The following is a 57,671-nucleotide window of genomic DNA, read 5'->3' on the forward strand; positions in this document are numbered from 1 at the left end:
TGTCGCTATAGGCTGACCCTCGGGCTCTTCAGGCCCCCAGACCCATCAAGCTGACATGCTCGCAAACACAATTTACGCCATCTTCAAGATATAAGACCCCATGGTGGACACGAGCTCGGCCGTGGATGCCCAGTCCTGGCGCGATTCTTGCTCTGCAATGGGGCATGAAGCACCGTCTCCGCATCGTCCTCGTCCACCCGCCGCATGAAAGCGAAGCATCGCTACGGGCGGCCGCGTTGCAGGCGGGGTTGCAGGAGGCGGGGTACGAGCTCGTGGCGTCGCTGCCGGCCGATATCCGCCTGCCGGCGCAGGTGGCGCAGCTGCAGCCGGACATGCTCATCGTCGATGCCGAATCCGATGCGCGCGACGTGCTCGAACACATCGTCGTGGCCACGCGCGACGAGCGCCGCCCGATCGTCATGTTCACGGAAGACGACAACCAGTCCTCGATGGAAGCGGCGATGGAGGCCGGCGTCTCCGCGTACATCGTGGCGGGCCTGCAGCCGGAGCGCATCCAGCCCGTGCTGAAGGTAGCGCTGGCCCGCTTCCGCCAGGAGCAGAAGCTGCTCGACGAGCTGGAAGACACCCGGCACAAGCTCGCCGAACGCAAGATCATCGACCGCGCCAAGGGCCTGCTGATGAACCGCCATGGCATGACGGAAGACCAGGCCTACCAGCGCCTGCGCTCGATGGCGATGAACAAGAACCTGAAGCTGGCCGAGATCGCCCAGCGCATCCTGGATGTGGAGGACTTGCTGGGCTGAGCAGCATGTGCCCGGCCGGTGACCGTTATGCAGATCGAAAAACCCACCGTCAATATCGGCTTCAACCCGCTGACCGACTGCGCCTCCGTGGTGATGGCGGCCCTGCTGGGCTTCGACGAGAAGCACGGCATCCGCATCGTGCTGTCGCGTGAAACTTCGTGGGCCGCCGTGCGCGACAAGCTCCTGAACGGCGAGCTCGATGCGGCCCACGCCCTGTATGGCATGGTGTACGGCGTCCAGCTGGGCATCGGCACGCAGCCGCGCGACATGGCGGTGCTCATGAACCTGAACCGCAACGGCCAGGCCATCACGCTGTCGCGCCGCCTGGCGGAGGCGGGGGCCACCGACGGTGCCTCGCTGGCCGCGCTGATGCAGCGCGAGCCGCGCCAGTACGTGTTCGCGCAGACCTTCCCGACCGGCACGCACGCGATGTGGCTGTATTACTGGCTGGCGGCGCACGGCATCCACCCGCTGCAGGATGTCAGCGCGATCACGCTGCCGCCCTCGCAGATGGTCTACAACCTCACCGAAGGCCATATGGACGGCTTCTGCGCCGGCGACCCGTGGGGCCACCGTGCCGTGGTGGATGGCGTGGGCATCACGGCCGCCACCAGCCAGCAGATCTGGCCCGACCATCCGGAGAAGGTGCTGGGTGCCTCGCTCGACTTCGTGCGCAATCACCCGAACACCTGCCGGGCATTGATCGCCGCCGTGCTGGAAGCAGGCCGCTGGATCGATGCCAGCGTCGAGAACCGCCGCGCCACCGCCGAGATCCTGTCCGCCACGGCCTATGTCAACACGGACAAGGCGGCGATCCTGCCCCGCATCCTGGGCCGCTACGAGGACGGCATGGCGCATGCGTGGCAGGACGAGCATCCGCTGTGCTTCCACCAGGACGGCGCCGCCAACTACCCGTGGCTGTCGGACGGCATGTGGTTCCTCACGCAGTTCCGCCGCTGGGGCCTGCTGAAGGACGATCCCGATTACCTGGCCGTTGCGCAGGGTGTCACGCAAGTGCAGCTGTACCGCGAAGCGGCGGAACTGGCCGGCGTGCCGGTTCCTGCCGGCCAGCTGCGCACCTCGACGCTGATCGATGGCCGCACCTGGGATGGCCGCGACCCCGCCGGCTACGCCGCCGCCTTCCCGATCCATCAACGGTAGGCACCTGCGCGGCAGGACGGCCCGGGCTGGCCTGCCGACGTCGAACCATCCGGTACGACGGACGGCGCCACTGGCATGCGTCGGTGTGCCATCGACGCAGAGGCTTGCCGCGTGCGGCCGTGCTGTCCCATACCCTGGCCACGGCGCACCATTAGCGGGCGGCGCTGCACCGCGAACTGGCGCACGGCCGTCCGTTTTCAAGTCCCCGCCCCGCATCCTTCCCGGAAAACCCCTGGCACGCGTCTTGCGATGTAAAGCCCAAGGGATCAACGGCGATCACCGAGCACCGAATTAGACAACATCAGCTGGCCCAACGGCGGGACAGCAACAGGACAACGGCGTCCGAACGGTATTTGTGCGTATTTGCAGCCACTGCAGATACCTGCGCGACACCGTTCGGGCGCCTTTTTTTATTTCCACTCCAGGGATACTGAAAATGGCCAGCAAAGCTGAAAGCATCAAGCTCTTCTCTCTCGCCACGCCGCAGATGCGGGCATTCCACCTCGCCTGGCTGGCGTTCTTCGCCTGCTTCTTCGCCTGGTTTGCCTGCGCACCGCTGATGCCCGTCATCAAGGGCGAATTCGGCCTCACGCCGGCGCAGATCGCCAACATCAATATCGCCGCCGTGGCGATCACCATCATCGTGCGCATGGTGGTGGGTCCGATGTGCGACCGCTTCGGTCCCCGCAAGGCGCACACCGCGCTGCTGCTGCTCGGCGCGATTCCCGTGTTCGGCGTCGCCGCCGCGCAGACCTACGAAAGCTTCCTGTTCTTCCGCCTGCTGATCGGCGCGATCGGTGCCAGCTTCGTCGTCACCCAGTACCACACGTCCGTGATGTTCGGCCCCCGCGTGGTCGGCACGGCCAATGCGGCGACGGCCGGCTGGGGCAATGCGGGCGGCGGTGCCACGCAGGCGCTGATGCCGCTGATCCTCGCGGCCATCCTGATGCTGGGCGTGTCCGAGACGATGGGCTGGCGCCTCGCGCTGATCGTGCCGGGCGTGCTGATGGTGATCGTCGGTGTGCTGTACTGGAAATTCACGCAGGACTGCCCGCAGGGGAACTACGACGCGCTGCGCAAGGCAGGCATCGAGATCGAAGGCGGTAAAAAAGGCGGTTGGGCGAGCTTCAAGCAGGCTGCTGCCAACTACCGCGTGTGGCTGCTGTTCCTCACCTATGGCGCCTGCTTCGGCGTCGAGCTGTTCATCCACAACGTGGCCGCTGTCTACTATGTCGACCAGTTCGGCCTCAACCTGAAGCAGGCCGGCCTGGCCGCCGGCAGCTTCGGCCTGCTGGCGCTGTTTGCCCGCGCGCTGGGCGGCTATGTGTCGGACCGCATGGCGCTGCGCGGCAGCCTGAATGCCCGCGTGTCGCTGCTGTTCGTGCTGATGCTGGGCGAAGGCGCAGGGCTGATCTGGTTCGCCCACGCCGACACGGCCACGCTGGCCATCTTCGCGATGCTGTCGTTCGGCCTGTGCGTGCACATGGCCTGCGGCGCCACCTACGCGCTGGTGCCGTTCATCGACCGCAAGGCGCTGGGCGGCGTCACCGGCATCATCGGCGCCGGCGGCAATGTGGGCGCCGTCGCGGCGGGCTTCCTGCTCAAGGGCGTCGGCAGCACCCAGCAGACGCTGGCCATCCTGGGCTACCTGGTCGCCGCCACCGCGCTGTGCGCCATCGCCCTGCGTTTCTCCGCATCGACCAACGCCGAGCACGCGCTGGCAGCTGCGTGATGGGACCCCGATAAAGCTATTACGCAACGCCAGCTGCTGGTCTGCGGTGCTCGCCGTACTGAAGTACGACTGCGCGCCTCAACCAGAGCTGACGTCGCTCATTACGCTTTCTCGAGGCCCCGAGGCGTGCGTTGAAGTCAAAAGCAAAGCGTAAAGCTGTGCGGTATGGCAGAGCCGAGTCAAGTTTTATACGAATTGAAGGAGTCGGATATGAAAATCGTCGTCATCGGCCACGGCATGGTGGGCCACAAGTTCCTGGAAGCGCTGGCCGAACAGCCTGTCGAAGGCATGCAGGTCACCGTGCTGTGCGAGGAACCGCGCCCGGCCTACGACCGCGTGCACCTGTCCGAATTCTTCAGCGGCAAAAGCGCCGACGACCTGTCGCTGGTGAAACCCGGCTTCTTCGATCGCGACGACATGGTGCTGCGCCTGAACGCGCGCGCCGAATCGATCGACCTGGCCAACAAAACGGTCACCGCCAGCACGGGCGACATTCTCTCCTACGACAAGCTGGTGATGGCGACGGGCTCCTATCCGTTCGTGCCACCAGTGCCGGGTCGTGACCGCAAGGACTGCTTCGTCTACCGCACCATCGAGGACCTGGAAGGCATGGCCGAAGCGGGTGCCCGCCTGAAGACGGGTGTCGTCATCGGCGGCGGCCTGCTGGGCCTCGAATGCGCCAAGGCGCTGCGCGACCTGGGCCTGATCACGCACGTGGTCGAATTCGCACCGCGCCTGATGGCGGTACAGGTCGACGATGGCGGCGGCCGCATCCTGCGCAACAAGATCGCCGAGCTGGGCGTCACGGTCCACACGGGCAAGAACACGCTGGAGATCGTCGATGGCGAAGAAGGCGCACACCGCATGCGCTTCGCGGACGGCACGCATCTCGACATCGACATGATCGTGTTCTCGGCCGGCATCCGCCCCCGTGACCAGCTGGCCCGCGAATCCGGCCTGGCGGTCGGCCCGCGCGGCGGCATCCAGATCGACGACGCCTGCCTCACGTCCGACCCGAACGTGTACGCGATCGGCGAATGCGCGCTGTGGAACGGCCAGATCTTCGGCCTGGTCGCCCCCGGCTACGACATGGCGCGCACGGTGGCGAAGCAACTGGCCGGCCAGTCCGCCACGTTCGGCGGCGCCGACATGAGCACGAAGCTCAAACTGATGGGTGTCGATGTCGCGTCGATCGGCGACCCGCACGGCAGTGTGGAAGGCGCGCGCAGCTACCAGTTCACGGACGAGCGCAAGCAGGTCTACAAGAAGATCGTCGTGTCCAGCTGCGGCAAGTACCTGCTGGGTGGCGTGATGGTGGGCGATGCCGGTGAATACGGCACGCTGCTGCAGATGATGCTCAACAAGATCGAGCTGCCCGAGTCGCCGGAGTTCCTGATCCTGCCGTCCTCCGATGGCAAGGCGAAACCGGGCCTGGGCGTGGATGCGCTACCGGATGCGGCGCAGATCTGCTCCTGCAACAGCGTCACGAAGGGCGCCATCTGCGGCGCGGTGCGCGACGGTGCCACGTCGATCGGCGCGGTGAAGAAATGCACGAACGCCGGCACCGCCTGCGGCGGCTGCGTGCCGCTCGTGACGCAGGTGATGAAGGCGGAGATGAAGAAGCAGGGCATGGACGTCAACAACCATGTCTGCGAACACTTCGCCCACTCGCGCCAGGAGCTGTTCCACATCGTCCGCGCCGGGAACATCCGCACCTTCGACGAGCTGTTGGCAAAACACGGCAAGGGCCTGGGCTGCGACGTGTGCAAGCCGCTGGCCGGCTCGATCCTGGCTACCTGCTGGAACGACTTCGTGCTGAAGAAGGAGCACGCCAGCCTGCAGGACACCAACGACTACTACCTGGGCAACATCCAGAAGGACGGCACCTATTCCGTGGTGCCGCGCATGCCGGGCGGCGAAGTGACGCCCGATGGCCTGATCGCCGTCGGCCAGGTCGCCAAGAAGTACGGCCTGTACACCAAGATCACGGGCGGCCAGCGCGTCGACCTGTTCGGTGCCCGCGTCGACGAACTGCCGGCGATCTGGGAAGAGCTGATCGCGGCCGGCTTCGAAACGGGCCACGCCTACGGCAAGTCGCTGCGCACCGTGAAGTCCTGCGTGGGCTCCACTTGGTGCCGTTACGGCGTGGACGACAGCGTGGGCCTCGCCATCGAACTGGAGAACCGCTACAAGGGCCTGCGCACGCCGCACAAGATCAAGTTCGGCGTGTCCGGCTGCACCCGCGAGTGCGCCGAAGCGCAGGGCAAGGACATCGGCATCATCGCCACCGACAAGGGCTGGAACCTGTACGTGGCCGGCAACGGCGGCATGAAGCCGCGCCACGCCGAACTGTTCGCGCAGGACCTGGACAAGGCCACGCTGATCCGGTACATCGACCGCTTCCTGATGTTCTACAGCCGCACGGCCGACCGCCTGCAGCGCACCAGCACCTGGCGCGACAACCTGGAGGGCGGCCTGGCCTACCTGCAGGACGTGGTCATTGGCGACAAGCTGGGCCTGAACGGGGAACTGGAAGCGGACATGCAGCGCGTCGTCGACACCTACGTTTGCGAGTGGAAGGAAGCCGTCACGAACCCCGAGACGCGGGCCCGCTTCCGCCACTTCGTCAACAGCGACGCCAAGGACGACAACGTGGTGTTCATCGAGGAGCGCGGCCAGATCCGGCCCGCCACCGTGCAGGAAAAGCAACGCATCATCCCGATCAAGGCCGCCTGATGCCTGCATCGTCCATCACCGAGGAGCCCATCATGAAACGTGAAACCGAAGCCGCCAGCTGGACCGCCGTGTGCGGCGTGGACGACATCGTGCCGAACACCGGCGTATGCGCGCTGCTCAATGGCGAGCAGGTGGCCGTGTTCCGCCTCGGCGCTGGCGACGGCACGCGTGTGTTCGCGATCGGGAACTACGATCCGAATTCGCAGGCGGCCGTGCTGTCGCGCGGGCTGGTGGGCAGCCTGGGCGAGCGCATCGTCGTCGCCTCGCCGCTGTACAAGCACCATTTCGACCTGCAGACGGGCGAGTGCCTGGAAGCGCCGCAGAATTCCGTGCCCACCTGGCCAGCGCGCATCGACGGCGGCAAGGTGTGGGTCGGTGCCTAGGTGGAGGCGGACAGCGTGAAACCGTCCCTGGTCGTCATCGGCAACGGCATGGCCGGCATGCGCACGGTCGAGGAGCTGCTGGCGCTCGACCGGGAGATGTACGACATCACCGTATTCGGTGCCGAGCCGCATGGGAACTACAACCGCATCCTGCTCTCGCCCGTGCTGGCCGGTGAAAAGTCGGTCGACGACATCATGCTGAACACGCGCGCCTGGTACGAGGAGAACGGCATCACGCTGCATGCCGGCGACCCGGTGGTGCACATCGACCGCCAGCGCCGCATCGTGCGCGCGCAGTCGGGCCACGCGGTGCGCTACGACCGCCTGCTGCTGGCCACCGGCTCGAAGCCGTTCATCCTCCCCGTGCCCGGTCACGAACTGCCCGGCGTGGTGGCGTTTCGCGACATCGCGGACGTGGCTAACATGCTGCAGGCCGCGCGCGACCACCAGCGCGCCGTCGTCATCGGCGGCGGCCTGCTGGGCCTGGAGGCTGCGAACGGGTTGCTGAAGCAGGGCATGGACGTGACCGTCGTCCACTCGTCGGACGTGCTGATGAACCAGCAGCTCGACAAGCCCGCCGCACAGATGCTCCGCCGTGCGCTCGAAGCCCGCGGCCTGCGCTTCCTGATGAATGCGCAGACGGCGGCCATCGCCGGCCCGGACCGCGTCACTGCCGTGCGCTTCCAGGACGGCTCCGAGATCGCGGCGGACCTCGTCGTGATGACGGCCGGCGTGCGCCCGAATATCGCGCTGGCCCAGGCGGCCGGCCTGCATGCCGAACGCGCCATCGTGGTGGACGACACGCTGCAGACCTACGATCCGCGCGTGTATGCGGTGGGCGAATGCGTGCAGCACCGCCGCGCCACGTTCGGCCTCGTCGCGCCGATCTGGGAGCAGGCGAAAGTCTGCGCCGCGCACCTGGCCGGTGCCGGCCACCGCCGCTACGTGCAGCAGGCCTCGCCCACGCGGCTGAAGGTCACCGGCATCGAGCTGTATTCGGTGGGCGATTTCATCGGCGGGGAAGGCACCGAGGACCTGGTGCTGCGCGATGCGCGGCGCGGCGTCTACAAGCGCCTGGTGCTGGATGGCCCGCGCCTGATTGGTGCCGTGCTGTATGGCGACGTGCAGGACGGCCCCTGGTATTTCGACCTGATCGGGCGCGGCGCCGACGTGGGCGCGATGCGGCACCAGCTGCTGTTCGGCCCGAAGTTGGCCGCTTAGTTAACCAGTATTGGAACCACCGTGAATCTGTCCCAGGAACACCTGTCGGTCTGCACCACCTGTCCCTACTGCGGCGTCGGCTGCGGCGTGAAGGCCACGCCGCAGGGGCCGCAGGCGGCCACCGTGACGGGCGATGCGGCGCACCCGTCCAATTTCGGCAAGCTGTGCGTCAAAGGCTCGGCACTGGGCGAAACGCTGGGGCTGGATGGCCGGCTGCTGCATCCGCAGGTGCGCGAAGACGGCCAGCTGCGCCAGGCCTCCTGGGACGAAGCGCTGGACCGCGCCGCCACGCAATGGCGCGCCATCGTCGACGAACACGGGCCGGACGCGGTGGCGCTGTACGTCTCGGGCCAGCTGCTCACGGAAGACTACTACGTGGCCAACAAGCTGATGAAGGGCTATGTCGGCAGCGCCAACATCGACACCAATTCGCGGCTGTGCATGTCGTCCGCCGTGGCCGGTCACAAGCGCGCATTCGGCGAAGACCTGGTGCCCGTGAACTACGAGGACCTGGACATCGCCGACATGGTGGTGCTGGTGGGCTCGAACACGGCATGGTGCCATCCGATCCTGTTCCAGCGCATCCTGCGCGCCAAGGAAGCGCGGCCGCACCTGAAGATCGTCGTGATCGATCCGCGCCGCACCGCCACCTGCGAAGTGGCGGACCTGCACCTGCCTGTGAAACCGGGTACCGATGTGTGGCTGTTCAACGGCCTGCTTTCCTACCTGTCGCGCAGCAGCGCGGTGGATGCGGCATTCATTGCCAACCACACGCGCGGCCTGACCGATGCACTGGAAGTTGCCGAGATCACGCCGGAGGAAGTGGCGCAGACCTGCCGCCTGAAGCTGGACGATGTGCTGGATTTCTACGAAGCGTTCGCGGCGACGGCGAAGGTCATCACGGGCTTCTCGATGGGCGTCAACCAGTCGTCGGCCGGCACGGACAAGGTCAACGCCATCATCAACTGCCACCTGGTGGCGGGCCGTATCGGCAAGCCGGGCATGGGACCCTTTTCGATCACGGGCCAGCCGAACGCGATGGGCGGCCGCGAGGTGGGCGGGCTGGCCAATATGCTGGCGGCGCACCTCGACCTCGACCAGCCGACGCACCGCGCGGCCGTGCAGGGCTTCTGGGGTTCGCCGCGCATAGCGGACAAGCCGGGTCTGAAGGCCGTCGACCTGTTCCAGGCCATCGAGACCGGTAGAGTCAAGGCCGTGTGGGTTATCGCCACCAATCCCGTCGTCAGCCTGCCGGAGGCCGACCAGGTGCGCCGCGCGCTGGCGAAGGCGGAGCTGGTGATTGCGTCCGACGTGGTGGCGGGCACGGACACCAATGCATTCGCCCATGTCCTGCTGCCGGCATTGGCCTGGGGCGAGAAGGATGGCACGGTGACCAACTCCGAGCGCCGCATCTCGCGCCAGCGCGCCTTCCTGCCGGCGCCGGGCGAGGCGCGGGCCGACTGGCAAATCCTGTCCGACTTCGCACAGCGGCTCGGCTACGACGGCTTCGGCTGGTCGCACCAGGGCGAAATCTTCGCCGAACATGCGCGGCTGTCGGCCTGGCGCAATGTGCCCGGCGACCTGCCGCGCGCCTTCGAGATCGGCGCGCTGGCGGCACTGGACCGCGCCGGCTACGACGCGCTGGAGCCGGTGCAGTGGCCGATCGGCCGGCGCGTCTTCGCGGACCACCAGTTCTCGTTCCCGGATGGCCGCGCGCGCTTCGTGCCAACGGCGCCGCGCCTGCCAGTGCACATGGCCGGTGGCGACTATCCACTGGTGCTGAACACGGGCCGCGTGCGCGACCAGTGGCACACGATGACGCGCACGGGCCGCGCGCCGACGCTGGCCGGGCACACGCCGGAATCGTTCGTCGACCTGCACCCGCAGGACGCGCTGCTGTGCGGCGTGAAGGAGGGCGAACTGGCCCGCATCGCGTCGCAGTGGGGCAGCGTGGTGGCGCGCGTCCGGCACGGCGGCGGCATCGCGCGCGGCAGCGTGTTCATCCCGATCCACTGGAACGGCCAGACGGCGTCCGATGCGCGCGTGGGCGCCGTCGTCAATCCCGTCGTCGATCCCGTGTCGGGCGAGCCGGAGTTCAAGCACACGCCGGTGAGCGTCGACCGTTTTCCCGTGCAGTGGCATGGCTTCGTGCTGTCGCGCACGCCGCTGGGACTGGACACGGTGGCCTACTGGACGCGCGTGCAGGGCGCCGGTTTCAATCGCTATGAACTGGCCGGCCGCAACCGCATCGGCGACTTCGGCACGTGGGCCCGCGAGCTGCTGGCCATCGATGACGAGGAGGCCGACTGGCTGGAATATGCGGACCGCAGCAATGGCGTGTACCGCGCCGTGCACGTGGTGAACGACCGCATCGAGCAATGCATCTTCGTGTCGCCGCGGCCGGACCTGCCGGAGCGTGCCTGGCTGGCCAGCCTGTTCGCGCATGACGTGCTGGTCGATGCCGATCGCGCCGGCGTGCTGGCCGGCCGTCCCCTGGCGCAGGGCGCCGATACCGGCCCCACCGTGTGCTCCTGCTTCGGCGTGGGCCGCAACACGATCTGCAACGCGATCCGCGACCAGGACCTGAAGACCACCGCCGAGGTCACGGCGTGCACGAAGGCGGGCGGCAATTGCGGTTCGTGCGTGCCGGAGATCCGGCAGCTGCTGACGCAGAGGCAGGTGGGGCAGCAGCTGCCGGCCTGACCGGCGCCGCCGCGCCGCCAGTCGGACAGCTGCAGGCCGTCGCCCGTGACGCGCGATCCCGGGCATCCTCCAGTGCGTCGGCAATTCACCGGTGCCGTGGCATTGATCCTGCCGCGGCTAGAATGTCCGCATCGAATCCGCTGGAGGAAGCATCATGGACAACTGTCCCGGCTGCGGCGCAATGGCGCCCGTGCACGACACGCATGGCGTGTCCTATACCTACAAGGGCCAGCACACCACGATTCCCGGTGTGGCTGCCTATCACTGCGCCAGCTGCGGCGACGTGCGGCTCGACCCCGCCGCCGTGCACCGCTACGACGAACTGGTGGCGCGCTTTCACCGCAAGGTCGATGCCGCGCTGGTGGACCCCGCTTACCTGCGGGCCGTGCGCAAGAAGCTGCGGCTGGACCATGACGAAGCCGACGAGGTCTTCGGCACCGATCATTTCGAGCGCTACGAAGCCGGCAAGGCGCAGCCGCATCCATCGACGGTTGCGCTGGTGAAGCTGCTGGACCGCCATCCTGAGCTCCTGGCGGAAGTGCGCGGCGTATAAAGCCATCGTCCAACCCGTGGCATAAAGCTGCCGTAAAAACCATCATCGGGTCCGTAAAAAGCACGTAAAGCCGGCATTTTTCGCCGGCGAGGCATGTTACTGTTCGTGTGCGCACCGTCGCTGGCGATGACTTTATGATAAATTCAATGCATCGGTTATCGCCGCCCTGGAGTTGTCTATGCGCCGTCCCATCGTCCTCGTCCCAGCATGCACCCGGCAGATCGGGCATTTCCCGAATCACGCCGCGCAGAACAAGTATGTGAACGCCGTCGTGCTCGGTGCACGCTGCATGCCGCTTGTATTGCCCGCACTGGCCGAGCTGACGGACATGGAAGCGGTGCTGCACGTGGCGGACGGGATCATGCTGACCGGCTCGGCGTCCAATGTGCATTCGGACCTGTACGGCCAGCCGATCCGCAATCCGGACCTGCCGCTGGACGCGGCGCGCGATGCCACCGTGCTGCCCCTGATCCGGGCGGCCGTGAAGCGCGGCATACCGCTGCTGGGCATCTGCCGCGGCTTCCAGGAGATCAACGTGGCGCTGGGCGGCACGCTGCACCAGGCCGTGCAGGAAGTGCCGGGCATGATGGACCACCGCGACCGCGAGGACGATTCGATCGAGGTGCAGTATGGCCCGGCGCATCCGATCCACCTGACGGCCGGCGGCAAGTTCGCCGAGATGCTGGGCAATCCGGACCAGATCATGGTCAATTCCCTGCACGGGCAGGGCATCGACCGGCTGGCCCCCGGCGTGACCGTGGAAGCGGTGGCGCACGACGGGCTGGTGGAAGCCTATACCGTGGATGCCGCACATGGCTTCACGCTCGCGGTGCAGTGGCACCCCGAGTGGCGCATCACGGAAAATCCCGACTCCATGAAGATGTTCCTGGCCTTCGGCAACGCCTGCCGCGAGTTTCAGGAACAACGACAGGCAACACGCATGGAGCGGGGCTGATGCATCCCTGCGCACCCAGGGCCGCCTGACTCTCCTAGCTGTTCTCCACAGTCAGTTGAAGAGCGCGGCCGAGGTCGCGAACGAATCTTGACTACGGAGTAGAGAATGGCAATCCGCGAGAACTTCAGTTACACCGATATGGACGAGTGGCTCAATGAAAAACGGGTCACCGAAATCGAATGCCTGGTGCCGGACCTGACCGGCGTCGCCCGCGGCAAGATCCTGCCGCGCGGGAAATTCACCCAGGAGCGCGGCATGCGCATTCCCGAGGCCGTGCTGGGCATGACGGTGACGGGCAATTCCCCCACCGACGATCCGGCCTACGACCGCGCCATCTCGCTGACCGACCGGGACATGATCCTGAAGGCCGATCCCGGCACGATCACGATGGTGCCCTGGGCCACCGATCCCACTGCGCAGGTGATCCACGACTGCTATTTCGCCGACGGCCGCCTGGTCGATTTCGCGCCCCGGTCCGTGCTGCGCAAGGTGCTCAAGCTGTATGAGGACAAGGGCTGGAAACCCGTCGTGGCGCCCGAGCTGGAGTTCTATCTCACCGCGAAGATCTCCGATCCGGACCTGCCATTGCGCGCGCCGGTGGGCCGCAGCGGCCGCGCCGAAACGTCGCGCCAGGTGTACAGCATCGACGCCGTCAACGAGTTCGATCCGCTGTTCGAGGACATCTACGACTACTGCGACCTGATGGGCCTGGACGTGGACACGCTGATCCACGAGATCGGCGCCGGCCAGATGGAGATCAACTTCCTGCACGGCGAGCCGCTGGGCCTGGCGGACAAGGTGTTCTTCTTCAAGCGCACGCTGCGCGAGGCGGCGCTCAAGCACAATATGTACGCCACGTTCATGGCCAAGCCGATGGCCGGCGAGCCGGGATCGGCCATGCACATCCACCAGAGCATCGTCGATGCCAAGTCGGGCTGGAACATCTTCTCGAACGAGGACGGTTCGCCGTCGGCGCTGTTCAAGCACTACATCGGCGGCCTGCAGCGCTACATGCCGTGCGCGCTGGCCATCGTGGCGCCGTACGTGAACTCGTACCGCCGGCTGGTGCGGCACACGGCCGCGCCGATCAATATCCAGTGGGGCGTGGACAACCGCACGGTGGGCTTCCGCGTGCCGGAGTCGGGCATCCAGGACCGCCGCGTGGAAAACCGCATCATCGGCTCGGACGCCAATCCCTACCTGGCGCTGGCGGTCACGCTGGCCTGCGGCTACCTGGGCATGACGGAAGGCCTCGACCCCACCGAGATCACCCACGGCAGCGCCTACGAAATGAAGTACGAGCTGCCGCAGGGCCTGCCGGAAGCCCTGGGACTGTTGCGCAAGGAAGAGAAGCTGCGCACGGTGCTGGGCGAGCGCTTCATCGACGTGTATGCTGCCATCAAGGATCTGGAACACCAGGAGTTCATGACCGTCATCAGCCCGTGGGAACGGGAGCACCTGCTGCTGCACGTGTGATGAAGACGTGGTGACAATGAGTCGAGCCAGCACGGCGGCGGGCCGTGCGCCTTTGCAGGGAGGGCATCATGACCACCACCCCGACCGTGCCGGCCCTGCCGGACACCGCGGCCCTGCAGCAGCTGGATGCGGCGCACTACCTGCATCCGTTCACCGACCACGCGGCGCTGGCGCAGCAGGGCGCCCGCGTGATGGTGCGGGGCGACGGCATCTACCTGTGGGATTCGGAAGGACGCAAGGTCCTCGACGCCATGTCCGGCCTGTGGTGCGTGAATGTCGGCTACGGCCGGCGCAGCATCACCGAAGCCGTGGCGCGGCAGATGGATACGCTGCCGTTCTATAACAGCTTCTTCAACACCACCACCATTCCCGCCGTGCAGCTGGCCGCGAAGCTGGCGCAGCTTGCACCGCCAGGCTTCCATCACGTCTTCTACACGGGCTCCGGCTCGGAAGCGAACGACACCAATGTGCGCATGGTGCGCCGCTACTGGGACCTGCAGGGCCAGCCCGAACGCACCGTCATCATCAGCCGCCGCAATGCCTATCATGGCAGCACCATGGCGGGGGCGTCGCTGGGCGGCATGACGGGCATGCACGTGCAGGGCGGCCTGCCGATTCCCGGCATCGTTCACATCGAACAGCCCCATTACCTGGAACACGGCGCGGGCATGACGGCGGAGGAGTTCGGCGTGCATGCCGCGTCCTGGCTGGAAGAGCGCATCCGCGAGCTGGGACCGGACAAGGTGGCCGCCTTCATCGGCGAGCCGGTGCAGGGCGCCGGCGGCGTGATCATCCCGCCGTCCACCTACTGGCCAGAGATCGGCCGCATCTGCGACAAGTATGACGTGCTGCTGATCGCCGACGAAGTGATCACCGGCTTCGGGCGGCTGGGGCGCTGGTTCGCTTCCGAGCTGTACGGCATCCGGCCGGACCTGATCACGTTCGCGAAAGGCGTCACCTCCGGCTACATACCACTGGGCGGCGTGCTGGTGGGCGACCGCGTGGCGAACGTGCTGCGGCGCGGCGGCGACTTCAATCACGGCTTCACCTATTCCGGCCACCCGGTGGCCTGCGCGGCGGCGCTGGAAAACATCCGCATCCTCGAGGAAGAAGGGCTGGTCGAGCGGGTCGCCAACGATACGGGCCCGTACCTGAAGGCGCGCTTCGCCACCCTGGCCACGCATCCCTTGGTGGGCACCGCCGACAGCGCCGGCTTCATGGCGGGCCTGAACCTGGTGAAACGCAAGGCCGCCACCGTGCACTACCAGGTGCGCTTCGACCCCGTGCTGCGGGTAGGCATGCTGTGCCGCGCGCACATGTTCGACAACGGCATCATCATGCGCGCCGTCGGCGACCGCATGATCATCGCGCCACCGCTGGTCATGACGCGCGCGCAGATCGACGAGATGGTCGACCGGATCCGCTACTGCCTCGACCTCACGCAGGCCGAACTGAAAGCGCGCGGCTGGCTGAACTGATCAGTTCGTGTCCTGGTGCCAGGCACCAGGACACAGGCTCGGCTGTGGGCTCAGCCGTGGGCGGCGGCAATGTGTTTCGTCTGGTCGTGGCGGTTCTTCAGGAACTGCGGGGCCAGCGAGCCGGCGAACATGCCGGCGAAGGCGGCCAGCAGGCCGGCCAGCTGGCCCGGGAAGGCAGTGCCCCAGCTGGTGATCTGCGGGAAGAACAGCACCCAAACGACGATGCCGGCAGCGATCGACAGGATCGCGCCCTGCGTGGTGGCGCGCTGCCAGTACAGGCCCATCACCAGCGGCACGAAGGCGCCGACCAGCGTCACCTGGTAGGCGGACGACACCAGCTCGTAGATCGACGTGCCCTGCATGGCGATCGCATAGGCCAGCACCAGCGCGGCGAAGATGACGATCGTCAGCCGCATCGCCAGCAGCTGCTGGCGGTCGTTCATGCCGGGGCGCAGGTGCTTGAGGATGTTCTCCACGAAGCTCGTCGACGGCGCCAGCAAGGTGGCGGACGAGGTGCTCTTGATGGCCGAGAGCAGCGCGCCGAAGAACAGGATCTGCATCACCAGCGGCATCTTCGTCATCACGAACGTGGGCAGCAGGCGCTGGTAGTCGTTCTTGGCGATGTCCATCGCGCTGTCGCCCATCACCACCACGGCCGCGGCGACGATGAACATCGGCACGAAGCCGAACAGGATGTAGCTGGCGCCACCGACCACGGCGCCGGTGCGCGCGGTCGGCGCATCCTTGGCGGACATCACGCGCTGGAACACGTCCTGCTGCGGGACTGCCGAACATCATCGTGATCGCCGCGCCGAAGAAGAACACCATGTCCGTGAAGGTCGGCTCCGGCCACAGACGCCACAGGTCCGCCCCCTGCGCCATTGCCAGCACCTTGTCGGTGCCGCCGGCCAGGTCGGCCGCGAAGAAGGCGATGACCGTCATGCCCACCACCAGCACGATCATCTGGATGAAGTCCGTGATCGCCACGGCCAGGAAGCCGCCGACCACCACGTAGATCAGCACCGCCAGCGTGCCGATCACCATGCCGGTCGCAGGCGCCATCGCACCGTTCGTCAGCACCGAGAACACCAGGCCCAGCGCGGTGATCTGCGCGGCCACCCAGCCCAGGTAGCTGATGATGATGGCCACCGAGCAGAAGATCTCGATGCCCTTGCCGTAGCGCTGGCGGTAGTAGTCGCCGATCGTCAGCAGGTTCATCTTGTACAGCTTCTTCGCGAAGAACAGGCCGACGAGGATCAGGCACATGCCCGCGCCGAACGGGTCCTCGATCACGGCATTCAGGCCGCCCTGCACGAACTTGGCGGGCACGCCCATCACCGTCTCGGCGCCGAACCAGGTGGCGAAGGTGGTGGTGATCACCATGATCAACGGCAGGCTGCGGCCGGCCACGGCGAAGTCGGTGGTGTTCTTGATCCGCGTGCCGGCCCACATGCCGAGGCCCAGCGTGCCCAGCAGATAGAGCGCGACGAAAATGATCAGGGTGGTGTTCATGCGGTGGGGCTCCGGGCGGGCAAAATAAGTCGGACGGAAAATCCGCGATTATAAAGGCAGAGCCCGGCATTGGCGCGGGTTTCCCGGCCCTTCAGCCCGCAATGCGGAGACAAAAAAATAGGGACAGACCCCATTTTTCGAGAAACATTGCCTCGAAAATGGGGTCTGTCCCTATTTTAGAAGCAATGTTCGAGGGCGGGGAAGCTGCCGTCCTTGACGGCGGCAACGTAGGCGGCGAAGGCGGCGTCGATGCTCGGCTGGCCTTCCATGAAGTTCTTCACGAAGCGCGCCTTGCGGCCCGGGAAGACGCCCAGCAGGTCGTGCATCACCAGCACCTGGCCGGAGCAGTCCGGGCCCGCGCCGATGCCGATCGTGGGGATCGACAGCGCCTCCGTCACCGCCTTGCCGACGGCGGAAGGCACCGCTTCCAGCAGCACGATCGAGGCGCCCGCTTCCTGCAGCTTCAATGCGTCGGCCTTCAGCGCCTCGGCGCTTTCCAGCGTCTTGCCCTGCACCTTGTAGCCGCCCAGCTGGTGGACGAACTGCGGCGTCAGGCCGATGTGCGCGCAGACGGGCACGCCGCGCTGGGTCAGGAACCGGATCGTCTCGTCGAGCCAGCCCGCGCCTTCGATCTTGACGATGTGCGCGCCGGCCTGCATCAGCTGCACGCAGCTGGCCAGCGCCTGTTCCGGCGTGCCGTAGCTGCCGAAGGGCAGGTCGGCCATGATCATCGCCGACTTCGCGCCGCGCGCCACGGCGGCCGTGTGGTATGCCACCTCCGCCACGGTGACGGGCAGCGTGGACGTGTGGCCGTTGCAGACCATGCCGAGCGAATCGCCGATCAGCAGGATCTCGACGCCGTTGCGGTCCATCAGCGTGGCGAAGCTGGCGTCGTAGCACGTGAGCATCGAGATCTTCTCGCCGGCCGCGCGCAGCGTGCCGAGGGTGGGGATCGTGACGGCTTTGTTCGCCACCTTGGCGGGTGCCGCTGTGGCCGATGGCGTGGAGGTGGCCGGGGCGGCCATCTCTTTGCCCTGCAGATAACTCGACATGGGTTCCTCAAATAAAATCGTTACGGCGCGTATTCTAAACCCCGGCGAACGACCGTGCAGTTGCGGGTTCTACGACCTGAAGATGAAGTACACCGCGCCCACCAGGCACAGCCCCGCCCACACGTAATCGAGCTTGAACGGCTGGTTCATGTAGAACATCGCGAACGGCACGAACACGGTCAGCGTGATCGCCTCCTGCATGATCTTCAGCTGCGCCAGGCTGTACTGCGTGTAGCCGATGCGGTTGGCGGGCACCTGCAGCAGGTATTCGAACAGCGCGATGCTCCAGCTGATCAGCGCGGCGATGTACCAGGCCTTGCCGTTCAGGCTTTTCAGGTGGCCGTACCAGGCCACGGTCATGAACACGTTCGACAGGACCAGCAGGCCCACGGTCTGCACGATGACGGGGATTTGCATCATGTTCTTTATTCGTTCAGTTTGAAGATGGCCTGGTCCGCAACGGCGTCGGCGAAAGACGCGGCGGCACCGAGGCCTGGCACGTCGATGGCTGGCGCCACTTCCAGCAGCGGCACCAGCACGAATGCCCGCATCGTCATGCGCGGATGCGGCACGGTGAGGGTTGGCGTGGCGATGATCTCGTCGCCATACAGCAGCAGGTCTAGATCGAGGGTGCGCGGGGCGTTGAAGTAGGGCCGCTCGCGGCCATGCTCCTGCTCGATGGCGAACAGCGCTTCGAGCAGGGCCTGCGGTGCCAGCGTGGTGTCGATGCGGGCGACGGCATTGACGTAATCGTCGCCGGAGGAATCGATGGGCGCCGTGCGGTACAGGCCCGACACCGCGGTGACGGCAATGCCGGGCACGCGCCGCAGCCGGACGACGGCATCGAGCACATTGGCCCGCGCATCGCCCAGGTTGGCGCCGATGCCGATGAACGCCGTGCCGGTCATCTACTCGCCGGAAGGCGTGTCGGACGAAGCCGGTGCGCTGTCACCCTCGGCACGCTTGCGGCGCGGACCGCGGCGGCGGCGCTTCGGTTCGGACGCGGCGGCGCGCGCTTCGTCGACATAGTCGTCGTTGTCGTCGCCGGCCTCGCCGGATTCATCGGCGTGTTCGACGAGTCTGCCACTTTCATTGCCAACTTCCTCGACACCTTCCTCGCCGGCGCTCTTGCCACGCCGTGCCGGCCGCTTGCGCTTGGCGGCGACGGTACCGCTGCCGATGCCCGAGACAGCGGACACCATCTCGGCGCGGGTCGTTTCGTCCGCCTCGTAGAAGCCGGTCCACCACTCGCCCAGCTCCTGGTCGATCTCGCCGGAGGAGCAGCGCAGCAGCAGGAAGTCGTAGCCGGCGCGGAAGCGCGGGTGCTCCAGCAGCTTGTACGGGTTCTTGCCGTTGCGGCGCTCGAAGCGGGGCTGCATGGACCAGATGTCGCGCATGTCCGAACCGATCTTGCGCTGCAGGGCCAGCTTCTCGGTCTGCGATTCCAGCACTTCGTCCGCCGCCAGGTGCAGGCCGGGGATGGGGAATTCGCCGGCCGCCTGGTAGGCGTTCCACTTCTCCAGCACCTGGTGCCACAGCAGGGAGGCGAACAGGAAGCCGGGCGACACGGTCTTGCCGGAAGCGATGCGCTTGTCCGTCGATTCCAGTGCCAGCGTGACGAAGCGGAAGCCCAGCGGCTGTTCCAGCACCACGTCCAGCAGCGGCAGCAGGCCATGGTGCAGGCCGGCCTTGCGCAGCTGCAGCAGGCAGGCCAGGGCGCTGCCGCTCATCAGCAGCTTGAGCATCTCGTCGAATACGCGCGCGGCCGGCACATTGTTGATCAGCGGCGCCATCACGGAGATCGGCGCGGCGGTGGTCGGCTCGATCTCGAATTTCAGCTTGGCGGCGAAGCGCACCACGCGCAGCATGCGCACCGGATCTTCGCGGTAGCGCGCTTCCGGCTGGCCGATGATGCGCAGCAGCTTGGCGCGCATGTCGCGCATGCCGCCGTGGTAGTCCAGCACCTGCTGCGTGGCCGGGTTGTAGTACATGGCGTTGATGGTGAAGTCGCGGCGCTCGGCATCCTCGGCCTGGCTGCCGAAGGTGTTGTCGCGCAGGACGCGGCCATGTTCATCCTTCGGCGCATTGTCGGTGGTGGTGCCGCGGAAGGTGGTCACCTCCAGCAGGTCCTGGCCGAACATCACGTGCACGATCTGGAAGCGGCGGCCGATGATGAACGCGCGGCGGAACAGTTTTTTCACCTGCTCCGGCGTGGCGTTGGTGGCGATGTCGAAGTCCTTCGGCTTCACGCCCAGCAGCAGGTCGCGCACGGCGCCACCCACCACGAAGGCTTCGAAGCCGGCTTCCTGCAGCGAAGAGGTGACGCGGATGGCGTTCGACGACACCAGCTTCGGGTCGATGCCATGCTGCTCCGGGCCGAGGACCTCGGGTTCGTCGTGGCCGGCGTCCTTGACGCCGAGGATCTTGCGGATGAATTTCTTAATCATTGAATAGTTGGAGTAATTGCCAGCCCTGCGCATTGGCATGCTGTGCCAGCCTGGCGTTCGGGTTCGTCGCGATCGGGTGCGTGACGATCGACAGCAGCGGCAGGTCGTTGTGCGAATCGCTGTAGAAGTACACGTGCTCGAAGTGATCGAGCGTCTTGCCCATCTGTTCCAGCCATGCCTTGGTGTGCACGATCTTGCCCTCGCCCTGGGTGGGCGTGCCCTGCAGGCGGCCCGTGATGCGGCCGTCGATCACTTCCGGCATCGCCGCGATCAGGTGCTCCACCCCGAACGCCTTGGCGATCGGCGCGGTGACGAAGTGGTTGGTGGCCGTGACGATGGCCACCAGGTCGCCCTGGTCGAGGTGGCGCTGCAGCAGCGCGCGCGCGGCCGGCAGGATGTTCGGTTCGATCACCTCGGCCATGAACTGCTGCTGCAGCGTGGCCAGGTGCTCCGGATCGAACTTCGCCAGCGTGCCGAGCGCGAACTGCTGGTACTCCACCGGGTCCAGCGTGCCGGCCTGGTACTGGGCGAAGAAGGCATCGTTACGGCGCGAGAAATCGGCGGTATCGACGGCGCCCACGCGGCACAGGAACTCGCCCCACTCGTGGTCGGAGTCGATGGGCAGCAGGGTGTGGTCGAGATCGAAGAGGGCCAGGTTCATGAGGGCTTTCATTCCCTCTCAGCCTGCAGCCACTCGCGCAGCAGGGGCAGGGTGATCGGGCGTTGCGTTTCCAGGGAATATTGGTCGAGCGAGTCCAGCATCGAGGACAGCGAGCGCATGTCGCGCCTGAAATGGGACAGCAGGTAGGGTAACACGCCGGGCGACAGCGTCAAGCCGCGGCTGGCTGCGGCCTGGGACAGGGCGGCCACCTTGTCGTCGTCCGACAGGCCGTGCAGCTGGTAGATCAGGCCCCAGCCCATGCGCGTGCGCAGGTCCTCGCGCACCGGCAGCACGGCCGGCGCCACGGCGCCGCTGCACACCATCCAGGCGCCGTTGGCGCGGATCTCGTTGAACAGGGCGAAGGCATCGATCTGCGCGACCGGGGAGAGCTTTTCGCAATCGTCGAGCAGGTACAGGTCGACCTCGGGCGAATAGACGAATTCGGACTCGATCGAGAACGGCGAGATGAAACGGGCCCGTTCGGTGCTGGCCAGGGCCTTGAGCAGGTGCGTCTTGCCGGCGCCGATCTCGCCCCACAGGTAGGCGAAATGCTCGCGCGACGCCCGCGTGGCGAACTGGCGCATCAGGGCCGCCACCTCGGCATTGCCGCCCACCTCGAACGATTCGAGCGTGTGCACCGGCTCGGCGCCCAGGTCCAGCACCAGCTGTTTCATGGGCATTGCCCCGGCATCCAGGCCATTTGCATCGTCTTTTCGCTCATCACGTCATGCATTATAAAAGCTCGTTGCGGTCAGGGGAGGGCATGAAGGGGGCGGTGGCGACGAAAAAGGGATTCGGCAGGGGTGTTTTGCTAAAATAGCGGACTTGCTGCCGAAAATGCAGCATCCGCCTTTCATTTTACTCTACCGCCTCCGCCGCGAAAAACCATGAGCCAACCTTCCAGTGTATCCCTGTCCTACCGTGACGCCGGCGTCGACATCGACGCGGGCGATGCCTTAGTCGAAGCGATCAAGCCATTTGCCAAGCGCACGCTGCGTGAAGGCGTGATGGGCGGCATCGGCGGTTTTGGCGCACTGTTCGAGATCAGCAAGAAATTCAAGGAACCGGTGCTGGTGTCGGGCACGGACGGCGTGGGCACGAAGCTGAAGCTGGCCTTTGAACTGAACCGTCACGATACGGTGGGCATCGACCTGGTGGCGATGAGCGTCAACGACATCCTCGTGCAGGGTGCCGAGCCGCTGTTCTTCCTCGACTATTTCGCCTGCGGCAAGCTCGATGTGCCGACCGCCACGGATGTCATCAAGGGCATCGCCCAGGGCTGCGAACAGGCCGGCTGCGCGCTGATCGGCGGCGAGACGGCGGAAATGCCGAGCATGTACCCGGCCGGCGAATACGACCTGGCCGGTTTTGCCGTCGGCGCGGTGGAAAAATCCAAGCTCATCGACGGCAAGAAGATCGCCGCCGGCGACGTGGTGCTGGGCCTGGCCTCGTCCGGCGCGCACTCGAACGGGTACTCGCTGGTGCGCAAGATCATCGAAGTGGCCAAGCCGGACCTGGAAGCCGATTTCCACGGCCGCAAGCTGGCCGACGTGCTGATGGCACCGACCCGCATCTACGTGAAACCGCTGCTGGCACTGATGGAATCGATGGAAGTGAAGGGCCTGGTGCACATCACCGGTGGCGGCCTGGTCGAGAACATCCCCCGCGTGCTGCAGGATCACCTGACCGCCGAGCTGGATGGCAAGTCGTGGACGATGCCGCCGCTGTTCCAGTGGCTGCAGCAGCACGGCGGCGTGGCCGACGCGGAAATGCACCGCGTCTTCAACTGCGGCATCGGCATGACGGTGATCGTCTCGGCCGAGAACGCGGATGCCGCCATCGCCCAGCTGACGGCGGCCGGCGAGACCGTCTCGCGCATCGGCACCATCCGCGCCCGTGGCGAGGGCGAGCACCAGACGGTCGTGGTGTAAGCCATGACGACCCGCCTGCCGGAAGAGCGCATCGTCGCCTTTTTGCAGGCGGCGTTGCAGCAGCCCCCTGAGCTGCTGGGCGTCTGGCTGTTCGGCAGCCAGGCCAATGGCCATGCCAATGCCGGCAGTGACGTCGACCTCGCCGTTCTCGTTGCGGGGAAGGTAGATACCGTGCGGCTGTGGGAGGTGGGCCAGGCGCTGGCCACTGAACTCGACCTGGACGTGGATTTGCTCGACCTGCGCGCCGCGTCCACCGTCACGCAATACCAGGTCATCACGACGGGCCGGCGGCTTTGGCAGAAAGATGCCCAGGCGGCGCTGTACGAGAGTGCGATCCTCAGCGACAAGACCGAACTCGATGCGGCACGCCGGGAACTCCTGATGGAAGTTCGCGAACAGGGAAGGGTGTATGGCAAGCCCTGAATCCGACGACGTCATCCTGAACAAGGTCGCAACGATCGAGCGTTGTGTGGGACGGGCGCGCGAGGAATACGCAAAAGACCCCACCACCTTCGCGACCGATTTCACGCGCCAGGATGCCGCCATCCTGAACATCCAGCGTGCCTGCGAAGCGGCACTCGCTTGTGGCCAGCATGTCATCCGCCGCGAGCGCCTCGGTATTCCGCAAAGTTCGCGCGATGTATTTCGCTTGCTGGCCGACGCCGGCTGGATCGACCCGGCGTTGTCCGGCACGATGCAGAAAATGGTCGGCTTCCGCAATGTCGCGGTCCATGATTATCAAACGCTGCAGTTGTCGATCACGGTCGCGGTCATTCGCGATCATCTCGATGACTTCCTGGGCTTTACGCGGCAGATGTTGTCACGCTCGTCGCCTGCGTAGCGGACGGCTTGTGCGTTGATCATCACGGCCGCAAGATCTTCTCCACCCGTGCGCAGCGCAACCGGAACGCATCCGGCATCCCCGCACCCAGCAAGGGCCGCAGGTACAGGCGGAACGCATCCGTCACGTCCGTGCCGGAAGGGGCGATGAATTCGTCTTCCATCACGCGCGTCCTGCCCGCCACGTCGGACAGCGGCAGCAGCGCGTAGTCGGCCGAGTAGAAGCCGGTGCGGCGGATGGCCACGGAGCCGTCGCGGTCGCCCCAGAACGCGTACTGCACGGCCTTCTCGCCCACCTCGCGGGCTTCGCGCTGGTCCACGTCCGACACGCAGCCGATGAAGGAGCGCTGCAGGTAGCCGAATGTATCGCCGCGCACGCGCTTGATGCCCAGCTTGGCCTTGATCTCGTCGCACAGCAGGTCGGCCAGCGCGCCCGTGCCGGAGAGCTGCACATTGCCGTGCGCATCCCGTTCCACCGAGTCGGCCAGCAACGTGGCGATCGGGGCGCCGCCGGCATCGTGGATGCCTTCCGAGACGGCGATCACGCAGCGGCCGTGGCGCTCGTAGGTGGCTTTCACATCGGCCAGGAAGGCCTCCAGCGAGAACACCCGCTCGGGCAGGTAGATCAGGTGCGGCCCGTCGTCCGGGAATTTCTTGCCGAGGGCCGCGGCGGCCGTGAGGAAGCCCGCGTGGCGGCCCATCACCACGCCCACGTACACGCCCGGCAGCGCGGCATTGTCCAGGTTCGCGCCGGCGAAGGCCTGCGCCACGAAGCGCGCGGCGGACGGGTAGCCGGGCGTGTGGTCGCTGCCCACCAGGTCGTTGTCGATCGTCTTCGGGATGTGGATGGCGCGCAGCGGATAGCCTGCGGCCTGCGCCTGTTCGCTGACGATGCGCACCGTGTCCGAGGAGTCGTTGCCGCCGATGTAGAAGAAGTGTTCGATCTCGTGCGCGCGCAGCACGTTGAAGATCTCGGCGCAGTAGTTCGCGTCCGGCTTGTCGCGCGTGGAGCCGAGCGCCGACGACGGCGTGGCCGCCACCAGCTCCAGGTTGTGGCTCGTCTCCTGCGTCAGATCGACGAAGTTCTCGTCGACGATGCCGCGCACGCCATGCAGGGCGCCATAGACGCGGGTGACATCGCGGAAGCGCCGCGCTTCGAGCGCCACGCCCACCAGCGACTGGTTGATGACGGCGGTGGGACCGCCTCCCTGTGCTACCAGGATTCTGCCGGAGCCCATCATGCCTCCCGTCGCGAAGTGGAAAGAACGCCCAGCTTACTCCGCTTTCCTGTCCACGCTGCCGGGACCGATATGCCGGTCCAAAAATTTCTCCACGCGGGTCCAGAAATCGAAGCGGTTCTTCGGCAGTTTCCAGCCGTGGCCCTCTTCGGGGTATTCGACCCACTCGACGTCCTTGTTGGTGGCGGCCACCGCGTCGCGGAAGCGGATGCCGTGGGCGCGCGGCACGCGTTTGTCGGCGCCGCCGTAGGCCATCAGCAGCGGCTGGCGCAGGCGGCTGGCCTGCTCGACGGGCGAGGTGGCTTTCAGCTGATCGGCGTCCTTTTCGGGGTCGCCGATCAGCTGCGGCATGCCGTACTTGATGTACTGTGCCGGCAGGTCGGACCAGTTGAACCAGCCGCCGTCATACATCAGCCGGATGTCCGTCACGCCCACCCAGTCGATGCCGCAGCGGTACAGGTCCGGGTCGCGGATCAGTCCCATCAGCGTGGCGTAGCCGCCGTAGCTGGCACCGGCAATGCAGATGCGCTTCGGATCGGCGATGCCTTCCGCGATGGCCCAGCGGGTGCCGTCGGCGATATCGTCCTGCATCGCCAGGCCCCACTGCTTCATGCCGGCCTGCATGTGCTTCAGGCCATAGCCGGTGCTGCCGCGGAAGTCCGGTTCCAGCACGGCATAGCCGCGCGAGGCGAGGAACTGGTTGTCCGCCGACCAGCCCCAGGTGGCGCCGCGCACCCACGGGCCGCCGTGCACCAGCACCACCATCGGCAGCTTGTCGCCCCGCCTGGCGCCATGCGGCAGCGTGAGGAGTGCCGGAATCTCCAGGCCGTCGCGGGCCTGGTAGCGCACCATCTCCTGCCGGCCGCTCCGTGCCGCATCGATCCGGGCATTGGCCTGGCCGACGGCGTTCAGCTTGCCCGTCTCGCGGTTGTAGACGAAGTAGACGGCCGGCTGGATGTCGGCATAGGTGGTCACCAGCACGAACGGCGTGGCGGGCCGGCGCGGCAGCTCGATCAGGTTGACCATGCCGGGCAGCTTCGCATTGACGGCCGCCTGCAGCGCCTTGTTCTCGGCATCGAACCATTCGGTGTCCTGCACCTCGCCCTGGTAGCGCACGCCCACCAGCTTGCCGTTCGCCTGCAGCAGCCGGCCGGAGAAGTCGTAGCCCTTCACGCTGAACCATGGCTGCGGATTGACCTTGCCGGTCGCCAGGTCGAACGTGTGGATGGCGGTCTTGTCGCTGTCGTGGCGGGCCGCCACGTGCAGCGTGCCGTCGCCGACGAAGGCCAGCGGCGTGAAGCCGCCGGCGCTGGCGATCCACGCATCGAAGGTGGTGAGCTTGCGCCACTGGTCCTTTTCCAGCAGCCAGATGGTGTGCTTGCCTTCCTCCAGCGTGAGGGCCAGGCGCGGTTCGCCCTTTTCGTCCAGCACCCAGCGCTGCACGTCGCCCGGCTGGCGCACGCCGGTACTGCGGCCGGTGCGCGTGTCGAGTTTCAGGAGCTGCATCGAGCGCACGCTGCCGTTGCTCTCGAACGCAGCGCTCTGCACGTACACGGTATCCCCATCCTGCGCGCCGGCCTGGGGCAGCATGTAGGTATGCCAGGGCAGCATGCGCGCCACCGCTGCGTTGGTGATGAAGTTGTTGCGGCGCTGCGCCAGCTGGCGGAAGTTCCTGCCGTCGCGGTCGACCGCGAACAGGCCGGGCGCCGACTGCACGTCGCCGTGCGCCACGTCCTTGTCCGTCACGTCGAACAGCAGGCGCTCATCGCTGATCCAGCGGAAGTTGCCGATGTCCGCATCGCTGAACGCGGCCACCGCGGCCACCTGCAGCGTGGCCAGGTCCACCACGCCGAGCCGGTCGCGGCCGCCCGGTGCGCTCACCTTCGCGGCGATGTACTGGCCGCTGGGCGAAAGCAGGGCGCCGCCGAACGTGGAATTGTCGAAGAAGTCCTGCACGGGCGGCGGTGCTGCGATGGCCATGCTGCCGGCCAGCAGGGCAACGCAGACGAGCAGGGAACGCAGAAGTGCGAGAGGCGTCACGTGATGTCCTTTCTTATCGGTTGCCGATCTGGCGGCCTAGGAACCGTTCGACGCGGGTCCAGAAGTCGACCTGGTTGGCCGGCGTGCTCCAGCCGTGGCCTTCGGCGTCGTACACGATCCATTCCACGTCGCTGTTGTGGGCGCGGATCGCATCGCGCAGGCGGGTGCCGTGCTGCAGCGGCACGCGCAGGTCCTCGCCGCCGTAGGCCATCAGCAGCGGCTTGCGGATGCGCGCCGCCTGCTCGATCGGCGAGGCGGCCTTCAGCTGCTCGGCATCCTTGACGGGGTCGCCGATCAGCCGCGGCATGCCGTACTGGCGGTACTGGCTGGACATGTCGTCGATCACGCTCCAGGCGCCCGTGTACATCAGCTTCAGGTCCGTCACGCCGGCCCATTCGACGCCGCAGCGGTACAGGTCGGGGTCGCGCACGAGTCCCATCAGCGTGGCGTAGCCGCCATAGCTGGCGCCGGCGATGCACACGCGCTGCGGATCGGCATAGCCCTGCGCGATGGCCCAGCGGGTACCGTCGGCGAGATCGTCCTGCATCTTCCGGCCCCATTCCTTCAGGCCGGCCGTGAAGTGGCGGCTGCCGAAGCCCGTGCTGCCGCGGAATTCCGGCTGCAGCACCAGGTAGCCGCGCGACGCCAGGAACTGTGCCTCGGCATTCCAGCCCCACTCGGCGCCGCGCACCCACGGGCCGCCGTGCACCAGCACCACCATCGGCGCGCGGGACGGCTTGTCCACCCCCGCGGGCAGCGTCAGCAGGGCGGGGATCGGCAGGCCGTCACGCGCCGCATAGCTGGTCCACTGCTGGCGGCCCATCTGTGCGGCGCGGATCCGCTCATGCCTGGCGCCCGCCTTGTTCAGCTGGCCGGTCTGGCGGTGGTAGACGTAATAGACGGTCGGCTGCACATCCGAGTAGGCCGTCACCAGCAGGTTCGGCGCATCGGGCTGGCGCGGCACGTCGATCAGGTTGATCGTGTCCTGCAGCTTGCCATCCACGTCCGCCTGCACCGCCTTCATGGCCGGATCGAACCATGCCGTGCCCCAGGTATCGGTGAGATAGCGGATGCCCAGCAGCCGGTCGGCATTGGCGATCAGGCGGCCCTGGAAATCGTGGCCCTCCACCTGCATCACGGGCTCCTTGGCTACTGCGCCGGTGGCGGTGTCGAGCGTGTAGACGGCCGTGTGGTCGCGGCCCTGCGCGCTCACCACGTACAGCTTGCCGTCCGGGCCGAAGTCCAGCGGCGCGAACCGCCGCCGGTCCGCCCCGAAGGCGGCATATTTCGTCAGCACGCGCCATGGGCCGGTGGCGCTGTCGCGCAGCCAGTACACGCGCTCGTTCTTCTCCGTGGACGCGGCCAGGCGCGGTTCGCCGCGCTGGTCGAGCAGCCAGAAGTCGGCAGCGGCGGGCCGTTCCACCAGCGTGGTGCGGCCGTTTTCCGTGTTCAGGCGCAGCAGGTCTTCGGAGCGGTACACGCCGGTATTGTCGAAATGCGCGTCGAGCACATAGGCGAACGCCGAATCCTGCCGGCCCATCTGGCCCAGCATGAACGTGTGCCACGGCAGCAGCTTGATGCCGCCGTTGGTGGCGCGGCCGTTCGTGATCACGCCGCCGCTGCGGTCGGCGAGCTGGCGGAAGTTCTTCCCGTCGCGCGACACCGTGTACAGCCCGGGACCGAACTGGCGGTCGCCCGGCGCCAGGCGCCTGTCGGTGGAATCGAACAGCAGCTGGTCGTCGTTCAGCCAGCGCACCTTGCCCACATCCGCATCCGGGAAACTGGCGACGAGCTGGCCTTTGTTGTCCAACAGTGCGATGACGGCCAGCGCGTCGCGCCCGACACGCGAGCTGACCAGCGCCGCCAGGTAACGGCCGCTGGGCGACAGGGCGGCGCCGGAGAAAGACGAATCTTCGAAGAAGTCGGCGGCAGGCGGCAGGCCGGCCGATGGTGCGGCAAAGACGGGCAGGCAGGCGCCCGCTGCCAGCACGGCGGCCAGCAGCAATGAACGGATCGGCATTACAGGATGGGGGAACGCGGAAAAATGTGGGCCATCGAAATTAACACATCCACAACACCCGCTTTCTCACCAAATGTAACGCCAGGAAACTTTATTTTGGCGGTTCGGGGGTGCGCAGATGGCGGATGAGCGCCTGCGAGCGGGCATCGGGCGCGGGCGTGACGAGGCTGACGAGCACCAGCGCCGCCAGCCCGGCCGGCACGCCGAACACGCCGGCCGAAATCGGCGCGATGTCGAACCACTGCGCTGCCGCGCTGCCGCCTAGGACCGGGTTGGTATGCAGCATGTAGTACTGGCAGACGCCGAAGCCCGTGGCCATGCCGGCCAGCGCGCCGAAGCGGTTGGCGCGCGCCCAGAACACGCCCATCACCAGCACCGGGAACAGCGTCGACGCCGCCAGCGAGAACGCGGCGCCCACCAGCGACAGGATATCGCCCGGTTTCGTCGAGGCCGAATACGCGGCCACGAAGGCCACGCCCAGCAGGATCAGCTTCGAGATTGTCACGCGCTTCTGCGTGGAGGCTTTCGGGTCCACCACCTTGTAGTACACGTCATGCGACAGCGCGTTCGAGATCGCCAGCAGCAGGCCATCCGCGGTGGACAGCGCTGCCGCCAGGCCGCCCGCGGCCACCAGGCCGGAGACGACATACGGCAGGCCGGCGATCTCCGGCGTGGCCAGCACCAGCACGTCCCCATCGATGGCGATTTCGGCCAGCTGCACGATGCCGTCGCCGTTGATGTCGGTGATGCTGATCAGCGGATTGGCGCGGTCCACGCTGGCCCAGTACGACACCCAGGTGGGCAGCTCGGGGAAGCCGCTGCCCACCAGCGCGCTGTACACATCGTATTTGACGAGCACGGCCAGCGCGGGAATCGTCAGGTAGATCAGCAGGATGAAGAACAGCGTCCAGAACACGGAGACGCGCGTTTCGTTCACGGAAGGCGTGGTGTAGGCGCGCATCAGGATGTGCGGCAGGGCCGCCGTGCCCAGCATCAGGCACAGTGCCAGCGCCAGGAAGTTCTTCCGCTTGATGTCCGACTGCTCGGGCGTGGCGGCGGGGAAGGGCTGCGCGTGCGGCGTGATGGGACGGGCGCGGCGCAGGTTCTCGTCGCGCCCGGCGCGCCACGCGGTGACGGCTTCCTCGGCGTTCTTCGGATAGGCGATCAGCGCCCGTTCGGCGGCGCGGATCTCCAGCAGCGAGGCATTGCGCAGCCGGACGCTCTCCAGGTAGTGCTGCAATTCCGCGCGGCCCGATTCCCAGGAATTGGGCAGGCCGTCCAGCCGCTGCTGGAACTGCGCGGCGCGCTGGCGGAAGATGTCGCGCACCGCCAGCTCCTTCGGGTCCGCCGTCAGCTCCGCCTCGCGGGCCGAGATCTGCGGCAGCAGCTTGCCGTACGCGACCTGCGGAATCGGATTGCCGCTGTGCTTGGCCGACAGCCACATGGCCGGCATCAGGAAGGCGACGAGGATGATGATGTACTGCGCCACCTGCGTCCACGTAATGGCGCGCATGCCGCCCAGGAAGGAGCACACCAGGATGCTGGCCAGGCCCAGGAAGATCCCGACCGAGAAATCGACGCCCGTGAAGCGCGAGGCGATCAGTCCGACGGCATAGATCTGCGCGACCACGTACGTGAAGGACACCACGATCGTGGCGGCCACGCCGAACAGCCGCACGGCGCGGCCGTTGCCCGGGCCGCCGTAGCGCTCGGCCAGGAAGTCGGGAATCGTGTACTGGCCGAAGCGGCGCAGGTAGGGCGCGATCAGCAGCGCGACGAGGCAGTAGCCGCCGGTCCAGCCCATCACGTAGGCCAGGCCGTCGAAGCCGTGCAGGTACAGGCCGCCGGCCAGGCTGATGAAGCTGGCCGCCGAGATCCAGTCCGCCGCCGTGGCCATGCCGTTGAACAGGGCCGGCACGCGGCGGCCCGCCACGTAGTATTCGGCCACGTTCGACGTGCGCGACAGCACGCCGATCGCGGCATACAGCACGATGGTGGCGAACATGAACATGTAGCCGATCCACACGCGCGGCATGCCTTCCTGTTCCAGCAGGCCGATCGACAGCAGGAAGGCGCCGAAGCAGGCGGTGAACGTGAGGTAGTAGCGCGACAGGCGCTGGAAACGGGTCGTCATGGGTTGGTGTGCCGGTCCATGCGGCGCATGCGCCACACGTAGAAGCCGATGATGGCCAGATAGACCAGCGAGGCGCCCTGCGCGGCCAGGTAGAACGACAGGGGCCAGCCGAAGATCGTGAGCCCCGCCAGTTCGCGCGCGAAGTACACGGCGCAGAAACCGGTGGCGAGCCAGACCAGCAGCAGCCAGGCCGTCAGCCGGCGCGTGGCTGCCCAGTAGTTGTCAACCCGGGGCTGGTCAGAGTCCATGCAGGAGGTCCTCGTCGGTATCGTGGTCGGCCGGGCGGGGCGGGAAGGTCAGCCGGAACAGGCTGCCCGGATACTTCGGCTGCGTGGCGCGCGGGTTGCTGAAGATGTCCACTTCGGCGCCGTGCTGCTGGGCGATCTCGCGCACGATGGCCAGGCCCAGCCCGCTGCCCTCGGCGCTGCTGCCGAGGATGCGGTAGAAGCGCTCGAACACGTGCAGGCGTTCGGCCGGCGGAATGCCGGGACCGGTGTCTTCCACCTCCAGCACGGTCGTCTCGCCGCCGCGCACCCGCACCGTCACGCTGCCGCCGGCCGGCGTGTAGCGCAGCGCGTTGTCGATCAGGTTCGACAGCAGCTCGCGCAGCATCACGGGATTGCCGGCGATGAGCTGCGCCTGCGAGGTGGCCTCGTAGCCCAGGTCGATGCGGTAGTTGAAGGATGCCGGCACCCAGTCGCGCACGGCGTTGCGGGCCACCTCGGCCAGGTCTAGCGGTTCGAAGCCGGCCGAACCGGCAGCCGGCTGGTTCTCCGCGCGGGCCAGGGCCAGCAGCTGGTTGACGAGGCGGGTGGCGGCCTCGGAACTTTTCGCCAGCTGTTCCAGCGAGCGGTGGATCTCGCCCTGGTCGGTCTGGCGCAGGGCGAGTTCCGACTGCATGCGCATGCCGGCCAGCGGCGTCTTCATCTGGTGCGCCGCATCGGCGATGAAGCGCTTCTGCATGTCGATCGACTGCGACAGCCGGCCCAGCATCTCGTTCAGCGAGCGCACCAGCGGCGTGATCTCTTCCGGCACCTGCGTCGGCGCGATGGGGGACAGGTCGTCGCTGCGGCGCGCGCGGATGCGTTCCTGCAGCTCGGCCAGCGGCAGCAGTCCTCGTGAAAGAGCGAACCACACGAGGGCCAGCACGATGGGCAGGATGATGAACTGCGGCAGGATCACGCCCTTGATGATCTCGTTGGCCAGCTTGGCGCGCTTTTCCAGCGTCTCGGCCACCTGCACGAGGGCCAGCCGGGCCGGGCGGCGCGCATTCTCTTCCAGATTCACGTAGGCGTAGGCGATGCGGATCGGCGTGCCGTGCAGGTTATCGCTGCGAAAGCGCACGGCGCCGGGATGGGCGGCGTCGTCCTCCGGCTGCGGTTCGGGGCGGGGCAGGTCGCGGTCGCCGTCCACGTGGCGGCCCTGCGGCCCCACGATCTGGAAGTAGACGCTGTCCACGTCGTCCGCCCGCAGGATGTCGCGCGCCGCGCCGGGCAGGCTCTGCACCAGCTGGCCGTTCACCTCGCGCACCTGCTGGGCCAGCACGGTGACGGAATCCTCCAGCGCGTGGTCGAACGGCTGGTTGGCGATCGACTTGGCAACGAGGTAGGTGATGGCGATGCTCATGGGCCACAGCAGCAGCAGCGGGGCCAGCATCCAGTCGAGGATCTCGCCGAACAGCGAATGCTGGATCTCGCCCTGTTCCTCCGGCGCGGCGTTCCAGCCTTCCGCCTCGTCCGGCGCAGTGTCGTTCACTGAGCGTTCACTTCACTTCGCTTCGGCCACGGCCGCGCTGGCGTATTTCTCGAGGCAGTAGCCAAGGCCGCGCACGGTGGCGATGCGCACGCCGCCCACTTCGATCTTCTTGCGCAGGCGGTGCACATAGACCTCGATGGCGTTGTTGCTCACTTCCTCGCCCCATTCGCACAGGTGATCCACCAGCTGCTCCTTCGAGACGAGGCGGCCGGCGCGCGCCAGCAGGATCTCCAGCAGGCCCAGCTCGCGGGCCGACAGGTCCAGCATCTGCTCGTTGATGTAGGCGCTGCGGCCCACCTGGTCGTACGTCAGCGGGCCGTGCCTGACCACCGTGGAGCCGCCGCCCTGGCCGCGGCGGGTGAGGGCGCGCACCCTTGCCTCCAGCTCGGAGAGCGCAAAGGGCTTGGCCATGTAATCATCCGCCCCCAGATCCAGTCCGTTGACGCGCTGTTCGACGGAATCGGCGGCGGTGAGGATCAGCACGGGCAGCAGGGAGCCGCGGGAGCGCAGGCGGCGCAGAACTTCCAGGCCGGACAGTTTGGGCAGCCCCAGGTCCAGGATCAGGAGGTCGAATTCCTGGGTGGACAGGGCGGTATCGGCCTCCTGGCCGTTCTGGACACAATCGATGGCATAGCCGGACTGGCGCAGGGAGCGCGTCAGGCCATCGGCCAGGACGCTGTCATCTTCGGCTAGTAAAATACGCATGTTGGCAGTTCGGCAAAGGTGAATTTCATTGTACTCAAAAGTGCGAGCCACCCCGAAAAAAGTACTGTGGGCGCTTGCACAAAGTACTGGATGGATGTACAGTATCGATTGAAACGAACAGATTAAAAGGCGAAGAGATCATGGACGACAAGAAAGCGGCAGTACCTGCATCCGAAAAAGCCAAGGCGCTTGCCGCAGCGCTGGCTCAGATTGAAAAGCAGTTCGGCAAAGGCTCCGTCATGCGCATGGATTCCAGCGCGCCGCTGGAGGAAGTGCAGACCGTGTCGACGGGCTCGCTGGGCCTGGACATCGCGCTGGGCGTCGGCGGCCTGCCGCGCGGCCGCGTGGTCGAAATCTATGGTCCTGAATCGTCGGGTAAAACCACCCTCACGCTGCAGACCATCGCCGAAATGCAGAAGATCGGCGGCACCTGCGCGTTCATCGACGCGGAACACGCGCTGGACGTGACCTATGCCCAGAAGCTGGGCGTGAACCTGCACGAGCTGCTGATTTCGCAGCCGGACACGGGCGAACAGGCCCTGGAGATCTGCGATGCGCTGGTGCGTTCCGGCTCCGTGGACCTGATCGTCATCGACTCGGTGGCAGCACTGACGCCACGCGCCGAAATCGAAGGCGACATGGGCGACTCGCTGCCCGGCCTGCAGGCCCGCCTGATGTCCCAGGCGCTGCGCAAGCTGACCGGCACGATCAACCGCACCAACACGCTGGTCATCTTCATCAACCAGATCCGCATGAAGATCGGCGTGATGTTCGGCAGCCCGGAAACCACCACCGGCGGTAACGCGCTGAAGTTCTACGCCTCCGTGCGCCTGGACATCCGCCGTACCGGCTCCATCAAGTCCGGTGACGAGGTGATCGGTAACGAAACGAAGGTGAAGGTCGTCAAGAACAAGATCGCGCCGCCGTTCAAGGAAGCGCACTTCGACATCCTGTATGGAGAAGGCACGTCCCGCGAAGGCGAGATCATCGACCTGGGCGTGGAAGCGAAGATCGTCGAGAAATCGGGTTCGTGGTACAGCTATAACGGCGACCGCATCGGGCAGGGCAAGGACAATGTCCGCACCTACCTGAAGGAGCGTCCGGCGCTGGCCCGCGAGATCGAGAACAAGGTCCGCGCCTCCCTCGGCGTGCGCGAACTGCCGCCAACCGCGGCGGTGCCGGAAGAAAAGGCGCCGAAGCTGAAGGCGGTCGACTGATCGACCGGTGGATGAAGGCGGGCTGATGCTCGCCTGCTGGATGATCAGTCTGCTGGATGATCAGTCCGCAGGTTGCATCGGCCCGCTGGATGCATCAGGCCACTGGATGCATCAGGCCACTGGATGCATCAGGCCACTGGATGCATCGGCCCGCCCGCTGCATCCAGCCATCCACCGGCTGGCCCGTACGGCAGCCCGGCGCTGCGCAGCAGTAAAATGATCGCCACCGACCGCTTTGCGGCGGTGGCGATTTGTTTTGGTGGCCCCTTTCGCGGCTGCCGTGATCCACGAAGATGTCGACCGACCCATGCGAGCACCTCCCCTCAGCCTGAAAGCCCGCGCGCTGCGCCTGCTGTCCACCCGCGAACACAGCCGCCTGGAAATGACCCGCAAGCTGTCACGGCACGCGGAAGAGGGCGACGACGTGCCGGCGCTGCTGGACTGGCTGGAGAAGAACAAGTGGCTGTCGCAGGAGCGCTTCTCCGAATCGCTGGTGCACCGCCGCTCGGCCCGCTACGGCAATGCCCGTATCCTGGCCGAGCTGCAAAGCCACGGCATCCAGGGCGAGGCCGTGCAGGAACTGAAGGCGGGCCTGGTGGAAGACGAAGTGGCGCGCTGCTGCGAAGTGTGGCGCCGCAAGTACGGCGGCAAGATTGCCGAGGATGCGGAAGGGCGCTCGAAGCAGATGCGCTTCCTGATCCAGCGCGGCTTCTCGCAGAAGGCGGTGCGGGCCGCGATGAAGGGTTACGATCCGGAAGAAGAGTTCGGTTCGTTCTGACGTGCCGCCCCGCTACGACCCCCTACGGCCCGCCACAGATAGTTGTTTCCTTGATATCCGATATTCATGCCGCGATGGTCTGCCAGCGGTACCGGTCCCTCGTCGGACAGTCCTGTCCGATAAAAAAATCAGCAAATCACATTGCTATCCTAGCCCTGTCCTGTGTGCTACACTTTTGTGGTTTTATGCAGCACCGCGGGTGCGGTGGTTGTCCGTAGAAGCTGCGGCAACGTACTTTGTTCTGTACATGGCTGCTTACTAATTTGGCCGCGCAAGCGGCATCGGTGTTATGTCCCTGTCCAATCCAGTTTCCCGACGTGCGCTCCGCCATACGCGCGCCATCGCCGTCCAGGCGCTTGCGCCGCTGGACGGCCCGTGGAACTGCGGCGCGCGCATCACCCCTATTAAAGTCCACGACACCCTGCCGGCTTCCCGCTCCACCGCGAGCGGACAGCCACGGCATGCTCTCCCGAAGATCTCCCGCGCCAACCTGATGAATGCCTCCTCTCCTGCCGGAGCGCGAGGCTTTGCCCGGTTCTACCCATGCTGGGCGGTTCACGCCGCCACGACAGCCCAGGTGCCGCACGACTGAAACAGCAGCATTTTAAAAAACCCATTTCATATTCAGTAACAGAAGGGAAGCCAGCATGAAGATCCATGAGTATCAAGGCAAAGAAATCCTCCGGAAGTTCGGAGTGACGGTTCCGCGCGGCATTCCATGCCTGTCCGTGGACGAGGCAGTCAAGGCTGCTGAAACCCTGGGTGGCAAGGTATGGGTCGTCAAGGCGCAGATCCACGCCGGTGGCCGTGGCAAGGGCGGCGGCGTGAAGGTCGCCAAGTCGCTGGAGCAGGTCAAGGAATACGCCGACCAGATCCTGGGCATGCAGCTGGTAACCCACCAGACCGACGCAAACGGCCAGAAAGTGCGCCGCCTGCTGATCGAAGAAGGCGCCGACATCCAGAAGGAACTGTACGTTTCGCTGGTGACCGACCGAGTGTCGCAGCGCGTCGTGCTGATGGCATCCTCCGAAGGCGGCATGGACATCGAGGAAGTCGCCGAATCCCACCCCGAGAAGATCCACAACGTGATCATCGATCCGGCCACCGGCCTGACCGACGCGGATGCCGACGATGTCGCCCGCAAGATCGGCGTGCCGGAAGCGTCGATCGCCGATGCCCGCGCCAACCTGCAAGGCCTGTACAAAGCCTACTGGGAAACGGATTCGTCGCTGGCTGAAATCAACCCGCTGATCCTGACCGGCGAAGGCAAGGTCATCGCCCTGGACGCCAAGTTCAACTTCGATTCGAACGCGCTGTTCCGTCATCCGGAAATCGTTGCCTACCGCGACCTGGACGAAGAAGATCCGGCCGAAGTGGAAGCGTCGAAATTCGACCTGGCCTACATCTCCCTGGACGGCAATATCGGCTGCCTGGTGAACGGCGCCGGCCTGGCCATGGCCACGATGGACACCATCAAGCTGTTCGGCGGCGAGCCCGCCAACTTCCTGGACGTGGGCGGTGGTGCCACGGCCGAGAAAGTGACCGAAGCCTTCAAGATCATGCTGAAGAACCCGGGCCTGAAAGCCATCCTGGTGAACATCTTCGGCGGCATCATGCGCTGCGACGTGATCGCCGAAGGCGTGATCACCGCATCGAAGGCAGTCTCCCTGAAGGTACCGCTGGTCGTCCGCATGAAGGGCACCAATGAGGACCTGGGCAAGAAGATGCTGGCCGACTCCGGTCTGCCGATCATCGCTGCCGACACGATGGAAGACGCAGCGAAGAGCGTTGTTGCCGCTGCTGCCGGTCAAGCTTAATTAAGGAACCAACATGTCTATTCTGATCAACAAAGACACCAAAGTCATCACCCAGGGCATCACCGGCAAGACCGGCCAGTTCCACACCCGCATGTGCCGCGACTACGCGAACGGCAAGGAAGCCTTCGTGGCCGGCGTGAACCCGAAGAAAGCCGGCGAAGATTTCGAAGGTATTCCAATCTACGCAACGGTCAAGGAAGCTGCATCGGAGACCGGCGCGACTGTGTCCGTGATCTACGTGCCGCCAGCCGGCGCCGCTGCCGCGATCTGGGAAGCTGTCGAAGCCGAGCTGGAACTGGCGATCTGCATCACCGAAGGCATTCCAGTCCGTGACATGATGGAAATCAAGGACCGCATGGCCAAGGCCGGTTCCAAGACCCTGCTGCTGGGCCCGAACTGCCCAGGCCTGATCACCCCTGACGAAATCAAGATCGGCATCATGCCAGGTCACATCCACCGCAAGGGCCGCATCGGCGTCGTGTCCCGTTCGGGCACGCTGACGTACGAAGCCGTCGGCCAGCTGACCGCACTGGGCCTGGGCCAGTCGTCCGCCGTCGGTATCGGTGGCGACCCGATCAACGGCCTGAAGCACATCGACGTGATGCGCATGTTCAACGACGATCCTGATACCGACGCGGTCATCATGATCGGCGAAATCGGCGGTCCGGACGAAGCGAACGCCGCGCGCTGGATCAAGGACAACATGAAGAAACCAGTCGTCGGCTTCATCGCCGGTGTCACCGCTCCTCCGGGCAAGCGCATGGGCCACGCCGGCGCGCTGATCTCCGGCGGTGCCGACACCGCGGATGCCAAGCTGGAAATCATGGAAGCCTGTGGCATCACCGTGACGAAAAACCCGTCCGAAATGGCCCGCCTGCTGAAAGCCATGCTGTAAATGAAATAAATCGGGATTTTTGTCCGATAATGACGGGGGCTGCGGCCCCCGTTTTTTATTGGTGGCCTGATTCGAATCCCGTTGGAGCAAAGCGTTGGCGAAAATCCTCATTACCCTCGACGGCGTCCTGGAACGGACGGTGCAGCTCACCAAGGAGCGCATGACGATCGGCCGCCACCGCGCCAACGACATCGTGCTGGAACACCCCACGGTCAGCGGCGAACATGCCGCGATCACCACGATCCTGGACGACTCGTTCCTGGAAGACCTGTATTCAACGAATGGCACCTTCGTCAACGGTCACCGCGTCGGCAAGCATTTCCTGCAGCACCAGGACGCGATCAAGCTGGCCAAGTACCGCATCGAATTCGTGAAGGATGGCATCCGGCCCCTCAGCGGCGCCGCGCCGCTCGCTGAAACCGCACCGGTCCCTCCGCCGGCCGCCATCGAAGTCCTGAACGGCAGCAATGCCGGCAAGCGGCTGGAACTGAGCAAGCTGCAGACGAGCCTGGGCCGCACCGGCGTCCAGGTCGTCATGATCACCCGCACCGATCATGGCTATGCCGCGGCGCACACCGATGGCGAGCGCATTCCGTTCCTGAATGGCATGGCGCTGGGCAAGCAGCCGCAACCGCTGGCCCATGGCGATGTACTCGACCTGTCCGGCACGCAGATGGCGTTCCGCCAGGGCTGACGAAAATCGTCAGCTGACGGTTTTTGCGGCCTCGACTGACAATTTATGATGGGTGCGCTGACAAAATTCGTCAGGCTGGCAGGGTAAAAGTGACGGTTTACGTCGCTTCGGGAGGAAGAAAGGGCTGAAAACGGGCTGGCACGGGGATTGCTCTACATAAACCATCGTAACCCCAGTTCACCCTTTACCTTTTGGAGCCCACCATGAAATCCATCAAATCCCTGAACCAGAAAGCCCAAGCCGGTTTCACCCTGATCGAACTGATGATCGTCGTCGCCATCATCGGTATCCTGGCTGCCGTCGCCATTCCGGCTTACCAGAACTACGTGAAGCGCGCTGCTTACAGCGAAGTCGTTAGCCAGATGAGCCCGTATAAACTGGCCGTCGAAGAGGCTTACCAGAACGGCAATACGCTGGCAAGCATGAGCGCTGCAACGGGTGGCGGTGCTGTCACCGGCGGCCTGATCGCTACTCCGGCCGCATCGACCAGCGGCGTATTCAACAGCCTGGCAATTGCAGCCAACGGCATCATCACCGCTACGCCGAACGCCACCAAGGGTATCGCCGCTACGGATACCTGCGTGCTGACCCCAACCACCGCCGGCGGCGATGCTGGCAGCGGTACCGATCGCCTGCGTTGGGCCTACTCCGGTGCCTGCGTGGACAAAGGCTACGTGAAGAACTGATAGACCGATTCGGTCTGCTTGAAAAGCCCGGCACTGCCGGGCTTTTTGCATGCCAGGCCGCTGTCATTGCTGCTAGACGATCTTCTGCCGATCGCCGATCAGCGCCTGGTACGTGAGGTTCTGCAGCATCAGGTAATACGAAGGATCGAGGTCGATGAACTGCAGGCCGTAGCCATACTTGCCCGGCGTGCCGGCCGTGGGTTCCACCGCGCTGACATTGCGGATCGACGCCCTGGCCATGACAGTCACCTGCCGCTTGTCCGGTTCCGTCACCAGCGTGAACTGCACGTCCACCGCTTCCTTGACCGGTGGCAGCGGCTGCGCCGATTCGAGCAGTGCGCCGGAGACGCTCAGGTTGGCCAGCAGGCCGGCATGCTCGTCGCCGTTCGCCATCTTCAACTGCGCGGGCAGGTCCACCTTCACCCGCATCGCCGTGCGCAGGCTGGTGCCGAAGATCTCGTCGGGGAAGGTGAGGTGGACGTAGAACAAAGGGCGACCGAAGATGCGTTCGGCGACCGTGGAGAACGTGCAGACGTTCACGCCGGAGAACACCCGCAGCGTCAGCTTGTCGCCTTCGTACAGGCCGATCGGCGTGCCCTGTTCCACCGGGATCCTGACGATCAGGTACTCGTCCTTCACCCAGCCCACCACGGTGGAAAAGTGCTGGACCGGCTTCAGGGTGCGGTGCGTGATGAACTGCAGCCGCGTGCCGACCTGCAGGTTCATCTGTTCGAAGGTATACAGCCGCGCGATGGGTTCCCGAGGCGCACTTCCGGTCATCGTTTCGTCCTGGTCAAGGGTGGCCAGCAATTATAAAACTTTGACAACTTGATGCGGCAAGTGTGAAACAATTTTTGTGCGAGGCGGGCGACCAGTCACAAAATTGCTTCGTCAACACGACAAAATTGATGTGGGCTAGCTCGTGGCCGACCAGTCGCCGCTCTTGCCCCCGTGCTTCTCCCGCACGCGGATCTCGCTCATGACCATCCCCCGGTCGACCGCCTTGCACATATCGTAGACAGTGAGCAGGCCAACCTGCACGGCGGTCAGGGCTTCCATCTCCACGCCGGTTTTCCCATAAGTCTCAACCTGCGCGCGGCAGTGGACCGACGATGCCGCTTCGTCCGTTTCGAAATCCACGGTCACGCGGGTCAGGGCCAGCGGATGGCACAGCGGCACCAGGTCGCTGGTGCGCTTGGCGCCCATGATGGCGGCGATGCGGGCGATGCCCAGCACATCCCCTTTCTTTGCGGTTCCCGATAGAATGATGGCCAGCGTTTCCGGTTTCATCCGGATAGTGCCCGTGGCAACGGCGATGCGGTGGGTTTCCGCCTTCGCGCCAACGTCGACCATATGGGCCTGGCCGGAGGTGTCGAAGTGGGTCAGTCCCTGGCCATCCTCCCGGGGAACTTCGTGCTTATTGTCGTGCTTATTGTCGTGTATGTGCTCGGACATGCTGTATAAGACTCGTATCAGAAATGGACAGGTATCATAGCACCGTGAACTTGACTCTTTTGCCCCACCGCCCCCGCCGCCCGCTGCTCTCCAGGGCCATCGCGCTTGGCCTCGCCGCGCTCGTTGCCGCACCGTTCGGTCACGCCCAGGACAGCACGCTGCCGAAGTATTCGGCGAAGCCGGCGGACGACAAACCGTTCGTCCCGCTGCCGCCCGCGAACGTGCCGAGCCTGCCGAACCTGGGCGACACGTCCCGCGAGGCGCTGTCCCCGGTCACCGAGCGCAAGCTGGGCGAGGAGATCATGCACAGCATCCGCTTCGACCGCGACTACCTCGACGATCCACCGATGCTGGAGTACCTGAACACCCTCGGCAACAAGCTGGTGGAGTCGCGTCCCGGCGCGCGCGGCGAGGCGAACTTCGACTACGGCTTCTTCGTCGTGCGCGATCCGATGCTCAATGCGTTCGCTCTCCCTGGCGGCTACATCGGCGTGCACTCGGCGCTGCTGCTGGCCGCGCAGACGGAGTCGGAGCTCGCTTCGGTGCTGTCGCACGAGATCGGCCACGTGGCGCAGCGCCACATCGCGCGCCAGCTGGGCGAGCAGAAGACGGATGCGCTGATTCCGCTGGCCGCGATGATCCTGGCCGCGCTGGTGGCGAAGGACAGCCCGGATGCCGCGATGGGCGTGATGATGGGCGGGCAGGGCGTGGCCATCCAGCGCCAGCTGAACTTCGGCCGCGATGCCGAACGCGAGGCGGACCGCGTGGGCTTCCAGATCATGGGCCAGGCGGGCTATGAAACCACCGGCATGGTGGCGTTCTTCCAGCGCCTGCAGACGGCCACGCGCAACTACAACGACAACATCCCGGCCTGGCTGATGAGCCACCCGCTCACCACCGAGCGCATCGCCGACATCCAGGCGCGCATCCGCGAGCAGCCCTATAAACAGCGGGTCGATGCGCTGGACTTCTTCCTGGTGCGTTCGCGCGCCCGCGTGCTGCAGGATCCGACCGTGAAGGGTTACCAGGAAGCGGAGGAGTTCTTCCGCAACCAGATGGCGCAGCAGAGCCGTCACCAGATCGCCGCCGGCCAGTACGGCATGGCCTTCCTGCAGTTGAAGCGCGACGACTACGCCGGTGCCGACAAATGGCTGGCAAAAGCGCAGGCCACGATCGACCAGCCGCCGGCACCGGGCGCCTTCAGTTCGCCGCTGCCGAAAGGCCTGTCGGACAGCTTCATCGCCTACACGTCGCTGGAGATCAAGGTCGACCAGGAGAACAAGCCGGACGTGATGGCCGCGGCCATTGCCGAGGGCGAGGCGGCGCACCGCAAGTTTCCGCTGTCGCGCGGCATCGTCTGGCAGTATGCGGACGCGCTCATCAAGGGTGGCAAGCCGGAACAGGCCGAGCGCTTCCTGCGCGACCAGGTGCAGCAGTACCGCAGCGAGGCCGAGCTGCAGGACCTGCTGGCGCAGGCCTATTCGAAGATGGGCAAGATGGCGCTGCAGCACATCGCGCTGGCCGAGTCGTATGCTTTACTGGGCGGCACGCAGGCCGCGCTGGACCAGCTGCAGCTGGCCCGCAAGTCGCCCGATGCGTCGTTCTACGAACAGGCCGTCGTCGATGCCCGCGAACGGGACTGGCAGGCCAAGCGGCGCGAGGCGATGGGCGACAAGAAGAAGGATTATTCGACGGCGTCGTTCTCGGTGCGCGCCGCTACTTCGGACCCGGCGAAAAAGAACGACCCCTTCAACCGGGACAAGTGCGATGGTGCTGGTAATGGCGGCAGCCTTACGCAACCATCGTCGGCGTTCTTTGAAAGCCGAACCGATCCGCTAGCCCGGCGCGATCTGTCCTCGCCAGCGTCAGCAACCTGCCGTTGACGGGGAGGGTCGGCGCGGCATCGTCCGCGCCGCCTTCCAGCCAGGCCAGTAGCGCTTCATCAGGCACCGGCCGGCCGTCCTTCTCAAGCAGTGCCAGCACCTGCGCCGCATCGCGGTCATCCAGCTGCGCGACGGTGTCGCCGGCCTGGAAAATCAGCTCTCCCGCTTCCGTCATGGCCACTGCATTGATGCGATCGAGCAGCGCACCGGTGTGCAGCACGAAGCCGTGCGCGGGGTCGGTGCGGGCGATGAACGGCGTCGCTTCCAGGTTCACATAGACGCGCTGCGGGCCGTTCTGGAAATACCAGCGGCCCTCGTCATCGTGCAGGTAGTTGCGGTTGATGAAGCCGATCAGGGCCTCGTGGGCCAGCTTGTCGCCGGGCAGGTCGAGGTGCTGCGCCCGTTCATCGCGCATGCGCCAGTGGCCGCGCGCATCGAGTCCCAGCCAGCCGTAGCAGTGCGGCACGTTCGGCCATTTGGCCATGGCCTGCTTGACGATGTCATCCATGCGTTGTGCTCAAAACCTCAAGCTTGGCATAGCGTGATGGTTTGCGGCGCGCCGATGCTGCGGCCGCCTTCCAGGAAGTGGATCATGCGGCGCGGCAGCCACGCCAGGTTGCCGGGCAGCCGGCCCGTGGCGAATCCCACATGGCCGCCTTCTTCCACGTAATCGAGCACCACGTGCGAGGACGCCTTGCGGGGCAGGTACCGGCCGGGCAGGAAGGGATCGTTCAAGGCGTTCAGCACCAGCGTCGGCACCGTGATGTCCGGCAGCACGTGCTTGGCGCTGGCGCGGTCCCAGTAGTCGTCCACGTTCCGGTAGCCATGCACGGGTGCCGTGACGATGTTGTCGAAGGTGTAGAGGTCCGGCGCGGCCAGCATCGCATCGAGGTCGAACAGGCCGGGGAACAGCCGGTGCTTGGCGGCGCACTTCGGTTTCAGCGTCTGCAGGAACATGCGCTGGTACAGGCGGTTGAAGCCGCGCGACAAGGCTTCGCCGCCGCGCGCCAGGTCCAGCGGCGCGGACACGGCAACGGCGGCATCCACGAAATCGGCCTGGTGCTGCGACTCGCCCAGCCAGCGCAGCAGCACATTGCCGCCCAGCGAGACGCCGCATGCATAGAACTTGCCGGTGGCGCGTGCCTTCAGCTTGCGCAGCAGCCAGTCCGCCTCGGCGGAATCGCCCGAGTGATAGAAGCGGGGCGCCAGGTTCGGTTCGCCCGAGCAGCCGCGGAAGTGGGGGATGGCACCCGACCAGCCCATCTCCTGCAGCTCGCGCCCCAGCGCGCGGCAGTAGTGGCTGTCCGACGAGCCTTCCAGGCCGTGGAACAGCACGACGAACGGCTTGCCCGGTTCGCCGTCGACGAAATCGACATCGATGAAATCGCCATCCGGCGCCTGCCAGCGCTCGCGGCGAAAGCGCACCGGCGGCTTCGGAATGCACAGCGCCGGGTAGATGGTCTGGAAGTGGCCGTTGGGGAGCCAGAAGGGGGCGGGGTAGTTCATTGCGGGTCCGCAATCACCATGATCATCGGGGCACATCGGGGACAGGCACCTATTTACGGGCAACACTCGTGTTGCTCGTAAATGGGTGCCTGTCCCCTTGCAGTCAGTGCAGCATCTTCGCCGGCCCTTCGGTCGGCACCGGTCCCGGGGCGACGGAGACATGGTGCGCCATCATCCGCCAGCCCTTCGGCGTTTTCATGTAGACGTTGGTGGCGATCAGGTGCGCCGGTTCGCCGCTGGCGGCCGTGGTGCCTTCGACCACCGTGTGCACGGCGCTCATCAGGTTGTGCATCTCGTGCAGTTGCGACGGCAGGATGTGCAGGCCGCCGTGCTCCAGCAGCACGCTCCACGATTCCTGGATCGCCCGGTGGCCCACCAGCCGCTTGCCGCCCGGGTGGATGCAGATGATTTCCTCGTCATCGGCCCACAGCGCCATCAGCGCATCGACATCCGCGCGGTTCAGCGCGTCGTAGAAGGCCGCTTCCACTTCCGCGGGGCTGCCGATGATGTGCTGCTTCTTCTTCATGGCGCGTTTCGCTGCATGCGATCAGTGATGACCCACGACGGTGCCCGGCTTCAGGCGGTACGTGGTGCCGCAGTACGGGCATTTCGCTTCACCGTTGCTGGCGAAATCCAGGAACACGCGCGGGTGCGTGGACCACAGCGGCATGGCCGGATTCGGGCAGTATGCCGGCAGGTCCTTCGCTTCGAGTTCGACTGGCGTGGTGGCTTGTGTCATCTTCTGGGTGCTCCGGAGATCAAAAAGCACGATTTTAACGGATTCGCGCACCCGGCAGGCGTGGTGCAGGTTTCACAAGTACAATGACGCGCGCTCCCCACGACAAACCCGCGCAAACCCGACGCCCACGCCGCAGCAATCAGCCAATGTGTGGCAATTCCACCACGCATTCGTCCCACCGCATGAACGAACCGCACGATCCCGCTCCTTCCCCCGCCACCCATGCAATGACTGATCCGGCGATCGAAAAAGCCGCCTGGCGCGATGGCTTCCAGACCGGCCTGCCCACGCTGTTCGGCATCGGCGCCTGGGGCGTGGTGGTGGGGGTGGCGATGATCAAGTCCGGCCTCACCTTGCCGCAGGCCCTGGGTATGACACTGCTCGTGTTTGCCGGTTCCGCGCAACTGGCCTCGCTGCCACTGATCGCCGCCAATGCGCCCGTCTGGGTGGTGTTCGTGACGGCGCTGGTGATCAACCTGCGCTTCGTGATCTTCTCCGCGCTGCTGGCCCCGCATTTTTCCAACCTGCCCTGGCATAAACGCCTGGGGCTTGGTTTCGTCTCCGGCGACATTTCCGTGGCCCTGTACCTGCAGCGCTATCCCGATCCCGCGCCGGTGCCCGGCAAGCTGTCCTTCCTGAAAGGGCTGCTGTACCCGAACTGGGCGGCCTGGCAGATCGGCTCGCTGGCCGGCATTTTCGTGGGCAATGCCGTGCCCACAGAGTGGGGGCTGGGATTTGCCGGCACGCTGGCGATCGTCTGCGTGCTGGTGCCGATGGTGGCGACGCGGCCGGCGCTGGCCGGCGTGCTGGTGGCCGGCGCCGTGTCGGTGATCGCCGCGGAACTGCCTTACAAGCTGGGCCTGCTGGCGGCCGTGATCGTGGGCATGGCCACCGCGATGGTGATCGAGGAAACGGGCGAGAAACGCAAACTGAAGCGGGAGGGCGGCCATGTCTGACCTGGAAATCTGGATCGTCATCGGCGCACTGGCCCTGTCCACCGCCATCACGCGCAGCGGGTTCTGGCTGGTTGGCCACAAGGTCACCATTCCGCAGCGCGTGCAGGAAATGCTGCGCTATGCGCCGTCCTGCGCGCTGGCCGCCATCATCGGCCCGGACCTGCTGCTGGACGGAACGACGGTGCACCTGGACCTGGGCAATGCCAAACTGCTGGCGGGCATCGCTTCGGTCGCCTGGTTCGCCTGGCGGCGCCGGATGCTGGAGACGATCGTGTTCGGCATGCTGTGCTTCACCGCGATCCGCCTGCTGCACGCGGGGGTCTGAAGGCAGCCGAATCAGGCCGTAGGTGGGGCGGCGTTGCGGTAAAATAGTGGCCTTTGTATCACTTAACCTCGCCACTCTCCCTCGGAAAGCCATGCAATTTACTCGTCTCCAGGATCTGATCGCGCAGAATGCGCTGCAAGGCAAGCGGGTGTTCATCCGCGCCGACCTCAACGTGCCGCAGGATGATGCCGGCAATATCACCGAAGATACGCGCATTCGCGCTTCCGTCCCGGCGATCCAGGCAGCCGTCAAGGCGGGCGCGAAGGTCATGGTCACGTCCCACCTGGGCCGCCCGACCGAGGGGGAGTTCAAGGACGAAGACAGCCTGGCACCCGTGGCGAAACGCCTGGCCGAGCTGCTGGGCCAGCCTGTCGAACTGAAGCAGGACTGGGTCGACGGTGCCGGTCTCGAGAACCTGCAGGCCGGCCAGGTCGTGCTGCTGGAGAACGTTCGCGTCAACCAGGGCGAGAAGAAGAACAGCGATGAACTGGCGCAGAAGATGGCCAGGCTGTGCGACGTGTACGTGAACGATGCGTTCGGCACCGCGCACCGCGCCGAAGCTTCCACGCATGGCATCGCCAAGTTTGCGCCGGTCGCCGCAGCCGGCCCGCTGCTGGCCGCCGAACTCGATGCACTGGGCAAGGCGCTGGGTGCGCCGGCCCGCCCGCTGCTGGCCATCGTGGCCGGCTCGAAGGTCTCCTCCAAGCTTTCCATCCTGAAGTCCCTGGCCGACAAGGTCGACAACCTGATTGTCGGCGGCGGCATCGCCAACACGTTCATGCTGGCCGCCGGCCTGAAGATCGGCAAGTCGCTGGCCGAGCCGGATCTCGTCGAGGAAGCGAAAGCCATCATCGACCTGATGTCGAAACGCGGCGCGCAGGTGCCGATCCCCACCGATGTCGTGTGCGCCAAGGAGTTCTCGCCAACGGCCGCTGCTACCGTCAAGAAGGTGGCGGACGTGGCGGACGACGACATGATCCTCGACATCGGCCCGGAAACGGCGGCGCTGCTGGCCGAACAGATCGCCAAGGCAGGCACGATCGTCTGGAACGGCCCGGTGGGCGTGTTCGAGTTCGACCAGTTCGGCAACGGTACGAAGACGCTGGCGCTGGCGATTGCCGACTCGAAGGCGTTCTCCATCGCCGGCGGCGGCGACACGCTGGCCGCGATTGCAAAATATGCCATTACCGATAAAATCGGTTATATCTCGACCGGCGGCGGCGCCTTCCTGGAGTTCCTGGAAGGCAAGACCCTGCCGGCGGTGGAAGTGCTGGGTTCCCGCGCAGCGGGCAGCCAGTAAAACCGGAAAAGCGCAGCGCACCGTCGCTGCGTTTTCTCTTTGAAAACCAGCTGTTCGATCTTTTGCAAGGAACCCGCAATGTCCCGTGGCACTAAAATCGTCGCAACCATCGGCCCGGCCTCCACCGACCTCAACGTTCTGATCCGGATGATCCGGGCCGGCGTCGACGTGGTGCGGCTGAACTTCTCGCACGGCAAGGCACAGGATCACATCGACCGTGCCAACCTGGTGCGGCAGGCGGCGGCGGAATGCGGGCGGGAAGTAGCCATCATGGCCGACATGCAGGGTCCCAAGATCCGCGTCGGCAAGTTCGAAGGCGGCAAGATCGACCTGGCCAAGGGCGACAAGTTCATCCTCGATGCCAAGTGGGGCGAGAACGGCGAGCTGGGCAACCAGGAACGCGTGGGCCTGGACTACAAGAACCTGCCGAACGACCTGCGCGCCGGCGACCACCTGCTGCTCAACGACGGCCTGATCGTGCTGGTGGTGGACAGGATCGTCAGCAACGAGATCTACACCACGGTGAAGATCGGCGGCGAACTGTCCAACAACAAGGGCATCAACCGCCAGGGCGGTGGCCTGACGGCGCCGGCGCTGACGGCCAAGGACATGGAAGACATCAAGACGGCGATGAGCTTCCAGGCCGACTTCCTGGCCATCTCGTTCCCGAAGAACGCCACCGACATGGAAATGGCGCGCCAGCTGGCCAATATCGCCGGCGAGCCCTACGGCCACAAGCCGCAGATGATCGCCAAGATCGAGCGCGCCGAAGCCATCCCCGCGCTGCAGGAAATCCTCAACGCCTCGGACGGCATCATGGTGGCGCGCGGCGACCTGGCCGTGGAAGTGGGCAATGCCGCCGTGCCGGCGCTGCAGAAGCGCATGATCCGCATGGCGCGCGACTCGAACAAGTTCGCCATCACGGCCACGCAGATGATGGAATCGATGATCTTCAACGCCGTGCCCACGCGCGCCGAAGTGTCCGACGTGGCCAATGCCGTGCTGGATGGCACGGATGCCGTGATGACGTCCGCCGAAACGGCCTCGGGCCGCTACCCGGTGGAGACGGTGGAGATGATGTCCGCCGTCTGCATCGAGGCCGAACTGTCCGAATACAACAAGCTCGATGCCGACTTCCTGAACGTGCGCTTCACCCGCATCGACCAGTCGATCGCCTACGGCGCGCTGTTCACCGCGCACCACCTGCGCGTGAAGGCCATCGTGGCGCTGACGGAATCGGGCTCCACGCCGCTGTGGATGAGCCGCCACAATATCGATACGCCGATCTTCGCGCTGACGCCGAGCGTGACCACGCAGCGCAAGGTCTCGCTGTACCGCAACGTGCGCTCGCACTACCTGGTGCAGCAGGGCACCAGCGCCGAGGTGCTGAAACAGGCCGAGGACCTGCTGGTCGCGGAAGGCCTGGCGAAGAAGGGCGACATGATCGTCGTGACCTGGGGCTCGCCGATGGGCCAGGCCGGCGGCACGAATGCGCTGAAGATCGTCAAGATCGGCGAATTCAGTTAAGAATTCGGCCAAGGATTGAAGGCGGCGCCGGCCACGAGCCGCGCGCCGCCTGGCGGAGAACGGCAGGCGCGGCGGATGCACGCGCCTGCGTTGCCTTCGCCACGAAGGTTTTTATTTGATTGGAGTACTACCATGTCCCTCGTATCCATGCGCCAGCTGCTGGACCATGCCGCCGAACACGGCTATGGCCTGCCGGCATTCAACGTCAACAACCTGGAACAGGTGCAGGCCATCATGGCCGCCGCCGACGCCGTCAACAGCCCGGTGATCATGCAGGCTTCGGCCGGCGCGCGCAAATACGCCGGTGAAGCGTTCCTGCGCCACCTGATCGATGCCGCCGTCGAAGCCTACCCGCACATTCCCGTCGTCATGCACCAGGACCACGGCCAGTCGCCGGCCGTCTGCATGGCCGCGATCCGTTCCGGCTTCACGTCCGTGATGATGGACGGCTCGCTGGAAGCGGACGGCAAGTCCGTCGCCTCCTACGACTACAACGTCAACGTGTCGCGCGAGGTGGTGAAGTTCGCCCACTCGATCGGCGTGACGGTGGAAGCGGAACTGGGCGTGCTGGGCTCGCTCGAAACGATGAAGGGCGACAAGGAAGACGGCCACGGCGCGGACGGCACCATGACCCGTGAACAGCTGCTGACGGACGTGGCCCAGGCCGCCGACTTCGTCGAACGCACCCAGTGCGACGCGCTGGCGATCGCCATCGGCACCTCGCACGGCGCCTACAAGTTCACGCGCAAGCCCACCGGCGACATCCTGGCAATTGACCGCATCAAGGAAATCCACGCGCGCATTCCGAACACGCACCTGGTGATGCACGGTTCCTCGTCGGTGCCGCAGGAACTGCTGGCCATCATCCGCGAATTCGGCGGCGACATGAAGGAAACCTATGGCGTGCCCGTCGAGGAGATCCAGGAAGGCATCCGCCACGGCGTCCGCAAGATCAACATCGACACGGACATCCGCCTGGCCATGACGGCCGCGGTGCGCAAGTACCTGTTCGAGAACCCGTCGAAGTTCGATCCGCGCGATTTCCTGAAGCCGGCACGCCTGGCTGCGGAAGAAGTCGTGAAGGCCCGTTTCATCGCTTTCGGCTGCGAAGGCCGCGCATCGCAGATCAAGCCGATCCCGCTGGAAAAGATGGCGGAACGTTACAAGGCCGGTGATCTGGCCCAGATTGTGAAGTAAAATCCTGCTTTTCGGGCTTTCGGGCCCGAACCCACTCGACCGGCGGGCGGGAGTCATCCCCCGCCGGTTTTTCGCTTTATCGAGATCCTCCCTCCATGAAAAGCCTCTACCAGTCCTCTATCAAATCCCTGCCATTGCTCGGCCACGGCAAGGTGCGCGACAACTATGCCGTTGGCGATGACAAGATCCTGATCGTCACCACCGACCGCCTGTCCGCCTTCGACGTCGTGATGAACGAACCGATCCCCGGCAAGGGCATGGTGCTGAACCAGATGAGCGATTTCTGGTTCGAGAAGCTCGGCCACATCGTGCCGAACCACCTGACCGGCGTGGCGCCGGAGTCGGTGGTGGCAGAGGACGAAGTGGAGCAGGTGAAGGGCCGCGCCGTCGTCGCCAAGCGGCTGAAGCCGATCCTGGTGGAAGCGGTGGTGCGCGGCTACATCATCGGCTCGGGCTGGAAGGATTACCAGGCCACCGGCAAGATCTGCGGCATCGCGCTGCCGGCCGGCCTGCAACAGGCCGACAAGCTGGCCGAACCGCTGTTCACGCCGGCCGCCAAGGCCGACCTGGGCGAGCACGACGAGAACATCAGTTTCGCGGAGATGGAAGAGCGCATCGGCGCCGACCTGGCCGCGCAAATGCGCGATATCAGCATCCAGCTGTACCAGACGGCGGCTGACTACGCCGCCACGCGCGGCATCATCATCGCCGACACGAAGTTCGAATTCGGCCTCGACAACGATGGCGTGCTGCACCTGATGGACGAAGTGCTGACGGCCGATTCGTCGCGCTTCTGGCCGGCCGATTCCTATGCGCCGGGCATGTCGCCGCCATCGTTCGACAAGCAGTTCGTGCGCGACTACCTGGAAACGCTGACCGAGTGGAAGAAATCGCCACCGGCCCCCGCGCTGCCGGCGGACGTCATCGAGAAGACGCAAGCCAAATACTTCGAAGCGATCGAACGCCTGACCGGCGAGAAGCTGAAGGCCGACTGATGACGGATCAAGCTAAAGCGCTGGTCGGCGTCATCATGGGCTCGTCGTCCGACTGGGACGTGATGCAGAACGCCGTCAATATCCTCAAGCAGTTCAATGTGCCGTTCGAGGCGCAGGTGATCTCCGCGCACCGCATGCCGGACGAGATGTTCACATATGCCGAAACGGCCCGCGCGCGTGGCCTGCGCGCCATCATCGCCGGTGCCGGCGGTGCCGCGCACCTGCCGGGCATGGTGGCCGCGAAAACCATCGTGCCGGTGCTGGGCGTGCCCGTGCCGTCGAAGTACCTGCGCGGCGAGGATTCGCTGCTGTCCATCGTGCAGATGCCGAAGGGCGTGCCGGTGGCCACGTTCGCCATCGGCGAAGCGGGTGCGGCCAATGCGGCGCTGACGGCCGTTGCCATCCTGGCGGCTGGCGACGAGGCGCTGGCGGCGCAACTGGAAGCGTTCCGCGCGCAGCAGACGGCTGCCGCGCAAGCCATGGTCCTGCCCATCAATGAATAAGCCGTTCGTACCTGCAGCTTCCCCGGCCACCTGGCTGGGCGTGATGGGGGGCGGCCAGCTGGGCCGCATGTTTGCCCAGGCGGCCCAGGCAATGGGCTACCAGGTCGCCGTGCTGGAGCCGGCGGACGAATGCCCGGCCGGGCAGGTCGCGCAGCACCTCGTCAACGCGGCCTATGACGATGCGGCCGGCCTCGATGCGCTGGCCGCGCAATGCGTCGCCGTCACCACCGAGTTCGAGAACGTGCCGGCCGACAGCCTGTCGCGGCTGGCGCAGCGCGTATTCGTGGCACCGGATGCGCACGGCGTCTCGGTGGCGCAGGACCGGATCGCCGAGAAGGCCTTCTTCGTGGCCTGCGCCAGTAAATCGCACGTGATGCCGGCGCCGCACAAGGTGATCGCCTCGTACGAGGACATCGACGCCATCGGCGACGATCTGCTGCCCGGCATCCTGAAGACCGTGCGCATGGGTTACGACGGCAAGGGCCAGGTGCGCGTGCGGTCGCGCGACGACGTGCGCGCCGCGTTCGACGAGATGGGCCAGGTCACCTGCCTGCTCGAGAAGATGCTGCCGCTGGCCTATGAAGTGTCGGTGCTGACGGCGCGGGGTGCCGATGGCGAATCCGTCGTCTATCCGATCGCGGAAAACGTGCACCGCGACGGCATCCTGTTCACGACGACCGTGCCGGGCCCGAACGTCTCCGCCGACAGCGCACTGAAGGCGCAGAACGCGGCGCAGGCGATCGTCTCCGAGCTGGGCTACGTGGGCGTGCTGTGCATCGAGTTCTTCGTGCTGGAGGATGGCACGCTGGTCGTCAACGAGATGGCGCCGCGTCCCCACAACAGCGGCCATTACACGATGGATGCCTGCGTGACGAGCCAGTTCGCGCAGCAGGTGCGGGCGATGGCGAAGCTGCCGCTGGGCGATGTGCGCCAGCATTCGCCGGCCGTGATGCTGAACATCCTCGGGGACATCTGGTTCGATGGTGAATCCGTGTCCGAGCCGGCATGGGATGACGTGCTGGCGCTGCCCGGCGCCTGCCTGCACCTGTACGGCAAGGACGATCCGCGCCGCGGCCGCAAGATGGGCCACGTGACGTTCGTGGCGCCCACGCTGGCCGAAGCGCAGGCGCAGTTGCAGGCCGCCTGCGGCATCCTGGGTATTCCGCTGTGACCGGAGCTGCGATCCTGGACGCGGCCGCGCGTCTCGAGGCGGGCGGGCTGGTGGCGTTTCCGACCGAGACCGTCTACGGCCTCGGTGCGGATGCCGAGAACCCCGCGGCCGTTGCCGCCATCTATGCCGCCAAGGGGCGGCCGCAGGACCATCCCGTGATCGTGCACGTGGCGCCCGGCGCCGATCTCGATTACTGGGCGGCCGATGTGCCGGACGAGGCGCGGCTGCTGGCGGGGGCGTTCTGGCCCGGGCCGCTGACGATGATCGTCAAGCGCCATGCGCACATTCCCGATGCCGTCTCCGGCGGGCAGGACACGGTGGGCCTCCGCTGCCCGTCGCACCCCGTCGCGATGGCGCTGCTGGCCGCGTTCAAGGGCGGCAAGGGCGGGGTGGCGGCACCGTCCGCGAACAAGTTCGGCAATGTCAGCCCGACCACCGCGCAGCATGTCCGCGATGAATTCGGTGACGAATTTGGTAACGGCGAGCTGACCGTGCTCGATGGCGGTGCCAGCCAGGTGGGCATCGAATCGACGATCGTCGACCTGTCGCGCCTCGCCACGCATGGCCCGGTACTGCTGCGGCCCGGCCATATCGGTGCCGCGCAGATCGCCGCCGTCATCGGCGCGCTGCCCGCCGCACCGGACGACGCCGCGCCGCGCGCTTCCGGCACGCTGGAGTCGCATTACGCACCGAAGGCACCCGTTGCGCAGGCCGGGACCGCGCGGCTGGCCGGCCTCGTCACGACCTTGTCCGCACGGGGGCGCCGCATCGCGCTGATCCACTACACGCCGCTGCTGTCGGGCGCCGCCGCGCACCAAACGTTGCCCGCCGACCCGGCCGGCTACGCGCAAGGCCTGTACGCCGCCCTGCGCGCCATGGACACGGCAGGCGTCGAGCTGATCCTCGTCGAAACCCCGCCGCAAACGGACGACTGGCTCGGCATCAACGACCGCCTGCGCCGCGCCACCCACGGCTCCATCGGCATCCTCTCGCGCTTCCTCGCCTGACAGCCCAGTTCGTGTCCACCTTGGGGTCAGACCCCGACATGGACACGGCCTCGACAATATTCGGTGTCGAAAAAGAGTTTTGTTGTCTGAATGATGCGCCAAAGCGAAGCACCGCGCACATTTATGCATGAGCTCGTGTCCGTGTCGGGGTCTGACCCCATGGTGGACACGAGCTCGGCTGTAGACGCTTTGTCATTGGTGTGGGAAATGTGCGACAGCCAGTTGTAAATTGCCAGTTACATGGTGCCGCACCGCAACTTCGGGTCGTATGATCGGCGCTTTGTGATCTGCCGAGTTGCTGCCATGTCCCCCCTGCCTGCTGTCGTTTTGCCCCTTCTGATTGCATCGATGTTGTCCGCCTGCGGTGGTGGCGCCGGGTCCGGGGGAAGTGCGCCGGGCGGCACGCCGCTGCCGGTGACGAGCGCGGCGCCCGCGGTGACGACGCCGGCGCCGGTCACGACGCCCGCCCCGGCGCGCGGCAGCGTGATGACGCCGGCGGCGGTATCGACCATCACCCTGGCCGACGGCACGAGCGCCACCACCGTCGGCACCGCGCAGATGAAGGCGCTGGTGGCTTCCACACTGAGCCAGCTGACATCGGTCACCAGCGAGCCCCGCTGCACGGTCACCACCTACACGGTGCGCTACAACACGGCCGGCCCGCAGGACACGCTGACCCAGTCGAGCGCCGCCATCATGCTGCCGGGCGGGACGGACCCGAACTGCACCGGCGCGCGGCCCGTGATGCTGTACGCGCACGGCACCAGCCTCGACAAGACCTACACGATGGCCAGGCTGACGGGCGAGTCGCGCCTGATCGCCGCCATGTTCGCCGCGCAGGGCTTCATCGTCGTCGCGCCGAACTACGGCGGCTACGACAGCTCCACGCTGTCCTATCACCCCTACCTCGACGCCAGCCTGCAGGCCGCGGACATGATCGACGCCCTGCGCGCCGCCCGCAGCTCGTTCGGCATGCTGGGCGCCAGCCAGTCCACGCGCCTGTTCCTGGCCGGCTATTCGCAGGGCGGCTATGTGGCCGTCGCCACGCAGAAGGCCATGCAGGCGCTGCCGACCGAGTTCAGCATCACGGCGGTGGCCGGCATGTCCGGCCCCTACGCATTGAGCCGGTTCGCGGACAACGTCTTCGCCGGCAATCCCGGCCAGGGCATCACCGCCTTCCTGCCGCTGATCACCACGGCGGGCCAGCGCGCCGGCGCGGGCATCTACGCGGCCCCATCGGACCTCTACGAGAACCCGTACGCCGCCGGCATCGAAAGCGTGTTGCCGGGCACGCTGTCGAGCGGCGAGCTGGTCGCGCAGGGACGGCTGCCCGGCAACGCGCTGTTCGCCGCCGACTCGCTGCCGCAGCCCTCCGGCGCCACCGTCTACTTCGGCGCGGGCAACCTGGTGCGCACCAGCTACCGCAACGCCTACCTGGCCGATGCCGCCGCGAACCCCTGCAACACGAACGCCGCCACGCCGCTGGCCTGCGCGCCGCAGAACGCCCTGCGCAAATGGGTGGTGAAGAACGACCTGCGCAGCTTCGCGCCCGTCGCGCCGCTGCTGCTGTGCGGCGGCAAGGAAGACCCGACCGTGCCGTTCTCGAACACGCAGGACGCGGCCGCCTACTTCAAGGCCATCAACAGCGCACCGACCGTCGTCGACCTCGACACGGGCGACGGCCTGAACGACCGCTGGCTGGTGGAGCGGGCCGGCTTCAACGCGGCCAAGCTGGCCGTGAAAGCCGATGCGGTGGCCAATGGCAAATCGGTCTCGGAGGCGATGGCGGACACCTACCACGCCGGCCTCGTGGCGCCGTTCTGCCTGCTGGCCGCGCGCGACTTCTTCAAGGACCGCCTGCCTTGATGGCTGCAAGCCGCCGCGCCTGTGGAACGGCCGCGACAAGAGCGATGGTGCACTGCAACTTACGGTAGCGTTCCGTGCGCCGGGTACTAACGGCCTGTGCAATGCTGCGACGCACCGTAACCAGCGGTTCATTTTTTGCCAGATTTCACTTGTGCTCGCAGGAACAAGACTGGCATATTAAGAAAGGCATGAATAGTACGTTCGTGCTATTCAGATAAGACATCCAACCAGGAGACACGATGCGACACATGAAATTTGCGCTGGCCGTGATGGCCGGTGCCATCCTTGCCGCGTGCGGCGGCGGCAGCGGCAGCCCGCAGGGCGGCGCCCAGATCAACAAGGTGTCCTTCGCATCCCAGGTGAGCTTCGGCGACAGCCTGTCCGACGTGGGCAGCTACAACGTCGGCACCGTGAAAGCCCTCGGCGGCGGCAAGTTCACGATCAACGGCGACAACACGGCCACCAATTCGGCGCTGACCGGCAAGAACTGGACCGAGCTGATGGCCGCGCAGTTCAACCTGCCCGCACCGTGCCCGGCCCAGACGGGCCTGGACGGCAATGCCGCGCAGGGCTTCTCCGTCCCCGTCGTCAACAACGCCAACTGCTTCGGCTATGCCCAGGGCGGCGCACGCGTGACCAACCCGGTCGGGGCGGGCAACAAGCTCACGGGCAGCGCATTGGGCGCCCTGACGGTACCGGTCGTCACGCAGGTGAAGAACCACCTGGCCAAGACCGGCGGCAAGTTCAAGGGCGACGAAGTCGTCTTCGTGATGGCCGGCGGTAACGACATCCTCGTCAACCTGGCCCAGCTGCAGACCGCGGCCACCGCCGCCGGCACCAGCGCCGGCCAGACGGCCTTCGCCACCAGCCTGATCTCGCAGCTGGCCGCGGGCAGCACCAATCCCGCCACCGCGGCGCAGTCCATCGGCCTGGCCGTGAGCACCGCCAGCAGCACGGCCGGCGCCACCCAGGCATCGATCGTGACGGCCGCCTTCACGGCCGCCGTCCGCGCCGGCAATACCACCGCGCAAGCCAACCAGGCCACCATCATCGCCACGGCCACCACGGCCGCCAACACGGCCGGCGCGAAAGCCGGTGCCGACTACGCCGCTGCCCAGGCGCCGGCCCTGATCGCCGCGCTGACCACCGCCGGCGCCGAACTGGCCACGCTGGTCAAGTCGCAGCTGGTGGGCAATGGCGCCAACTATGTGGTCGTCAACAACCTGCCGGACGTGGCCACCACGCCGGCCGGCCTGTCGAAGGATGCCACCACGCGCGCGCTGATCGACAAGATGGTGCAGGCGTTCAATGCGCAGCTGGTGTCCGGCCTGTCGTCGGAAACCAAGGTGCTGCTGGTGGACGTGTATGCCGTCAGCCATGACCAGGCCACCAACCCGGGCCCGTACGGCCTGACCAACGTGACCGAAACGGCCTGCGACCTGAGCTCGGCGAAGAACCCGCTGGGCAGCTCGCTGGGCTGCACGGCCGCCAGCCTGCGCGCCGGCGACGTGAGCCACTATTCGTTCGCGGACGACGTGCACCCCACGCCGTTCAACAACCTGCTGCTGGCGCGCTACGTGTCGCGCGCGATGGTGACCAAAGGCTGGCTGTAAGCGCAACGGACATTGGAGAAAACATGAACAACAACCTCAAACTC

Annotated in this window: 52 protein-coding genes and 1 pseudogene (1 of these 53 running past the window's edge); 33 read left to right on the forward strand and 20 right to left on the reverse strand. The window is 66.0% G+C overall.

Features of this window, described 5'->3' with window-relative positions; genetic code table 11:
• The first annotated feature begins 164 nt into the window (after positions 1-164).
• The 11 genes from IP91_RS09520 (at position 165) to IP91_RS09570 (ending at position 15,162) form a co-directional block, all read left to right on the forward strand.
• Positions 165-764 (forward strand): ANTAR domain-containing response regulator, encoded by a 600-nt coding sequence (locus tag IP91_RS09520; protein ID WP_145648751.1) that lies wholly within the window; start codon positions 165-167, stop codon positions 762-764.
• Between the two features lie 27 nt (positions 765-791).
• Entirely contained in the window at positions 792-1,925 is a 1,134-nt protein-coding gene (locus IP91_RS09525; RefSeq protein ID WP_145648752.1) for a CmpA/NrtA family ABC transporter substrate-binding protein, read from the forward strand.
• 436 nt (positions 1,926-2,361) lie between these two features.
• Complete coding sequence (locus IP91_RS09530; protein ID WP_145648753.1) at positions 2,362-3,657, forward strand: MFS transporter; 1,296 nt, start codon at positions 2,362-2,364, stop codon at positions 3,655-3,657.
• A gap of 210 nt (positions 3,658-3,867) precedes the next feature.
• Positions 3,868-6,393 carry a nitrite reductase large subunit NirB gene (gene nirB / locus IP91_RS09535; protein ID WP_145648754.1) on the forward strand — a complete coding sequence of 842 codons (2,526 nt, stop codon included), beginning with the start codon at positions 3,868-3,870 and terminating at the stop codon, positions 6,391-6,393.
• A 32-nt stretch (positions 6,394-6,425) separates the two neighbouring features.
• Complete coding sequence (gene nirD / locus IP91_RS09540) at positions 6,426-6,776, forward strand: nitrite reductase small subunit NirD (RefSeq protein WP_145648755.1); 351 nt, start codon at positions 6,426-6,428, stop codon at positions 6,774-6,776.
• Positions 6,777-6,791: 15 nt separating this feature from the next.
• Positions 6,792-7,997, forward strand: coding sequence for an NAD(P)/FAD-dependent oxidoreductase (locus tag IP91_RS09545; protein WP_145648756.1), 1,206 nt, complete (start codon positions 6,792-6,794; stop codon positions 7,995-7,997).
• 21 nt (positions 7,998-8,018) lie between these two features.
• Entirely contained in the window at positions 8,019-10,700 is a 2,682-nt protein-coding gene (locus tag IP91_RS09550; protein ID WP_145648757.1) for a nitrate reductase, read from the forward strand.
• A 154-nt stretch (positions 10,701-10,854) separates the two neighbouring features.
• On the forward strand, positions 10,855-11,253 hold the full coding sequence (locus IP91_RS09555; RefSeq protein ID WP_145648758.1) for a type II TA system antitoxin MqsA family protein: 399 nt from the start codon (positions 10,855-10,857) through the stop codon (positions 11,251-11,253).
• 178 nt (positions 11,254-11,431) lie between these two features.
• Positions 11,432-12,208, forward strand: coding sequence for a gamma-glutamyl-gamma-aminobutyrate hydrolase family protein (locus IP91_RS09560; protein WP_145648759.1), 777 nt, complete (start codon positions 11,432-11,434; stop codon positions 12,206-12,208).
• Between the two features lie 105 nt (positions 12,209-12,313).
• Positions 12,314-13,684: a glutamine synthetase family protein gene (locus IP91_RS09565; protein WP_145648760.1), complete on the forward strand. Its 1,371-nt coding sequence runs from the start codon at positions 12,314-12,316 to the stop codon at positions 13,682-13,684.
• A 68-nt stretch (positions 13,685-13,752) separates the two neighbouring features.
• The gene (locus IP91_RS09570; RefSeq protein WP_145648761.1) at positions 13,753-15,162 is read left to right on the forward strand and encodes an aspartate aminotransferase family protein; all 1,410 of its coding nucleotides are present in this window, start codon (positions 13,753-13,755) and stop codon (positions 15,160-15,162) included.
• A gap of 50 nt (positions 15,163-15,212) precedes the next feature.
• Here IP91_RS09570 and IP91_RS09575 read toward each other — a convergent pair.
• The 7 genes and pseudogenes from IP91_RS09575 to hda form a co-directional block, all read right to left on the reverse strand.
• Positions 15,213-16,674, reverse strand: a pseudogene (locus IP91_RS09575) (high affinity choline transporter 1).
• Positions 16,675-16,850: 176 nt separating this feature from the next.
• A complete protein-coding gene (gene panB, locus IP91_RS09580) occupies positions 16,851-17,726 on the reverse strand; it encodes a 3-methyl-2-oxobutanoate hydroxymethyltransferase (RefSeq protein ID WP_145648762.1) in 876 nt (291 codons plus the stop codon).
• A gap of 69 nt (positions 17,727-17,795) precedes the next feature.
• A complete protein-coding gene (locus IP91_RS09585; RefSeq protein WP_145649248.1) occupies positions 17,796-18,143 on the reverse strand; it encodes a DMT family protein in 348 nt (115 codons plus the stop codon).
• Positions 18,144-18,151: 8 nt separating this feature from the next.
• The gene (folK, locus tag IP91_RS09590) at positions 18,152-18,634 is read right to left on the reverse strand and encodes a 2-amino-4-hydroxy-6-hydroxymethyldihydropteridine diphosphokinase (protein ID WP_145648763.1); all 483 of its coding nucleotides are present in this window, start codon (positions 18,632-18,634) and stop codon (positions 18,152-18,154) included.
• Positions 18,635-20,173: a polynucleotide adenylyltransferase PcnB gene (gene pcnB, locus IP91_RS09595; RefSeq protein WP_145648764.1), complete on the reverse strand. Its 1,539-nt coding sequence runs from the start codon at positions 20,171-20,173 to the stop codon at positions 18,635-18,637. It lies immediately after the preceding gene.
• A complete protein-coding gene (locus IP91_RS09600; RefSeq protein ID WP_145649249.1) occupies positions 20,166-20,834 on the reverse strand; it encodes a histidinol-phosphatase in 669 nt (222 codons plus the stop codon). Before IP91_RS09600 ends, pcnB begins: the two co-directional genes overlap by 8 nt.
• Positions 20,835-20,842: 8 nt before the next feature.
• A complete protein-coding gene (gene hda, locus IP91_RS09605; RefSeq protein WP_145649250.1) occupies positions 20,843-21,508 on the reverse strand; it encodes a DnaA regulatory inactivator Hda in 666 nt (221 codons plus the stop codon).
• 213 nt (positions 21,509-21,721) lie between these two features.
• On the opposite strand from hda, the gene purM reads away from it, so the two are divergent.
• From purM to hepT, 3 genes are read left to right on the forward strand one after another with little or no spacing between them, the layout of a single operon-like run.
• Positions 21,722-22,765, forward strand: coding sequence for a phosphoribosylformylglycinamidine cyclo-ligase (gene purM, locus IP91_RS09610; protein ID WP_145648765.1), 1,044 nt, complete (start codon positions 21,722-21,724; stop codon positions 22,763-22,765).
• Positions 22,766-22,768: 3 nt separating this feature from the next.
• On the forward strand, positions 22,769-23,188 hold the full coding sequence (gene mntA / locus IP91_RS09615) for a type VII toxin-antitoxin system MntA family adenylyltransferase antitoxin (protein ID WP_199754568.1): 420 nt from the start codon (positions 22,769-22,771) through the stop codon (positions 23,186-23,188).
• Positions 23,175-23,606, forward strand: coding sequence for a type VII toxin-antitoxin system HepT family RNase toxin (gene hepT / locus IP91_RS09620; RefSeq protein ID WP_145648766.1), 432 nt, complete (start codon positions 23,175-23,177; stop codon positions 23,604-23,606). The genes mntA and hepT overlap by 14 nt, the downstream gene beginning before the upstream one ends.
• Before the next feature lie 22 nt (positions 23,607-23,628).
• Here hepT and IP91_RS09625 read toward each other — a convergent pair whose 3' ends face one another.
• The 7 genes from IP91_RS09625 to IP91_RS09655 all read right to left on the reverse strand — a co-directional run bounded on the left by IP91_RS09625 (position 23,629) and on the right by IP91_RS09655 (position 33,497).
• On the reverse strand, positions 23,629-24,843 hold the full coding sequence (locus IP91_RS09625) for a 6-phosphofructokinase (RefSeq protein WP_145648767.1): 1,215 nt from the start codon (positions 24,841-24,843) through the stop codon (positions 23,629-23,631).
• 36 nt (positions 24,844-24,879) lie between these two features.
• Positions 24,880-26,883: an alpha/beta hydrolase family protein gene (locus IP91_RS09630; protein WP_229474211.1), complete on the reverse strand. Its 2,004-nt coding sequence runs from the start codon at positions 26,881-26,883 to the stop codon at positions 24,880-24,882.
• A 13-nt stretch (positions 26,884-26,896) separates the two neighbouring features.
• Positions 26,897-28,903 (reverse strand): alpha/beta hydrolase family protein, encoded by a 2,007-nt coding sequence (locus tag IP91_RS09635; protein ID WP_145648768.1) that lies wholly within the window; start codon positions 28,901-28,903, stop codon positions 26,897-26,899.
• 91 nt (positions 28,904-28,994) lie between these two features.
• A complete protein-coding gene (locus IP91_RS09640) occupies positions 28,995-31,037 on the reverse strand; it encodes a sodium:solute symporter family protein (RefSeq protein WP_145648769.1) in 2,043 nt (680 codons plus the stop codon).
• On the reverse strand, positions 31,034-31,285 hold the full coding sequence (locus tag IP91_RS09645; protein ID WP_145648770.1) for a DUF4212 domain-containing protein: 252 nt from the start codon (positions 31,283-31,285) through the stop codon (positions 31,034-31,036). Before IP91_RS09645 ends, IP91_RS09640 begins: the two co-directional genes overlap by 4 nt.
• Positions 31,275-32,792: a sensor histidine kinase gene (locus IP91_RS09650; protein ID WP_229474213.1), complete on the reverse strand. Its 1,518-nt coding sequence runs from the start codon at positions 32,790-32,792 to the stop codon at positions 31,275-31,277. The genes IP91_RS09645 and IP91_RS09650 overlap by 11 nt, the downstream gene beginning before the upstream one ends.
• Before the next feature lie 12 nt (positions 32,793-32,804).
• Complete coding sequence (locus IP91_RS09655; protein WP_145648771.1) at positions 32,805-33,497, reverse strand: response regulator; 693 nt, start codon at positions 33,495-33,497, stop codon at positions 32,805-32,807.
• Between the two features lie 140 nt (positions 33,498-33,637).
• Between IP91_RS09655 and recA the strand changes: the two genes are divergently transcribed.
• The 6 genes from recA to IP91_RS09685 all read left to right on the forward strand — a co-directional run bounded on the left by recA (position 33,638) and on the right by IP91_RS09685 (position 39,584).
• Positions 33,638-34,714 (forward strand): recombinase RecA, encoded by a 1,077-nt coding sequence (recA, locus tag IP91_RS09660; RefSeq protein ID WP_145648772.1) that lies wholly within the window; start codon positions 33,638-33,640, stop codon positions 34,712-34,714.
• Positions 34,715-35,021: 307 nt separating this feature from the next.
• On the forward strand, positions 35,022-35,492 hold the full coding sequence (gene recX / locus IP91_RS09665) for a recombination regulator RecX (protein ID WP_145648773.1): 471 nt from the start codon (positions 35,022-35,024) through the stop codon (positions 35,490-35,492).
• Between the two features lie 647 nt (positions 35,493-36,139).
• Positions 36,140-37,309 (forward strand): ADP-forming succinate--CoA ligase subunit beta, encoded by a 1,170-nt coding sequence (gene sucC, locus IP91_RS09670; protein WP_145648774.1) that lies wholly within the window; start codon positions 36,140-36,142, stop codon positions 37,307-37,309.
• Between the two features lie 13 nt (positions 37,310-37,322).
• Entirely contained in the window at positions 37,323-38,204 is an 882-nt protein-coding gene (gene sucD / locus IP91_RS09675; RefSeq protein WP_145648775.1) for a succinate--CoA ligase subunit alpha, read from the forward strand.
• A gap of 94 nt (positions 38,205-38,298) precedes the next feature.
• The gene (locus IP91_RS09680) at positions 38,299-38,898 is read left to right on the forward strand and encodes an FHA domain-containing protein (RefSeq protein WP_145648776.1); all 600 of its coding nucleotides are present in this window, start codon (positions 38,299-38,301) and stop codon (positions 38,896-38,898) included.
• A gap of 203 nt (positions 38,899-39,101) precedes the next feature.
• Positions 39,102-39,584 (forward strand): pilin, encoded by a 483-nt coding sequence (locus tag IP91_RS09685; protein WP_145648777.1) that lies wholly within the window; start codon positions 39,102-39,104, stop codon positions 39,582-39,584.
• Between the two features lie 72 nt (positions 39,585-39,656).
• Here the strand turns inward: IP91_RS09685 and IP91_RS09690 are convergent, their stop codons facing one another.
• The gene (locus tag IP91_RS09690; protein ID WP_145648778.1) at positions 39,657-40,364 is read right to left on the reverse strand and encodes a flagellar brake protein; all 708 of its coding nucleotides are present in this window, start codon (positions 40,362-40,364) and stop codon (positions 39,657-39,659) included.
• Positions 40,365-40,499: 135 nt separating this feature from the next.
• Positions 40,500-41,039 carry a cyclic pyranopterin monophosphate synthase MoaC gene (gene moaC, locus IP91_RS09695; protein WP_259772448.1) on the reverse strand — a complete coding sequence of 180 codons (540 nt, stop codon included), beginning with the start codon at positions 41,037-41,039 and terminating at the stop codon, positions 40,500-40,502.
• A 23-nt stretch (positions 41,040-41,062) separates the two neighbouring features.
• On the opposite strand from moaC, the gene IP91_RS09700 reads away from it, so the two are divergent.
• Positions 41,063-42,922 carry a M48 family metallopeptidase gene (locus tag IP91_RS09700; protein WP_145648779.1) on the forward strand — a complete coding sequence of 620 codons (1,860 nt, stop codon included), beginning with the start codon at positions 41,063-41,065 and terminating at the stop codon, positions 42,920-42,922.
• Here the strand turns inward: IP91_RS09700 and IP91_RS09705 are convergent.
• The 4 genes from IP91_RS09705 to IP91_RS09720 all read right to left on the reverse strand — a co-directional run bounded on the left by IP91_RS09705 (position 42,831) and on the right by IP91_RS09720 (position 45,167).
• Positions 42,831-43,430 (reverse strand): DUF2946 family protein, encoded by a 600-nt coding sequence (locus IP91_RS09705; protein WP_145648780.1) that lies wholly within the window; start codon positions 43,428-43,430, stop codon positions 42,831-42,833. The genes IP91_RS09700 and IP91_RS09705 overlap by 92 nt on opposite strands.
• A gap of 17 nt (positions 43,431-43,447) precedes the next feature.
• Positions 43,448-44,428 carry a YheT family hydrolase gene (locus tag IP91_RS09710; protein WP_145648781.1) on the reverse strand — a complete coding sequence of 327 codons (981 nt, stop codon included), beginning with the start codon at positions 44,426-44,428 and terminating at the stop codon, positions 43,448-43,450.
• A gap of 103 nt (positions 44,429-44,531) precedes the next feature.
• Complete coding sequence (locus IP91_RS09715) at positions 44,532-44,954, reverse strand: YybH family protein (protein ID WP_145648782.1); 423 nt, start codon at positions 44,952-44,954, stop codon at positions 44,532-44,534.
• A gap of 21 nt (positions 44,955-44,975) precedes the next feature.
• Positions 44,976-45,167: a zinc-finger domain-containing protein gene (locus IP91_RS09720; protein WP_145648783.1), complete on the reverse strand. Its 192-nt coding sequence runs from the start codon at positions 45,165-45,167 to the stop codon at positions 44,976-44,978.
• Positions 45,168-45,349: 182 nt separating this feature from the next.
• Here IP91_RS09720 and IP91_RS09725 point away from each other — a divergent pair, with 182 nt between their 5' ends.
• The 12 genes from IP91_RS09725 to IP91_RS09780 form a co-directional block, all read left to right on the forward strand.
• Entirely contained in the window at positions 45,350-46,123 is a 774-nt protein-coding gene (locus IP91_RS09725) for an AzlC family ABC transporter permease (protein WP_371860610.1), read from the forward strand.
• A complete protein-coding gene (locus IP91_RS09730; protein ID WP_145648784.1) occupies positions 46,116-46,448 on the forward strand; it encodes an AzlD domain-containing protein in 333 nt (110 codons plus the stop codon). The genes IP91_RS09725 and IP91_RS09730 overlap by 8 nt, the downstream gene beginning before the upstream one ends.
• Before the next feature lie 91 nt (positions 46,449-46,539).
• Complete coding sequence (locus IP91_RS09735) at positions 46,540-47,748, forward strand: phosphoglycerate kinase (protein ID WP_145648785.1); 1,209 nt, start codon at positions 46,540-46,542, stop codon at positions 47,746-47,748.
• 78 nt (positions 47,749-47,826) lie between these two features.
• A complete protein-coding gene (pyk, locus tag IP91_RS09740) occupies positions 47,827-49,275 on the forward strand; it encodes a pyruvate kinase (protein WP_145648786.1) in 1,449 nt (482 codons plus the stop codon).
• 132 nt (positions 49,276-49,407) lie between these two features.
• Positions 49,408-50,472: a class II fructose-bisphosphate aldolase gene (fba, locus tag IP91_RS09745; RefSeq protein ID WP_145648787.1), complete on the forward strand. Its 1,065-nt coding sequence runs from the start codon at positions 49,408-49,410 to the stop codon at positions 50,470-50,472.
• 95 nt (positions 50,473-50,567) lie between these two features.
• Complete coding sequence (locus IP91_RS09750; RefSeq protein WP_145648788.1) at positions 50,568-51,467, forward strand: phosphoribosylaminoimidazolesuccinocarboxamide synthase; 900 nt, start codon at positions 50,568-50,570, stop codon at positions 51,465-51,467.
• Positions 51,467-51,970 carry a 5-(carboxyamino)imidazole ribonucleotide mutase gene (gene purE, locus IP91_RS09755; protein WP_145648789.1) on the forward strand — a complete coding sequence of 168 codons (504 nt, stop codon included), beginning with the start codon at positions 51,467-51,469 and terminating at the stop codon, positions 51,968-51,970. The genes IP91_RS09750 and purE overlap by 1 nt, the downstream gene beginning before the upstream one ends.
• Positions 51,963-53,141 carry a 5-(carboxyamino)imidazole ribonucleotide synthase gene (locus IP91_RS09760; protein WP_145648790.1) on the forward strand — a complete coding sequence of 393 codons (1,179 nt, stop codon included), beginning with the start codon at positions 51,963-51,965 and terminating at the stop codon, positions 53,139-53,141. The genes purE and IP91_RS09760 overlap by 8 nt, the downstream gene beginning before the upstream one ends.
• Entirely contained in the window at positions 53,138-54,148 is a 1,011-nt protein-coding gene (locus IP91_RS09765; protein WP_145648791.1) for an L-threonylcarbamoyladenylate synthase, read from the forward strand. The genes IP91_RS09760 and IP91_RS09765 overlap by 4 nt, the downstream gene beginning before the upstream one ends.
• A 348-nt stretch (positions 54,149-54,496) precedes the next feature.
• The gene (locus tag IP91_RS09770; RefSeq protein WP_229474226.1) at positions 54,497-56,014 is read left to right on the forward strand and encodes an alpha/beta hydrolase family protein; all 1,518 of its coding nucleotides are present in this window, start codon (positions 54,497-54,499) and stop codon (positions 56,012-56,014) included.
• 239 nt (positions 56,015-56,253) lie between these two features.
• Entirely contained in the window at positions 56,254-57,627 is a 1,374-nt protein-coding gene (locus tag IP91_RS09775; protein ID WP_145648793.1) for an SGNH/GDSL hydrolase family protein, read from the forward strand.
• A gap of 23 nt (positions 57,628-57,650) precedes the next feature.
• Positions 57,651-57,671, forward strand: the 5' end (the start) of a protein-coding gene (locus IP91_RS09780) for an OmpW/AlkL family protein (RefSeq protein ID WP_145648794.1). It continues 660 nt past the right edge of the window; only the first 21 of its 681 coding nucleotides appear in the window; it begins with the start codon at positions 57,651-57,653; the stop codon falls past the right edge of the window.

Origin of the sequence: Pseudoduganella lurida (assembly GCF_007830455.1) — a bacterium.
GTDB lineage: Bacteria > Pseudomonadota > Gammaproteobacteria > Burkholderiales > Burkholderiaceae_D > Rugamonas > Rugamonas lurida.

Coding starts and splice junctions, on each gene's coding strand:
- IP91_RS09770 (WP_229474226.1), top strand. CDS start 54,497: ATGTTGTCCGCCTGCGGTGGTGGCGCCGGGTCCGGGGGAAGTGCGCCG.
- IP91_RS09725 (WP_371860610.1), top strand. CDS start 45,350: ATGAACGAACCGCACGATCCCGCTCCTTCCCCCGCCACCCATGCAATG.
- IP91_RS09570 (WP_145648761.1), top strand. CDS start 13,753: ATGACCACCACCCCGACCGTGCCGGCCCTGCCGGACACCGCGGCCCTG.
- IP91_RS09565 (WP_145648760.1), top strand. CDS start 12,314: ATGGCAATCCGCGAGAACTTCAGTTACACCGATATGGACGAGTGGCTC.
- IP91_RS09525 (WP_145648752.1), top strand. CDS start 792: ATGCAGATCGAAAAACCCACCGTCAATATCGGCTTCAACCCGCTGACC.
- IP91_RS09625 (WP_145648767.1), bottom strand. CDS start 24,843: ATGGGCTCCGGCAGAATCCTGGTAGCACAGGGAGGCGGTCCCACCGCC.
- IP91_RS09685 (WP_145648777.1), top strand. CDS start 39,102: ATGAAATCCATCAAATCCCTGAACCAGAAAGCCCAAGCCGGTTTCACC.
- IP91_RS09640 (WP_145648769.1), bottom strand. CDS start 31,037: ATGACGACCCGTTTCCAGCGCCTGTCGCGCTACTACCTCACGTTCACC.
- IP91_RS09750 (WP_145648788.1), top strand. CDS start 50,568: ATGAAAAGCCTCTACCAGTCCTCTATCAAATCCCTGCCATTGCTCGGC.
- recA (WP_145648772.1), top strand. CDS start 33,638: ATGGACGACAAGAAAGCGGCAGTACCTGCATCCGAAAAAGCCAAGGCG.
- hepT (WP_145648766.1), top strand. CDS start 23,175: ATGGCAAGCCCTGAATCCGACGACGTCATCCTGAACAAGGTCGCAACG.
- IP91_RS09775 (WP_145648793.1), top strand. CDS start 56,254: ATGCGACACATGAAATTTGCGCTGGCCGTGATGGCCGGTGCCATCCTT.
- purM (WP_145648765.1), top strand. CDS start 21,722: ATGAGCCAACCTTCCAGTGTATCCCTGTCCTACCGTGACGCCGGCGTC.
- sucC (WP_145648774.1), top strand. CDS start 36,140: ATGAAGATCCATGAGTATCAAGGCAAAGAAATCCTCCGGAAGTTCGGA.
- IP91_RS09700 (WP_145648779.1), top strand. CDS start 41,063: ATGGACAGGTATCATAGCACCGTGAACTTGACTCTTTTGCCCCACCGC.
- hda (WP_145649250.1), bottom strand. CDS start 21,508: ATGAAACAGCTGGTGCTGGACCTGGGCGCCGAGCCGGTGCACACGCTC.
- IP91_RS09705 (WP_145648780.1), bottom strand. CDS start 43,430: ATGGATGACATCGTCAAGCAGGCCATGGCCAAATGGCCGAACGTGCCG.
- IP91_RS09585 (WP_145649248.1), bottom strand. CDS start 18,143: ATGCAAATCCCCGTCATCGTGCAGACCGTGGGCCTGCTGGTCCTGTCG.
- fba (WP_145648787.1), top strand. CDS start 49,408: ATGTCCCTCGTATCCATGCGCCAGCTGCTGGACCATGCCGCCGAACAC.
- IP91_RS09710 (WP_145648781.1), bottom strand. CDS start 44,428: ATGAACTACCCCGCCCCCTTCTGGCTCCCCAACGGCCACTTCCAGACC.
- recX (WP_145648773.1), top strand. CDS start 35,022: ATGCGAGCACCTCCCCTCAGCCTGAAAGCCCGCGCGCTGCGCCTGCTG.
- IP91_RS09735 (WP_145648785.1), top strand. CDS start 46,540: ATGCAATTTACTCGTCTCCAGGATCTGATCGCGCAGAATGCGCTGCAA.
- pcnB (WP_145648764.1), bottom strand. CDS start 20,173: ATGATTAAGAAATTCATCCGCAAGATCCTCGGCGTCAAGGACGCCGGC.
- nirB (WP_145648754.1), top strand. CDS start 3,868: ATGAAAATCGTCGTCATCGGCCACGGCATGGTGGGCCACAAGTTCCTG.
- IP91_RS09730 (WP_145648784.1), top strand. CDS start 46,116: ATGTCTGACCTGGAAATCTGGATCGTCATCGGCGCACTGGCCCTGTCC.
- IP91_RS09600 (WP_145649249.1), bottom strand. CDS start 20,834: ATGAACCTGGCCCTCTTCGATCTCGACCACACCCTGCTGCCCATCGAC.
- IP91_RS09690 (WP_145648778.1), bottom strand. CDS start 40,364: ATGACCGGAAGTGCGCCTCGGGAACCCATCGCGCGGCTGTATACCTTC.
- IP91_RS09655 (WP_145648771.1), bottom strand. CDS start 33,497: ATGCGTATTTTACTAGCCGAAGATGACAGCGTCCTGGCCGATGGCCTG.
- IP91_RS09645 (WP_145648770.1), bottom strand. CDS start 31,285: ATGGACTCTGACCAGCCCCGGGTTGACAACTACTGGGCAGCCACGCGC.
- IP91_RS09720 (WP_145648783.1), bottom strand. CDS start 45,167: ATGACACAAGCCACCACGCCAGTCGAACTCGAAGCGAAGGACCTGCCG.
- IP91_RS09760 (WP_145648790.1), top strand. CDS start 51,963: ATGAATAAGCCGTTCGTACCTGCAGCTTCCCCGGCCACCTGGCTGGGC.
- mntA (WP_199754568.1), top strand. CDS start 22,769: ATGACGACCCGCCTGCCGGAAGAGCGCATCGTCGCCTTTTTGCAGGCG.
- purE (WP_145648789.1), top strand. CDS start 51,467: ATGACGGATCAAGCTAAAGCGCTGGTCGGCGTCATCATGGGCTCGTCG.
- IP91_RS09555 (WP_145648758.1), top strand. CDS start 10,855: ATGGACAACTGTCCCGGCTGCGGCGCAATGGCGCCCGTGCACGACACG.
- folK (WP_145648763.1), bottom strand. CDS start 18,634: ATGACCGGCACGGCGTTCATCGGCATCGGCGCCAACCTGGGCGATGCG.
- IP91_RS09520 (WP_145648751.1), top strand. CDS start 165: ATGAAGCACCGTCTCCGCATCGTCCTCGTCCACCCGCCGCATGAAAGC.
- IP91_RS09715 (WP_145648782.1), bottom strand. CDS start 44,954: ATGAAGAAGAAGCAGCACATCATCGGCAGCCCCGCGGAAGTGGAAGCG.
- sucD (WP_145648775.1), top strand. CDS start 37,323: ATGTCTATTCTGATCAACAAAGACACCAAAGTCATCACCCAGGGCATC.
- pyk (WP_145648786.1), top strand. CDS start 47,827: ATGTCCCGTGGCACTAAAATCGTCGCAACCATCGGCCCGGCCTCCACC.
- IP91_RS09635 (WP_145648768.1), bottom strand. CDS start 28,903: ATGCCGATCCGTTCATTGCTGCTGGCCGCCGTGCTGGCAGCGGGCGCC.
- IP91_RS09560 (WP_145648759.1), top strand. CDS start 11,432: ATGCGCCGTCCCATCGTCCTCGTCCCAGCATGCACCCGGCAGATCGGG.
- nirD (WP_145648755.1), top strand. CDS start 6,426: ATGAAACGTGAAACCGAAGCCGCCAGCTGGACCGCCGTGTGCGGCGTG.
- moaC (WP_259772448.1), bottom strand. CDS start 41,039: ATGTCCGAGCACATACACGACAATAAGCACGACAATAAGCACGAAGTT.
- panB (WP_145648762.1), bottom strand. CDS start 17,726: ATGTCGAGTTATCTGCAGGGCAAAGAGATGGCCGCCCCGGCCACCTCC.
- IP91_RS09530 (WP_145648753.1), top strand. CDS start 2,362: ATGGCCAGCAAAGCTGAAAGCATCAAGCTCTTCTCTCTCGCCACGCCG.